57 protein-coding genes, 2 rRNA genes, 1 pseudogene and 1 riboswitch (1 of these 61 running past the window's edge) are annotated in these 54,533 nt (G+C 70.7%); of the genes and pseudogenes, 36 read left to right on the forward strand and 24 right to left on the reverse strand.

Annotated features, from left to right (window positions below; translation table 11 throughout):
* The 12 genes from ACWD3E_RS18385 to ACWD3E_RS18440 form a co-directional block, all read left to right on the forward strand.
* Window positions 1-363, forward strand: a 23S ribosomal RNA gene (locus tag ACWD3E_RS18385); the annotation flags it as partial.
* Between the two features lie 86 nt (window positions 364-449).
* Window positions 450-566 (forward strand): 5S ribosomal RNA (rrf, locus tag ACWD3E_RS18390).
* Between the two features lie 109 nt (window positions 567-675).
* Complete coding sequence (locus ACWD3E_RS18395; protein ID WP_451354112.1) at window positions 676-1,284, forward strand: CDP-alcohol phosphatidyltransferase family protein; 609 nt, start codon at window positions 676-678, stop codon at window positions 1,282-1,284.
* A 114-nt stretch (window positions 1,285-1,398) separates the two neighbouring features.
* A complete protein-coding gene (locus ACWD3E_RS18400) occupies window positions 1,399-3,894 on the forward strand; it encodes a sugar phosphate nucleotidyltransferase (protein ID WP_451388977.1) in 2,496 nt (831 codons plus the stop codon).
* A 99-nt stretch (window positions 3,895-3,993) separates the two neighbouring features.
* Window positions 3,994-4,902 (forward strand): DUF881 domain-containing protein, encoded by a 909-nt coding sequence (locus tag ACWD3E_RS18405; RefSeq protein WP_451388602.1) that lies wholly within the window; start codon window positions 3,994-3,996, stop codon window positions 4,900-4,902.
* Complete coding sequence (locus ACWD3E_RS18410) at window positions 4,899-5,231, forward strand: small basic family protein (protein ID WP_003988855.1); 333 nt, start codon at window positions 4,899-4,901, stop codon at window positions 5,229-5,231. The genes ACWD3E_RS18405 and ACWD3E_RS18410 overlap by 4 nt, the downstream gene beginning before the upstream one ends.
* Window positions 5,232-5,281: 50 nt before the next feature.
* On the forward strand, window positions 5,282-6,142 hold the full coding sequence (locus ACWD3E_RS18415) for a DUF881 domain-containing protein (RefSeq protein WP_451388978.1): 861 nt from the start codon (window positions 5,282-5,284) through the stop codon (window positions 6,140-6,142).
* Between the two features lie 193 nt (window positions 6,143-6,335).
* Window positions 6,336-7,163 carry an FHA domain-containing protein gene (locus ACWD3E_RS18420; protein WP_451388603.1) on the forward strand — a complete coding sequence of 276 codons (828 nt, stop codon included), beginning with the start codon at window positions 6,336-6,338 and terminating at the stop codon, window positions 7,161-7,163.
* A 41-nt stretch (window positions 7,164-7,204) separates the two neighbouring features.
* The gene (gene ftsR, locus ACWD3E_RS18425; RefSeq protein ID WP_451388604.1) at window positions 7,205-7,942 is read left to right on the forward strand and encodes a transcriptional regulator FtsR; all 738 of its coding nucleotides are present in this window, start codon (window positions 7,205-7,207) and stop codon (window positions 7,940-7,942) included.
* An 85-nt stretch (window positions 7,943-8,027) separates the two neighbouring features.
* Window positions 8,028-8,498 carry a bifunctional nuclease family protein gene (locus tag ACWD3E_RS18430; RefSeq protein WP_451388605.1) on the forward strand — a complete coding sequence of 157 codons (471 nt, stop codon included), beginning with the start codon at window positions 8,028-8,030 and terminating at the stop codon, window positions 8,496-8,498.
* A gap of 262 nt (window positions 8,499-8,760) precedes the next feature.
* Window positions 8,761-9,450 carry a MerR family transcriptional regulator gene (locus tag ACWD3E_RS18435; protein ID WP_451388606.1) on the forward strand — a complete coding sequence of 230 codons (690 nt, stop codon included), beginning with the start codon at window positions 8,761-8,763 and terminating at the stop codon, window positions 9,448-9,450.
* A 69-nt stretch (window positions 9,451-9,519) separates the two neighbouring features.
* Window positions 9,520-11,031 carry a DNA polymerase IV gene (locus ACWD3E_RS18440; RefSeq protein ID WP_451388607.1) on the forward strand — a complete coding sequence of 504 codons (1,512 nt, stop codon included), beginning with the start codon at window positions 9,520-9,522 and terminating at the stop codon, window positions 11,029-11,031.
* Here ACWD3E_RS18440 and ACWD3E_RS18445 read toward each other — a convergent pair.
* A complete protein-coding gene (locus tag ACWD3E_RS18445) occupies window positions 10,953-11,324 on the reverse strand; it encodes a PRC-barrel domain-containing protein (RefSeq protein WP_451388608.1) in 372 nt (123 codons plus the stop codon). The two genes, ACWD3E_RS18440 and ACWD3E_RS18445, sit on opposite strands and share 79 nt — an antisense overlap.
* A gap of 119 nt (window positions 11,325-11,443) precedes the next feature.
* A riboswitch (glycine riboswitch) is annotated at window positions 11,444-11,538 on the forward strand.
* A 173-nt stretch (window positions 11,539-11,711) separates the two neighbouring features.
* Between ACWD3E_RS18445 and gcvP the strand changes: the two genes are divergently transcribed.
* Complete coding sequence (gene gcvP, locus ACWD3E_RS18450) at window positions 11,712-14,597, forward strand: aminomethyl-transferring glycine dehydrogenase (protein WP_451388609.1); 2,886 nt, start codon at window positions 11,712-11,714, stop codon at window positions 14,595-14,597.
* Between the two features lie 83 nt (window positions 14,598-14,680).
* Here gcvP and ACWD3E_RS18455 read toward each other — a convergent pair whose 3' ends face one another.
* Genes ACWD3E_RS18455 through modA form a run of 4 tightly spaced genes read right to left on the reverse strand, consistent with a single transcriptional unit; the run spans window position 14,681 to window position 17,949 of the window.
* The gene (locus ACWD3E_RS18455) at window positions 14,681-15,100 is read right to left on the reverse strand and encodes a TOBE domain-containing protein (protein ID WP_451388610.1); all 420 of its coding nucleotides are present in this window, start codon (window positions 15,098-15,100) and stop codon (window positions 14,681-14,683) included.
* A 28-nt stretch (window positions 15,101-15,128) separates the two neighbouring features.
* The gene (locus ACWD3E_RS18460) at window positions 15,129-16,214 is read right to left on the reverse strand and encodes an ABC transporter ATP-binding protein (protein ID WP_451388611.1); all 1,086 of its coding nucleotides are present in this window, start codon (window positions 16,212-16,214) and stop codon (window positions 15,129-15,131) included.
* Between the two features lie 41 nt (window positions 16,215-16,255).
* Window positions 16,256-17,116: a molybdate ABC transporter permease subunit gene (gene modB / locus ACWD3E_RS18465; protein WP_451388612.1), complete on the reverse strand. Its 861-nt coding sequence runs from the start codon at window positions 17,114-17,116 to the stop codon at window positions 16,256-16,258.
* Window positions 17,113-17,949, reverse strand: a complete 837-nt coding sequence (gene modA, locus ACWD3E_RS18470) for a molybdate ABC transporter substrate-binding protein (RefSeq protein WP_451388613.1) — start codon at window positions 17,947-17,949, stop codon at window positions 17,113-17,115. Before modA ends, modB begins: the two co-directional genes overlap by 4 nt.
* Before the next feature lie 205 nt (window positions 17,950-18,154).
* Between modA and ACWD3E_RS18475 the strand changes: the two genes are divergently transcribed.
* Window positions 18,155-18,643, forward strand: a complete 489-nt coding sequence (locus ACWD3E_RS18475) for a molybdopterin-dependent oxidoreductase (protein ID WP_451388614.1) — start codon at window positions 18,155-18,157, stop codon at window positions 18,641-18,643.
* Here ACWD3E_RS18475 and ACWD3E_RS18480 read toward each other — a convergent pair.
* Window positions 18,558-18,755: pseudogene (locus ACWD3E_RS18480) on the reverse strand (hypothetical protein); the annotation flags it as partial. The gene ACWD3E_RS18475 and the pseudogene ACWD3E_RS18480 overlap by 86 nt on opposite strands.
* Window positions 18,754-19,149 (reverse strand): TOBE domain-containing protein, encoded by a 396-nt coding sequence (locus tag ACWD3E_RS18485; protein WP_451388615.1) that lies wholly within the window; start codon window positions 19,147-19,149, stop codon window positions 18,754-18,756. The pseudogene ACWD3E_RS18480 and the gene ACWD3E_RS18485, both read right to left, overlap by 2 nt.
* Before the next feature lie 123 nt (window positions 19,150-19,272).
* On the opposite strand from ACWD3E_RS18485, the gene ACWD3E_RS18490 reads away from it, so the two are divergent.
* Window positions 19,273-19,869, forward strand: a complete 597-nt coding sequence (locus ACWD3E_RS18490) for a DUF1707 SHOCT-like domain-containing protein (RefSeq protein WP_451388616.1) — start codon at window positions 19,273-19,275, stop codon at window positions 19,867-19,869.
* A 48-nt stretch (window positions 19,870-19,917) separates the two neighbouring features.
* On the opposite strand, the gene ACWD3E_RS18495 is transcribed toward ACWD3E_RS18490, so the two are convergent.
* The 4 genes from ACWD3E_RS18495 to ACWD3E_RS18510 form a co-directional block, all read right to left on the reverse strand.
* Window positions 19,918-21,870: an amino acid transporter gene (locus ACWD3E_RS18495; protein WP_451388617.1), complete on the reverse strand. Its 1,953-nt coding sequence runs from the start codon at window positions 21,868-21,870 to the stop codon at window positions 19,918-19,920.
* Window positions 21,871-22,179: 309 nt separating this feature from the next.
* The gene (locus ACWD3E_RS18500) at window positions 22,180-22,710 is read right to left on the reverse strand and encodes a universal stress protein (protein ID WP_451388618.1); all 531 of its coding nucleotides are present in this window, start codon (window positions 22,708-22,710) and stop codon (window positions 22,180-22,182) included.
* Window positions 22,711-23,049: 339 nt separating this feature from the next.
* Window positions 23,050-23,256, reverse strand: coding sequence for a DUF5999 family protein (locus ACWD3E_RS18505; RefSeq protein WP_451354094.1), 207 nt, complete (start codon window positions 23,254-23,256; stop codon window positions 23,050-23,052).
* 428 nt (window positions 23,257-23,684) lie between these two features.
* A complete protein-coding gene (locus ACWD3E_RS18510) occupies window positions 23,685-24,278 on the reverse strand; it encodes a hypothetical protein (RefSeq protein WP_451388619.1) in 594 nt (197 codons plus the stop codon).
* A gap of 579 nt (window positions 24,279-24,857) precedes the next feature.
* On the opposite strand from ACWD3E_RS18510, the gene ACWD3E_RS18515 reads away from it, so the two are divergent.
* Both ACWD3E_RS18515 and ACWD3E_RS18520 read left to right on the forward strand, forming a co-directional pair.
* Entirely contained in the window at window positions 24,858-26,375 is a 1,518-nt protein-coding gene (locus tag ACWD3E_RS18515; RefSeq protein WP_451388620.1) for a glutamate--cysteine ligase, read from the forward strand.
* A gap of 149 nt (window positions 26,376-26,524) precedes the next feature.
* Complete coding sequence (locus tag ACWD3E_RS18520) at window positions 26,525-27,331, forward strand: CPBP family intramembrane glutamic endopeptidase (RefSeq protein ID WP_451388621.1); 807 nt, start codon at window positions 26,525-26,527, stop codon at window positions 27,329-27,331.
* A 15-nt stretch (window positions 27,332-27,346) separates the two neighbouring features.
* On the opposite strand, the gene ACWD3E_RS18525 is transcribed toward ACWD3E_RS18520, so the two are convergent.
* The gene (locus tag ACWD3E_RS18525; protein WP_451388622.1) at window positions 27,347-28,159 is read right to left on the reverse strand and encodes a PhzF family phenazine biosynthesis protein; all 813 of its coding nucleotides are present in this window, start codon (window positions 28,157-28,159) and stop codon (window positions 27,347-27,349) included.
* Window positions 28,160-28,369: 210 nt separating this feature from the next.
* On the opposite strand from ACWD3E_RS18525, the gene ACWD3E_RS18530 reads away from it, so the two are divergent.
* A complete protein-coding gene (locus tag ACWD3E_RS18530) occupies window positions 28,370-29,017 on the forward strand; it encodes a PadR family transcriptional regulator (RefSeq protein ID WP_451354089.1) in 648 nt (215 codons plus the stop codon).
* A 91-nt stretch (window positions 29,018-29,108) separates the two neighbouring features.
* On the opposite strand, the gene ACWD3E_RS18535 is transcribed toward ACWD3E_RS18530, so the two are convergent.
* On the reverse strand, window positions 29,109-29,537 hold the full coding sequence (locus ACWD3E_RS18535) for a type II toxin-antitoxin system Rv0910 family toxin (protein ID WP_451354088.1): 429 nt from the start codon (window positions 29,535-29,537) through the stop codon (window positions 29,109-29,111).
* A gap of 289 nt (window positions 29,538-29,826) precedes the next feature.
* Between ACWD3E_RS18535 and ACWD3E_RS18540 the strand changes: the two genes are divergently transcribed.
* The 3 genes from ACWD3E_RS18540 to ACWD3E_RS18550 all read left to right on the forward strand — a co-directional run bounded on the left by ACWD3E_RS18540 (window position 29,827) and on the right by ACWD3E_RS18550 (window position 32,608).
* A complete protein-coding gene (locus tag ACWD3E_RS18540; protein ID WP_451388623.1) occupies window positions 29,827-30,354 on the forward strand; it encodes a Clp protease N-terminal domain-containing protein in 528 nt (175 codons plus the stop codon).
* A 107-nt stretch (window positions 30,355-30,461) separates the two neighbouring features.
* Window positions 30,462-31,472 (forward strand): EamA family transporter, encoded by a 1,011-nt coding sequence (locus tag ACWD3E_RS18545; protein ID WP_451388979.1) that lies wholly within the window; start codon window positions 30,462-30,464, stop codon window positions 31,470-31,472.
* 191 nt (window positions 31,473-31,663) lie between these two features.
* Window positions 31,664-32,608: a DMT family transporter gene (locus tag ACWD3E_RS18550; protein ID WP_451388624.1), complete on the forward strand. Its 945-nt coding sequence runs from the start codon at window positions 31,664-31,666 to the stop codon at window positions 32,606-32,608.
* 12 nt (window positions 32,609-32,620) lie between these two features.
* Here ACWD3E_RS18550 and ACWD3E_RS18555 read toward each other — a convergent pair whose 3' ends face one another.
* The gene (locus ACWD3E_RS18555; protein WP_451388625.1) at window positions 32,621-33,307 is read right to left on the reverse strand and encodes a pyridoxamine 5'-phosphate oxidase family protein; all 687 of its coding nucleotides are present in this window, start codon (window positions 33,305-33,307) and stop codon (window positions 32,621-32,623) included.
* Between the two features lie 45 nt (window positions 33,308-33,352).
* Between ACWD3E_RS18555 and ACWD3E_RS18560 the strand changes: the two genes are divergently transcribed.
* Window positions 33,353-34,684 carry an aminotransferase class I/II-fold pyridoxal phosphate-dependent enzyme gene (locus ACWD3E_RS18560; protein ID WP_451388626.1) on the forward strand — a complete coding sequence of 444 codons (1,332 nt, stop codon included), beginning with the start codon at window positions 33,353-33,355 and terminating at the stop codon, window positions 34,682-34,684.
* A 173-nt stretch (window positions 34,685-34,857) separates the two neighbouring features.
* On the opposite strand, the gene ACWD3E_RS18565 is transcribed toward ACWD3E_RS18560, so the two are convergent.
* Window positions 34,858-35,799 (reverse strand): DMT family transporter, encoded by a 942-nt coding sequence (locus tag ACWD3E_RS18565; protein ID WP_451388627.1) that lies wholly within the window; start codon window positions 35,797-35,799, stop codon window positions 34,858-34,860.
* A gap of 74 nt (window positions 35,800-35,873) precedes the next feature.
* Here ACWD3E_RS18565 and ACWD3E_RS18570 point away from each other — a divergent pair, with 74 nt between their 5' ends.
* Window positions 35,874-36,776: a LysR family transcriptional regulator gene (locus ACWD3E_RS18570; protein WP_451388628.1), complete on the forward strand. Its 903-nt coding sequence runs from the start codon at window positions 35,874-35,876 to the stop codon at window positions 36,774-36,776.
* A 6-nt stretch (window positions 36,777-36,782) separates the two neighbouring features.
* On the opposite strand, the gene ACWD3E_RS18575 is transcribed toward ACWD3E_RS18570, so the two are convergent.
* A complete protein-coding gene (locus ACWD3E_RS18575) occupies window positions 36,783-37,250 on the reverse strand; it encodes a pyridoxamine 5'-phosphate oxidase family protein (protein ID WP_451388629.1) in 468 nt (155 codons plus the stop codon).
* A 96-nt stretch (window positions 37,251-37,346) separates the two neighbouring features.
* On the opposite strand from ACWD3E_RS18575, the gene ACWD3E_RS18580 reads away from it, so the two are divergent.
* Window positions 37,347-37,991, forward strand: coding sequence for a cysteine hydrolase (locus ACWD3E_RS18580; RefSeq protein WP_451388630.1), 645 nt, complete (start codon window positions 37,347-37,349; stop codon window positions 37,989-37,991).
* Window positions 37,992-37,997: 6 nt separating this feature from the next.
* Here the strand turns inward: ACWD3E_RS18580 and ACWD3E_RS18585 are convergent, their stop codons facing one another.
* A complete protein-coding gene (locus ACWD3E_RS18585; protein WP_451388631.1) occupies window positions 37,998-38,435 on the reverse strand; it encodes a Rieske (2Fe-2S) protein in 438 nt (145 codons plus the stop codon).
* A 205-nt stretch (window positions 38,436-38,640) separates the two neighbouring features.
* Between ACWD3E_RS18585 and ACWD3E_RS18590 the strand changes: the two genes are divergently transcribed.
* The 7 genes from ACWD3E_RS18590 (at window position 38,641) to ACWD3E_RS18620 (ending at window position 44,755) form a co-directional block, all read left to right on the forward strand.
* Window positions 38,641-39,405 carry a HipA family kinase gene (locus ACWD3E_RS18590; RefSeq protein WP_451388632.1) on the forward strand — a complete coding sequence of 255 codons (765 nt, stop codon included), beginning with the start codon at window positions 38,641-38,643 and terminating at the stop codon, window positions 39,403-39,405.
* Window positions 39,402-39,851 carry a DUF3037 domain-containing protein gene (locus ACWD3E_RS18595; protein WP_451388633.1) on the forward strand — a complete coding sequence of 150 codons (450 nt, stop codon included), beginning with the start codon at window positions 39,402-39,404 and terminating at the stop codon, window positions 39,849-39,851. Before ACWD3E_RS18590 ends, ACWD3E_RS18595 begins: the two co-directional genes overlap by 4 nt.
* Window positions 39,852-39,998: 147 nt before the next feature.
* Window positions 39,999-40,760: a 3-oxoacyl-ACP reductase FabG gene (gene fabG / locus ACWD3E_RS18600; protein WP_451388634.1), complete on the forward strand. Its 762-nt coding sequence runs from the start codon at window positions 39,999-40,001 to the stop codon at window positions 40,758-40,760.
* Window positions 40,761-40,781: 21 nt separating this feature from the next.
* Window positions 40,782-41,543, forward strand: a complete 762-nt coding sequence (locus ACWD3E_RS18605; RefSeq protein WP_451388635.1) for an SDR family oxidoreductase — start codon at window positions 40,782-40,784, stop codon at window positions 41,541-41,543.
* Window positions 41,544-41,754: 211 nt separating this feature from the next.
* Window positions 41,755-43,332, forward strand: a complete 1,578-nt coding sequence (locus tag ACWD3E_RS18610) for an ABC transporter substrate-binding protein (protein ID WP_451388636.1) — start codon at window positions 41,755-41,757, stop codon at window positions 43,330-43,332.
* Window positions 43,333-43,430: 98 nt separating this feature from the next.
* Entirely contained in the window at window positions 43,431-44,114 is a 684-nt protein-coding gene (gene ung, locus ACWD3E_RS18615; protein ID WP_451388637.1) for a uracil-DNA glycosylase, read from the forward strand.
* A 125-nt stretch (window positions 44,115-44,239) separates the two neighbouring features.
* Window positions 44,240-44,755: a hypothetical protein gene (locus ACWD3E_RS18620; protein ID WP_451388638.1), complete on the forward strand. Its 516-nt coding sequence runs from the start codon at window positions 44,240-44,242 to the stop codon at window positions 44,753-44,755.
* Window positions 44,756-44,794: 39 nt separating this feature from the next.
* Here the strand turns inward: ACWD3E_RS18620 and ACWD3E_RS18625 are convergent, their stop codons facing one another.
* Both ACWD3E_RS18625 and ACWD3E_RS18630 read right to left on the reverse strand, forming a co-directional pair.
* A complete protein-coding gene (locus tag ACWD3E_RS18625; RefSeq protein WP_451388639.1) occupies window positions 44,795-45,253 on the reverse strand; it encodes a hypothetical protein in 459 nt (152 codons plus the stop codon).
* Between the two features lie 114 nt (window positions 45,254-45,367).
* Complete coding sequence (locus ACWD3E_RS18630) at window positions 45,368-45,880, reverse strand: DinB family protein (protein WP_451388640.1); 513 nt, start codon at window positions 45,878-45,880, stop codon at window positions 45,368-45,370.
* A 120-nt stretch (window positions 45,881-46,000) separates the two neighbouring features.
* Between ACWD3E_RS18630 and ACWD3E_RS18635 the strand changes: the two genes are divergently transcribed.
* Window positions 46,001-46,912, forward strand: coding sequence for a Gfo/Idh/MocA family protein (locus ACWD3E_RS18635; protein ID WP_451388641.1), 912 nt, complete (start codon window positions 46,001-46,003; stop codon window positions 46,910-46,912).
* On the opposite strand, the gene lnt is transcribed toward ACWD3E_RS18635, so the two are convergent.
* Together lnt and ACWD3E_RS18645 are read right to left on the reverse strand one after the other, a co-directional pair.
* Entirely contained in the window at window positions 46,830-48,395 is a 1,566-nt protein-coding gene (lnt, locus tag ACWD3E_RS18640) for an apolipoprotein N-acyltransferase (RefSeq protein ID WP_451388642.1), read from the reverse strand. The two genes, ACWD3E_RS18635 and lnt, sit on opposite strands and share 83 nt — an antisense overlap.
* Window positions 48,396-48,492: 97 nt before the next feature.
* Complete coding sequence (locus ACWD3E_RS18645; protein ID WP_451388643.1) at window positions 48,493-48,975, reverse strand: nuclear transport factor 2 family protein; 483 nt, start codon at window positions 48,973-48,975, stop codon at window positions 48,493-48,495.
* A 91-nt stretch (window positions 48,976-49,066) separates the two neighbouring features.
* Between ACWD3E_RS18645 and ACWD3E_RS18650 the strand changes: the two genes are divergently transcribed.
* Complete coding sequence (locus ACWD3E_RS18650; RefSeq protein WP_451388644.1) at window positions 49,067-49,678, forward strand: DUF4291 domain-containing protein; 612 nt, start codon at window positions 49,067-49,069, stop codon at window positions 49,676-49,678.
* A gap of 16 nt (window positions 49,679-49,694) precedes the next feature.
* Here ACWD3E_RS18650 and ACWD3E_RS18655 read toward each other — a convergent pair whose 3' ends face one another.
* Complete coding sequence (locus ACWD3E_RS18655; protein ID WP_451388645.1) at window positions 49,695-49,874, reverse strand: hypothetical protein; 180 nt, start codon at window positions 49,872-49,874, stop codon at window positions 49,695-49,697.
* 248 nt (window positions 49,875-50,122) lie between these two features.
* Entirely contained in the window at window positions 50,123-50,602 is a 480-nt protein-coding gene (locus tag ACWD3E_RS18660) for a winged helix-turn-helix transcriptional regulator (RefSeq protein WP_451388646.1), read from the reverse strand.
* A 94-nt stretch (window positions 50,603-50,696) separates the two neighbouring features.
* Between ACWD3E_RS18660 and ACWD3E_RS18665 the strand changes: the two genes are divergently transcribed.
* A complete protein-coding gene (locus tag ACWD3E_RS18665; protein WP_451388647.1) occupies window positions 50,697-51,866 on the forward strand; it encodes a thiolase family protein in 1,170 nt (389 codons plus the stop codon).
* A 22-nt stretch (window positions 51,867-51,888) separates the two neighbouring features.
* On the opposite strand, the gene ACWD3E_RS18670 is transcribed toward ACWD3E_RS18665, so the two are convergent.
* Window positions 51,889-52,584 carry a TVP38/TMEM64 family protein gene (locus tag ACWD3E_RS18670; RefSeq protein ID WP_451388648.1) on the reverse strand — a complete coding sequence of 232 codons (696 nt, stop codon included), beginning with the start codon at window positions 52,582-52,584 and terminating at the stop codon, window positions 51,889-51,891.
* Between the two features lie 303 nt (window positions 52,585-52,887).
* Between ACWD3E_RS18670 and tuf the strand changes: the two genes are divergently transcribed.
* Window positions 52,888-54,057, forward strand: coding sequence for an elongation factor Tu (gene tuf, locus ACWD3E_RS18675; protein ID WP_451388649.1), 1,170 nt, complete (start codon window positions 52,888-52,890; stop codon window positions 54,055-54,057).
* A gap of 30 nt (window positions 54,058-54,087) precedes the next feature.
* Window positions 54,088-54,533, forward strand: the 5' portion of a protein-coding gene (locus ACWD3E_RS18680) for a spermidine synthase (RefSeq protein WP_451388650.1). 400 nt of this gene lie beyond the right edge of the window; the window shows 446 of its 846 coding nt (coding positions 1-446); its start codon is at window positions 54,088-54,090; its stop codon lies off the right edge, out of view.

The raw sequence follows: 54,533 nt of genomic DNA on the forward strand, positions 1-54,533 counted from the left end.
CCCAAGGGTTGGGCTGTTCGCCCATTAAAGCGGTACGCGAGCTGGGTTTAGAACGTCGTGAGACAGTTCGGTCCCTATCCGCTGTGCGCGTAGGAATATTGAGAAGGGCTGTCCCTAGTACGAGAGGACCGGGACGGACGAACCTCTGGTGTGCCAGTTGTTCTGCCAAGGGCATGGCTGGTTGGCTACGTTCGGGAGGGATAACCGCTGAAAGCATCTAAGCGGGAAGCCTGCTTCGAGATGAGTATTCCCACCTCCTTGAGAGGGTAAGGCTCCCAGTAGACGACTGGGTTGATAGGCCAGATATGGAAGCCCGGTAACGGGTGGAGTTGACTGGTACTAATAGGCCGAGGGCTTGTCCTCAGTTGCTCGCGTCCACTGTGTTGGTTCTGAAACCACGAACAGCCCCATGTGCCACACATGGTGCGGCGTTCACAGTTTCATAGTGTTTCGGTGGTCATAGCGTGAGGGAAACGCCCGGTTACATTCCGAACCCGGAAGCTAAGCCTCACAGCGCCGATGGTACTGCAGGGGGGACCCTGTGGGAGAGTAGGACGCCGCCGAACTCCTTTTAAAGCTCCGGCTCTTGGGCACTCAGCCCAGGAGCCGGAGCTTTTTTGCGTTGAGGTAAGGTCAGGGGGCATCGTTGGATCGTTTCGCACAGGAGGCCCCCGGGTGGAGGTCCAGGAGACCCGTGTCCAGACAGACCGGGTCCTCACCATCCCCAACATCCTCAGCATGGCCCGGCTCGCCGGCGTACCCCTGTTCCTGTGGTTGATCCTCAGGCCCGAGTTCGGGGGCCCCAACAGCGATGGCTGGGCTCTTCTCGTGCTGGCGTTGAGCGGGGTCAGTGACTATCTGGACGGCAAGCTCGCCCGGCGCTGGAATCAGATCAGCAGTCTCGGCCGGCTGCTCGATCCGGCGGCGGACCGGCTGTACGTGCTTTCCACCCTGGTTGGTCTCACATGGCGAGAGATCCTGCCGATCTGGTTGACCGCCGCACTGCTCCTGAGGGAGCTGGTTCTGCTGGTGATGGTGGGTATCCTCAGGCGGCACGGATATCCGCCGCCCCAGGTGAACTTCCTGGGGAAAGCCGCTACCTTCAACTTGATGTATGCCTTCCCGCTCCTGCTCCTCAGCGACGGAAGTGGTTGGATCGCGTCACTCGCCGCTGTTTTCGGATGGGCGTTCGCTGGATGGGGTACAACCCTCTACTGGTGGGCAGGAGTGCTCTACGTGGTGCAAGTCCGCCGTTTGGTTCGTGCGGACACCATGGCCGATTGAGCCTGGCGAATGTCCGGACGTAGCGCTTCGATGGCCCTCGCTGGAAAAGTGCGGGACAATCTGGACGGGTGAAGTCGGCTGGACCGTCGTCTCTTGGAGGAGGACGCTTCCGACATGAAGGCCGTCGTGATGGCCGGAGGCGAAGGCACACGCCTGCGCCCCATGACCTCTAGCATGCCCAAGCCGCTCCTGCCCGTGGCGAACCGCCCGATCATGGAGCACGTGCTAAGGCTGCTCAAAAGGCACGGGCTCACCGAGACCGTTGTCACCGTGCAGTTCCTGGCATCGCTCGTCAAGAACTACTTCGGCGATGGCGAGGAGCTCGGAATGGAGCTCACATATGCCAATGAGGAGAAGCCACTCGGTACCGCCGGAAGTGTGAAGAACGCCGAAGAGGCGTTGAAGGACGATGCTTTTCTCGTCATCTCCGGTGATGCCCTGACCGACTTCGACCTCACCGACCTGATCAATTTCCACAAGGAGAAGGGCGCGCTGGTCACGGTCTGTCTGACCCGCGTACCCAATCCGCTGGAGTTCGGCATCACGATCGTCGACGAAGAAGGCAAGGTCGAGCGTTTTCTGGAGAAACCGACCTGGGGGCAGGTCTTCTCCGACACGGTCAACACGGGCATCTACGTCATGGAGCCCGAAGTCTTCAACTACGTCGAAGCGGATGTCCCCGTCGACTGGTCCGGCGATGTCTTCCCGCAGTTGATGAAGGAAGGCAAACCCATCTACGGCTATGTCGCCGAGGGCTACTGGGAGGACGTAGGTACCCACGAGAGCTACGTGAAGGCCCAGGCGGACGTCCTCGAAGGCAAGGTCAACGTCGATATCGAGGGATTCGAGATATCCCCTGGCGTCTGGGTTGCCGAGGGCGCCGAGGTGCATCCGGACGCGGTGCTGCGGGGACCGCTCTACATCGGCGACTACGCGAAGGTCGAGGCCGGGGCGGAAATCCGGGAACACACCGTCGTCGGGTCCAACGTCGTCGTCAAGACCGGTGCGTTCCTGCACAAGGCCGTCGTGCACGACAACGTGTATGTCGGGCAGCACAGCAATCTGCGCGGCTGCGTGGTCGGGAAGAACACCGACATCATGCGCGCCGCCCGGATCGAGGACGGCGCCGTCATCGGTGACGAGTGCCTGATCGGTGAAGAATCGATCGTTCAGGGCAATGTCCGGGTCTATCCGTTCAAGACCATCGAGGCCGGTGCCTTCGTCAACACCTCGGTCATCTGGGAATCCAGAGGGCAGGCGCATCTCTTCGGAGCCCGTGGCGTGAGTGGGATCCTGAACGTGGAGATCACGCCCGAGCTGGCCGTGCGGCTGGCCGGGGCCTACGCGACGACCCTGAAGAAGGGCTCCACCGTCACCACCGCCCGTGACCACTCCCGAGGCGCCCGTGCGCTCAAGCGGGCGGTCATCTCCGCGCTCCAGGCCAGCGCCATCGACGTACGGGACCTGGAGAACGTGCCACTGCCCGTGGCGCGGCAGCAGACGGCGCGGGGCAGTGCCGGCGGCATCATGATCCGGACCTCCCCGGGTGTCCCGGACTCGGTCGACATCATGTTCTTCGACGGGCAGGGAGCGGACCTGTCGCAGGGCAGCCAGCGGAAGCTGGACCGGGTGTTCGCGCGCCAGGAGTACCGGCGGGCGTTCCCCGGTGAGATCGGCGACCTGTACTTCCCGGCGAGCGTCTTCGACTCGTACACCGGATCGCTGCTGCGGAACGTCGACACGACGGGCATCGCCGAATCCGGCCTGAAGGTCGTCGTGGACGCCTCCAACGGCAGCGCCGGACTGGTCCTGCCCAGCCTGCTCGGCAAGCTCGGGGTGGACTCGCTGACCATCAACCCCGGTCTGGACGAGGCCAGGCCCACGGAGACGGCCGAGATGCGCCGCAAGGGGCTGGTACGGCTCGGTGAGATCGTGGCGTCCTCCGGGGCCGCGTTCGGTGTCCGGTTCGACCCCGTGGGCGAGCGGCTGTCGCTCGTGGACGAGAAGGGCCGGATCATCGAGGACGACCGGGCGCTGCTCGTGATGCTGGACTTGGTGGCCGCCGAGCGGCGCAGCGGGCGCGTGGCGCTGCCGGTGACCACGACCCGGATCGCCGAGCAGGTGGCCGCCTATCACGGCACCCAGGTCGAGTGGACCACCACCTCACCGGACGACCTGACGCGGGTGGGGCGTGAGGAAGGGACCATCTTCGGCGGCGACGGCATGGGCGGGTTCATCGTCCCCGAGTTCAGCAGCGTCTACGACGGCACGGCGGCCTTCGTACGGCTGATAGGGCTGGTCACGCGGACGCAGCTCACGCTGAGCCAGATCGATGCCCGGATTCCGCGGGCGCACGTCCTCAAGCGGGATCTGGCGACGCCGTGGGCCGTCAAGGGGCTGGTGATGCGGCGGGTGGTCGAGGCCGCCGGAGATCGCTTTGTCGACACGACCGACGGGGTGCGGGTCGTGGAGACCGACGGGCGCTGGGCGCTGGTGCTGCCCGACCCGGCCGAGGCGGTCACGCACCTGTGGGCGGAGGGGCCCGACGACGCCTCCGCGCAGGCCTTGCTGGACGAGTGGTCGTCCGTCGTGGACAGCGCCGGACGGTAAAACCCACTGCACGCGTGCGTGCCGGACATGTGACCCCCGAGGGGGCCTGTCCGGCACGCCGGTGGGGCCATTCGGAGGTACTGCCCGCGACATGCGACGATGTGCGGCATGCCGCAGCAACCCCCCGTTCGGAGCAGCCCCGGCCGGCCGCGTCCGGACGCCTCCATGTCGTTGATCACCAACGTCATGGATCACAGCCTCGACGACGGGTATGCCCAGGCAGCCGCCCGGAGGCAGTCCCAGGGCGAAGGCGGCATGCCGAAGACGCTCAGGGCGAAGCTGGGCCTTGCGGCCGGCCTGGTCCTCACGGCACTGGTCGTCACGGTGGGTGCGGCCCAGGCGCATGTGGCGGCGCCTGTGGTGGCCAAGGAGCGCCAGGAGCTGATCGACCGCATCGACCGCCAGACCTCGGGCGCGGACAAGCTCGAATCCACCGTGGACAAGCTGCGTGACGATGTCGCCGCGCGGCAGCGGGCGGCCCTGAAGCGCAGCGGCGGGAACGCGAGCCTGGTGGACGTGCTGTCGGGTGCCGCGGCGGTGCACGGCCCCGGCGTGAAGCTGGTCGTGAACGACGCCAAGGAAGCCAGCACGGGCGGCGACGGTACCAACCCGCGCGAGACCTCCGGGTTCTCCGACAACGGGCGGGTGCGCGACCGTGACATGCAGCGCGTGGTCAACGGGCTGTGGTCCTCCGGCGCCGAGGCCGTCTCCATCAACGGACAGCGGCTGACGTCCCTGTCCGCGATCAGGGCGGCGGGTGACGCGATACTGGTCGACAACAAGCCGCTGGTGCCGCCGTACACGGTCCTGGCGGTGGGGGACGGGGAGAGGCTGAGCACCACGTTCCAGAACAGCGCCGACGGCCTGTATCTGCATGCCCTTGAGGAGAACTTCGGCATCCGCGCCACCATCTCCACGCAGGGCGACGTCGAGCTGCCCGCCGCACCGAGTCTGATCGTACGTACAGCACAGCCGACCACCGAGAAATCTGAGAAGGGCACATCGTGATCGCCGTACTGGGCCTCGTCGTGGGAGTCGTGGCCGGCCTGTTGGTCCGCCCGGAGGTTCCGGCGGTCGTCGAGCCGTATCTGCCCATCGCCGTCGTCGCGGCGCTGGACGCGGTCTTCGGTGGCCTGCGGGCCATGCTCGACGGCATCTTCGACGACAAGGTCTTCGTGGTGTCGTTCCTGTCGAACGTGGTCGTGGCGGCGCTGATCGTGTTCCTCGGTGACAAGTTGGGCGTGGGCGCGCAACTGTCCACGGGTGTCGTGGTGGTCCTGGGTATCCGGATCTTCTCCAACGCCGCCGCGATCCGGCGGCACGTGTTCCGGGCGTGAGAACGATGAGCGACGAGAACGAGCGGCCCGAGAGCGACGAGCGGCCCGAGATGAACGAGCGGCCCGAGATGAACGAGCGGCCCGAGCAGAGCGAGCGCCCCGAGAACAGGCTGCGCAAGGAGCTGCCCGACGAGGTGCCCGCGCCCGTCCCGGGAGCCGGGGAGCCGTCGCAGGACACGCGGCAGGAGACGCTGACCGGCCGGCAGCGGCTGGTCAAGGGTTTGTGGCCGCCGCGTGTGACGCGGGCCCAACTCATCGTCGCCCTGCTGCTGTTCGGCCTCGGTTTCGGCCTGGCCGTGCAGGTGGCGTCGAACAGCGACAGCGGCAGCGCGCTGCGCGGCGCCCGGCAGGAAGATCTTGTGCGCATTCTCGATGAACTGGATTCGCGTACTCAGCGTCTTCAGGACGAGAAGCAGGGACTCGACAAGCAGCGGTCGGAGCTGCAGACCAGCTCCGACCAGGCAGCGGAGGCTCGCAAGCAGACCGCCGAGAAGGAGAGACAACTCGGCATTCTGGCGGGCACCGTGGCGGCGCAGGGTTCCGGCATCACGATGACGATCGAGGACACGAAGGGGACGGTTCAGGCGGACATGCTGCTCGACGCGATCCAGGAACTGCGCGCGGCCGGCGCGGAGGCGATCCAGGTGAACGGCGTGCGGGTGGCCGCGAACACCTACTTCGCGGACTCGGGCAAGAGTGTGAGCGTCGACGGGAACAGGATCAGCGCCCCCTATCGTTTCAAGGTCATCGGCAAGCCGCAGGACCTGGAGCCGGCGCTGAACATCCCTGGAGGCGTGGTGCAGACTCTGGAGAAGGAGCAGGCCACGGTGACCGTCGAGCAGTCGAGCAAGATCGTCGTGGACGCCTTGCGACAGGCGAAGCGGCCTGACTACGCTCGGTCGTCCTCCTAGTGAACCGACGGTGCATGGGGGCGATCCTGCAGGGGCATGAGGTTGCGGGGGGTCGGCGCACCGAAGGAGTGGTGCGTGGTGGAAACTGTTTGGCGGATACGGACGTTGTGAAGGTGTCCGGTTCGGCCGGTGTAGGCAATCAGGGTTCGTCCTGCCCCACGGGCGGGTCTGTTTCGGTCAAGGGGAATCGCCCGTGAAGTTGTTTGCGAAGTTGTTCGGCAAGAGTGCGCGAGAGGGCAACGCCAACGCGACCGCTCGCCATCGCGCCCAGCCAGACGTGGAGGGCCAGCGCCCGCTGTTCCGGGACCAGGTCGCTGGTCCGGGTGGTGACATTTCGGGAGGTCAGGGCGCGGCGTCTGTTGACCCTGCCCAGTCCGGCGGCATAGGTTTCGGGCAACCGTCAACCTCAAGTGCGGGTGGAGGGTTTGCCCCCAACCCGTACGCGTCCAACGCCCCGGCGGGGCAGCCGCAGGAGGATCCGTCCATGTCGGTCCTGGTGTGTACGAGGTGCGGTAACCGCAACGCGGAGAACGCCCGGTTCTGTTCCAACTGCGGTGCGCCGCTGCGCCCCGGAGTGGCGCCGGAGCGTGCCTCCGAGACGACGTCCACGATCTCCATCTCCGGCATCGAGGCCTACGACGCGGAGGTGACCGGCCAGACGCCGCTGCCGATGCTGTCGCCCGAGGCGCAGGCCGCGGTCGACGCGCTGCCGCTGGGCTCGGCGCTGCTGGTGGTGCGCCGGGGGCCGAACTCGGGCAGCCGCTTCCTGCTGGACGCCGACCTGACCACGGCCGGCCGTCACCCGCAGAGCGACATCTTCCTGGACGACGTCACGGTCTCCCGTCGGCACGTGGAGTTCCGTCGCTCTCCGGACGGCTCGTTCACGGTGGCCGACGTGGGCAGCCTGAACGGCACCTACGTCAACCGGGAGCGGATCGACCAGGTCGCTCTGTCGAACGGTGACGAGGTGCAGATCGGCAAGTACCGGCTGGTGTTCTACGCGAGCCGGCAGAGCATCTGACCTCCTCCGGACCCTGTCCGGGGGGACCCCAGGGAAGGTCCATGCTTCAAACACCGAGCGGCGGTACCGGGAGCGGTACCGCCGCCACGGACAGTGGGCTGATGAGCATCGGCGCGGTGCTGCACGCGCTGCGCGACGAGTTCCCCGAAGTCACCATCTCCAAGATCCGCTTCCTGGAGTCGGAGGGGCTCATCGAGCCGCAGCGGACCCCGTCCGGGTACCGCAAGTTCAGCGCCGGGGACGTCGAGCGCCTCGGCCACGTTCTGAGGATGCAGCGGGACCACTATCTGCCGCTCAAGGTCATCCGTGAGTACCTGGAGGCCATGGAGCGCGGCGAGGACGTCTCGCTGCCTCTGGTGGGACGCCAGCGCACCAAGGACGATCCGGGGGAGCCGGCCGAGGGGCCCACCGTTGCCCGGGTCGGGCGGGCCCAGCTGCTGGCGGCGGCGGAGATCGAGGAGGGCGACCTCGAGGAGTGGGAGGCGTACGGGCTCATCGCTCCGCTCGCCGACGGGGCGTACGACGCCGAGGCCGTCACCGTGGCGTCCCTCGTGGCGGAACTGGGCCGTTTCGGGATCGGGCCGCGCCATCTGCGGGTGATGAAGGCCGCCGCCGACCGGGAGGCGGGGCTCGTCGATCAGGTGGTGGCCCCGCTGAAGCGCCACCGGAACCCGCAGACCAGGGCCCATGCCGAGGCCCGCGCGAAGGAGCTGGCGGCGCTCACCGTCAGGCTGCACACGGCCCTCGTGCAGACCGCTCTCGGGCTGCGGCTGCCCTGAGCGGCGGGGCGTCCCGGCCTCCCGATCGGGCACCTGTTCCCGGCCCGACTACCCAAACGTCCCGGGCACGGCCTAGGGTTGCTGTGTGAACGAGCTCGATGTCGTAGGTGTCCGGGTCGAAATGCCCTCTAACCAACCGATCGTGCTCCTGCGCGAAGTGGGGGGCGACCGCTACCTCCCCATCTGGATCGGGCCGGGGGAGGCGACGGCGATCGCCTTCGCTCAGCAGGGCATGGCCCCCGCGCGACCGCTGACCCACGACCTGTTCAAGGACGTGCTGGAGGCCGTCGGCCAGGAGCTGACCGAAGTACGGATCACCGATCTGCGCGAAGGCGTCTTCTACGCGGAGCTGGTCTTCGCCAGCGGAGTCGAGGTGAGCGCCCGTCCCTCCGATGCCATAGCACTGGCCCTGCGCACCGGAACGCCGATCTACGGCAGTGACACGGTGCTGGACGACGCGGGCATCGCGATTCCGGACGAGCAGGAGGACGAGGTGGAGAAGTTCCGCGAGTTCCTCGACCAGATCTCGCCCGAGGACTTCGGCACCACCCAGTGAGACCCGCGGCCGGCCCGCCGGACCAGCGAGTTCGCGGGCCGGTCGAAGAAGGCTGCCGCGGCCGGAGTCGTGGCAATTGCCACCGGCCATTGAGAGCGTCCTACGGATACCCGCGCAGGCATTCGGCTAGCCTTTCCCCGCGGTGGGACACGGGAAACCACTCCTAGGGTGATTATCACTCGGCGTGCCGAGTGTGGCGATCGTTGACGCACCCCTGGTGACTGCCTACCGTCGAGAAGGCAGGTCAAGGACGGAGGTCGGCGTGAGAACCAGCGGCGACGGTACGGCTGGGGGTGCCCCCGGACGCGGTTTCGGGGAGAGCGGTCCGTACCCTCCCCCAAGCTCTCAGCTGCGTTCGAGCAGGGGGTACCCCCAGCCCGACAGCGCGGTCGATCACGCTCCGCAGCGGCCGACAGCGGTGCTGAGCGGCGGAGGGGTGGCGTCCATGTCTTCCGAGTCCGAGCAGATCGGCTACCGCGGGCCCACGGCCTGCGCGGCGGCCGGCATCACGTATCGGCAGCTCGACTACTGGGCCCGCACCGGCCTGGTCGAGCCGAGCGTGCGGCCCGCCCACGGGTCGGGTACGCAGCGTCTGTACAGCTTCCGGGACGTCGTCGTTCTGAAGATCGTCAAGCGGTTCCTGGACACCGGGGTGTCGCTGCAGAACATCCGTACGGCCGTCCAGCACCTCCGGGAGCGCGGTTTCCGGGACCTTGAGCGCATGACCCTGATGAGCGACGGTGCCACGGTGTACGAGTGCACCTCGCCGGACGAGGTCCACGCCCTGCTCCAGGGCGGTCAGGGCATCTTCGGCATCGCCGTGGGCGTGGTGTGGCGGGATGTGGAGAGCGCGCTCTCCCAGCTGCACGGGGAGCGCATCGACACCGGCGAGACCCTCGTCGGCCACAACCCCGCGGACGAGCTGGCGCGGCGCCGCAACCGGGCGGTCTGAGCCCCGGGGTCCGCGGCGGAGCCCTCCGGCGCCATGGCGTTGTCAGTGCCGTGGTGCAGCATCGGAGTTGTGAGAAACGCGCCCACGATCCTGCATCTCGACATGGATGCCTTCTTCGCCTCGGTGGAGCAGGCCTCCAAGCCGAGCCTGCGCGGGAAAGCCGTGATCGTGGGCGGGCTCGGGCCGCGCGGGGTGGTGGCCACCGCGTCGTACGAGGCCCGGGTCTTCGGGGTGCACTCGGCGATGCCCATGGCCCAGGCCCGCCGGCTGGCGCCGAACGCGGCGTATCTCGTGCCGCGCTTCGGCCTCTACCGGTCGGTCAGCGACCAGGTGATGGCCCTGCTGCGGGAGCTCTCGCCGCTGGTGGAGCCGCTGAGCCTGGACGAGGCGTTCGTGGACCTGGAGGCCGGGGGAGCGGCCTGGGACGAGGAGTCGGCGCGGCTGGCCGGAGCGAAGCTGCGCGCGGACATCCGGGCGGTCACGGGGCTGACCGGCTCGGTGGGACTCGCCGCCTCCAAGATGCTCGCGAAGATCGCCTCCGAGCAGGCCAAGCCCGACGGGCTCGTGCTCATCGAGCCGGGGTCGGAACGCGCGCTCCTCGGGCCGATGTCGGTGCGGACCCTGCCAGGGGTCGGGCCGGCCACCGGGGACCATCTGCGGCGCGCCGGGATCACCACGGTCGAGGAACTGGCCGAGGCGGGCGAGGACGAACTCGTACGGCTGCTGGGCAAGGCCCACGGGCACGCGTTGTACGCCATGGCGCTGGCGCGCGACGACCGGCCCGTCGTCGCCGAGCGGGAGACCAAGTCGGTGTCGGTGGAGGACACCTATGACGTGGACATCCACGACCGGCTGCGGGTCGGCCTGGAAGTGCGGCGGCTCGCCGACCGGTGTGTGGGGCGGCTGCGCGGGGCCGGGCTGTCGGGGCGGACCATCGTGCTGAAGGTGCGGCGGTACGACTTCTCGACGCTGACCCGCTCCGAGACGCTCAGGGGGCCCACGGACGACCCTGCCGTGATCCGGGAGGCGGCGGCGCGGCTGCTGGAGTCCGTGGACACCACGGGCGGTGTACGGCTGCTGGGGGTCGGTGTGTCCGGGCTCGCCGACTACACCCAGGAGGACCTGTTCGCCCAGGCCGCGGGCGAGCTGGCCGCCGAGGCTCCGGAACAGGCCGCGCCCGAGGCCGCCGAGGAGGAGCCGGAGCCCGCCGAGCGGCACTGGAGCGCCGGGCACGACATACGGCACGCCGCCTACGGCCACGGCTGGGTGCAGGGCAGCGGCCTGGGGCGGGTCACCGTACGTTTCGAGACGCCGTACTCGGAGCCGGGCCGCGTGCGGACCTTCCGGGTCGACGACCTCGATCTGGAACCGGCGGACCCGCTGCCGCTGGTGCCGGAAATTGGGGACGCGGAGAGACAGGAGAGACAGGAGAGACAGGAGAGACAGACGGACAAGCACATGGAGAAGCACTCGGAGAAGCAGACGGAGCGGCACACGCAACCTCAGGCCTCCTCCGAGCCGGCCAGCTTTCCGAAGTCGTGGTCGGGAAGCGCCGGAGGCGCCCCTACATCCAGACCGTAGTGGTGGTAGAGCTGGAGTTCCTGTTCGGGGGAGAGGTGGCGGCCCACGCCGAAGTCGGGGGCGTCCTTGATCAGGCTCCGTTCGAACGGCACCTGAAGCGTGCCCTCGACCAGCTCGCTCGGCTCCAGCGGGACGAACGCATCCCTGGAGAACAGGCCTGTTCGTATGGCAGCCCACTCGGGCACGCCCGTCGCGTCGTCGAGATACACCTCGTCGACGGTGCCGATTTTGGTCCCATTTCGGTCGAACGCCTTGCGGCCGATCAGGTTGCGCGGATCGATATCGGTCTGCACGGTCCCTCTCCCTCCACTTGGTCGCAACTCATCCGTAAGCACTACAAAAGAGCACATTCAACGAGGCGGCCACTCGAAGGCCCGGGCGTTGACCTCGCTGGTACGCTGACAGCGGCTGCTGACCCCGCGCGGGAGAGTCCTCCGACCACGTCGGAGGCGCCGAAGGAGCAAATCCTCCCCGGAATCTCTCAGGCTCACGTACCGCACGGACGAGGTCACTCTGGAAAGCAGGGCGGATGCCCACGGTATCCGCCCTCACCGACGGTGAAAGCCGGCGTCCTCGGGCGCCCGGTGAAGCTCTCAGGTTGAGATGACAGAGGGGGAGGCCGTCCGGGCACCCGTGTCGTGGTGCCCTCGAAGGTCGCGTCAGACCAGGAGGCCTCCGCAATGACCGCCCACCACGTTCCGCTGTCCGAGCTCGAAGCGGGTATCCCCTTCGAGCAGCGTCACATCGGGCCCGACCAGGAGGCGCGGGCCAAGATGCTCGCGCAGGTCGGCTACGGTTCCCTCGACGAGCTGACCGCCGCCGCGGTGCCGGATGTGATCAAGAACGCCGAAGCCCTGGATCTGCCGGAGGCCCGGACCGAGGCCGAGGTGCTCGCCGAGCTGCGTGAGCTCGCCGACCGCAACCAGGTTCTCGGCTCCATGATCGGCCTGGGCTACTACGGCACCTTCACGCCCCCCGTCATCCTGCGCAACGTCATGGAGAACCCGGCCTGGTACACGGCGTACACGCCGTACCAGCCGGAGATCTCCCAGGGCCGCCTGGAGGCCCTGCTGAACTTCCAGACGGTGGTCGCCGAACTCACCGGCCTGCCGACCTCCGGCGCCTCCCTCCTGGACGAGGGCACCGCCGCCGCCGAGGCGCTGGCGCTCTCCCGGCGCATGGGCAAGAACAAGAAGGGCCTGTTCCTGGTCGACGCGGACGCGCTGCCGCAGACGATCGCCGTCATCGAGACGCGCGCCGAGCCGACCGGCATCGAGGTCGTCGTCGCCGACCTGAGCGAGGGCATCCCGGCCGACATCGCCGACCGCGAGATCAACGGCGTCCTCATCCAGTACCCGGGCGCCTCCGGTGCCGTACGGGACATCAAGCCGGTCATCGACCAGGCGCACGAGCTGGGCGCTCTCGTCACCGTCGCCGCCGACCTGCTCGCGCTGACCCTGCTGACCTCGCCCGGCGAGCTGGGCGCGGACATCGCGGTCGGCACCACCCAGCGCTTCGGTGTCCCGATGGGCTTCGGCGGTCCGCACGCGGGCTACATGGCCGTGCAGGAGAAGTTCGCGCGCAGCCTGCCCGGCCGCCTCGTGGGTGTCTCCGTCGACGCCGACGGCAACAAGGCCTACCGCCTGGCCCTGCAGACCCGTGAGCAGCACATCCGCCGAGAGAAGGCCACGAGCAACATCTGCACCGCGCAGGTGCTGCTCGCCGTGATGGCCGGCATGTACGCCGTCTACCACGGCCCGGAGGGCCTGAAGACCATCGCGCGCCGCACCCACCGCTACGCCACCGTCCTGGCCGCGGGCCTGACGGCCGGCGGTGTCGAGCTCGTGCACGGCGCCTACTTCGACACCCTCACCGCGCGCGTGCCCGGCAAGGCCGCCGAGGTCGTCGCCGCCGCCGAGCGGAACGGTGTCAACCTGCGCCTGGTCGACGCCGACCACGTCTCCATGGCCTGCGACGAGACCACCACGCGCGCCCAGCTGGGTGCCGTCTGGGCCGCCTTCGGTATCGACGGCGACGTCGAGGCGCTGGACGCGGCGGCCGTGGACACGCTGCCCGGGGCGCTGCTGCGCACCGACGACTACCTGACCCACCCGGTCTTCCAGCAGCACCGCTCCGAGACCGCGATGCTGCGCTACCTGCGCAAGCTGTCCGACCGCGACTACGCGCTCGACCGCGGCATGATCCCGCTGGGCTCCTGCACCATGAAGCTCAACGCGACCACGGAGATGGAGCCGGTCACCTGGCCCGAGTTCGGCCAGCTGCACCCCTTCGCGCCGGCCGAGCAGGCCGCGGGCTACCTCACGCTCATCCGTGAGCTGGAGGAACGTCTCGCCGAGGTCACCGGCTACGACAAGGTCTCCCTCCAGCCGAACGCCGGTTCGCAGGGCGAGCTGGCCGGTCTGCTCGCGGTGCGCGGCTACCACCGCGCGAACGGCGACGAGCAGCGCACCATCTGCCTGATTCCGTCCTCCGCGCACGGCACCAACGCCGCCAGCGCCGTGATGGCGGGCATGAAGGTCGTCGTCGTCAAGACCGCCGAGGACGGCGAGGTCGACGTCGAGGACCTGCGCGCCAAGATCGAGCAGTACCGCGACGAGCTGGCCGTGCTCATGATCACCTACCCGTCCACGCACGGCGTGTTCGAGGAGCACGTCGCCGACATCTGCGCCCAGGTCCACGAGGCGGGCGGCCAGGTGTACGTCGACGGCGCGAACCTCAACGCCCTGGTCGGCCTCGCCAAGCCGGGCCACTTCGGCGGTGACGTCTCGCACCTGAACCTGCACAAGACCTTCTGCATCCCGCACGGCGGCGGCGGCCCCGGCGTCGGCCCGGTCGCGGTCCGCTCGCACCTGGCGCCGTACCTGCCCAACCACCCGCTCCAGCCGGCCGCCGGTCCGGAGACGGGCGTCGGGCCGATCTCGGCGGCGCCGTGGGGCTCCGCGGGCATCCTGCCCATCTCCTGGGCGTACGTCCGCCTGATGGGCGGCGAGGGTCTGAAGCGGGCCACGCAGGTGGCCGTGCTCTCCGCCAACTACGTCGCCAAGCGCCTGGAGCCGCACTACCCGGTGCTCTACACCGGCCCCGGCGGCCTGGTCGCGCACGAGTGCATCATCGACCTGCGCCCGCTGACCAAGGCGACGGGCGTCACCGTGGACGACGTGGCCAAGCGCCTCATCGACTACGGCTTCCACGCGCCGACGATGTCCTTCCCGGTGGCCGGCACGCTGATGATCGAGCCGACCGAGTCCGAGGACATCACCGAGCTCGACCGTTTCTGCGACGCGATGATCGCCATCCGCGCGGAGATCGAGAAGGTCGGCGCCGGCGAGTGGCCCGCGGAGGACAACCCGCTCCACGGCGCCCCGCACACCGCCGCCGCGCTCGGCGGGGAGTGGAAGCACGCCTACAGCCGCGACGAGGCCGTCTTCCCGGCCGGTGTCTCGGCCGCCGACAAGTACTGGCCGCCGGTGCGCCGCATCGACCAGGCCTTCGGTGACCGCAACCTGGTCTGCTCCTGCCCGCCGCTGGACGCGTACGAGGACTGAGCGAGTCCCGGTGAGTGAGAGCCCCGCCCGTGCATTCGGGCGGGGCTCTCCCGTTTCTCGTGCCGTCGCCGACGACCGCACTCTCACGCCGCCGCCAGCGCCACCTCGGTCGACTTGATCAGGGCGATCACGTCGGAGCCCACGAAGAGCCCGAGCTCGGTGGCCGCGTCCTTGGTGATCACGGCCGTGAGTTCGCCCCCGGCCACGGAGATCTTCACCGAGGTCATGGCCGCGCCGTGCGTGAGACGGGTGATCGCGCCGGGAAGCTGGTTGCGGATCGACAGGCCCTCGGGCCGGCTCGTGGCGAGCGAGATCTCCGTCGACTTCACCAGCGCGCGGACGGGGGAGCCCGGGGCGAGGCCGAGCTGCTCGGCGGCCTCCAGGGTGATGGCCGCCATGAGGTCCTGCCCGCCGTCCAGGCGGATCCTGACCGTGGCCATGACCTCGCCGGCCTGGACCCCGGTGACGGTCCCGGGGAGCTGGTTGCGGATGCTCAGTGTCATGGGCACCCACCGTAGGGCGCATGTCCGGTCAGGCCGGGTATGCGTGGGTCTGCGTCGCCTTCACCGTCGCCCAGACAGCTGCGCCCGGGTGCAGGTCCAGCTCGGCCGCGGCGACCGTGGTGAGGTCGGCGGCGAGTGGGAGTTCACCGGTGAGGTCGGCGCGGATCTGGTCGCCGTGGATCTCCAGGCCCGCGACCTCGCAACGCCACAGGTTGCGGGCGCTGGCACCGGTGGGCCGGTCCCGGAACAGGGTGACCGCGGAGGGCGGAAACGCGACGAAGGCGGGCCCGGACAGCTCCTCGGTGGTCGTGATCGAGGGCCCGGCGTCCAGCCGTACCGTGTGCCCCTCGGCCTGCCCCCGGTACAGGTTGAGGCCGACGAGCCGGGCGATGTAGTCGGTGCGCGGACGGCGGGCGATGCCGGACGGGCTGCCCTCCTGCACGACTTGGCCGTGCTCTATGACCACCAGCCGGTCGGCGAGCACCATGGCGTCCAGCGGGTCGTGCGTCACCAGGACGGCGACCGCCTCGAACTCGGCCAGGTGGCGGCGGAGCTGGGCCCGGACCTCCAGGCGGGTACGGGCGTCCAGGGCCGCGAGCGGCTCGTCCAGGAGCAGCAGCCGGGGCCGGGTGGCCAGGGCGCGGGCGAGGGCGACGCGCTGGGCCTGGCCGCCGGAGAGCCTCCGGGGCCTGGCGTGCGCGTGCTCGGCCAGGCCCATGCGGTCCAGCCACGCGGCGGCCTGGGCGCGGGCCTCGGCCTTGGCGACCCCCTGGCAGCGCGGACCGAAGGCGATGTTGTCCAGGGCGGACAGATGCGGGAAGAGCAGGTAGTCCTGGAAGACCACGCCGACCGGGCGGGACTCCGGCGGGGTGCGCTCCAGCGATGTGCCGTCGAGTCGCAGATGGCCGTCGGTCAGCGGGGCCAGACCGGCAAGGGCGCGCAGGGCGGTGGTCTTGCCGGCACCGTTCGGGCCGAGCAGCGCGACCACGTCCCCGGGGGCGGCCGTCAGCGTCACATCCAGCCGGAACGAGCCGCGCTCGACGACGAGCCGGGCGTGGAGCCCCTCTTCGCCCACCGACTGGCGATCGGCTTCGGGGGCGTCGATGTCGGTCATGGGTCCGTACGTTCGCACACGCCCAGGGGTGGCTGCCATCGTCACGCCCCCGTCATCCAGCGGTCCCTGAGCCCCGCCAGCACCGCGATCGACACGGCCAGCAGGACCAGGCTGAGGGAGATCGCCGCCTCGGGGTCGTTCTGCAGGGCGAGGTAGACCGCGAGTGGCATGGTCTGGGTGCGGCCGGGGAAGTTGCCCGCGAACGTGATCGTCGCGCCGAACTCGCCGAGCGCACGAGCCCAGGCCAGTACGGCGCCCGCCGCCACGCCGGGCGCGATCAGCGGCAGGGTGACGCGGCGGAACGCGGTGAAGCGGGAGGCGCCGAGCGTCGTGGCCGCCTCCTCGTAGCGAGGGTCGGCGGCGCGCAGGGTGCCCTCGACGCTGATGACCAGGAACGGCATCGCGACGAACGCCTCCGCGACGACGACCCCGGTGGTGGTGAACGGCAGCGTGATCCCGAACCAGGAGTCGAGCCACTTGCCGACGACCCCGTTGCGGCCGAGGGCCAGCAGCAGGGCCACACCGCCGACCACCGGCGGCAGCACGAGCGGCAGGGTCACCAGGGCGCGCACGAGTCCCCGGCCGGGGAAATCGGTGCGGGCCAGCAGCCAGGCCAGCGGCACGCCCAGGACAAGGCTCACGGCGGTCGCGGCCGTGGCGCTGACCAGGGACAGCTGGAGCGCCTGCCACACCTCGGTGCTGGTCAGCTGGTCCGGCAGGCTGCGCCACGGGGCGCGGATCAGCAGCGCGACGAGCGGCAGGAGCAGGAACGCCAGGGCCAGCACGCCGGGCAGCAGCAGCGGGAGTGGTACGCCGCGCCGGCCCCCCGTGCCGACGCGGCGGCGCCGCGGCCGACCCGTGCGGGGGTCGGCTGCGGCGCCCGTCTTGTGGAGCGAGGTCACGGCTTGAGGAATCCGGCCGCGCTCAGCACCTTCTGGCCCGCCGGGGACTGCACGAGTGCGATGAACGCCTTGGCGGCCTCAGCGTTCTGTCCGTTCTTCAGCTGGGCGATCGGGTAGGCGTTGATGGCGTTGGCCGACTCGGGGAACTCCACGCCCTGGACCTTGTCACCCGCCGCCTTCACATCGGTCTTGTAGACGACGGCGGCGTCGGCCTCCTTCAGCTCCACCTTCGTCAGGGCGCTCTTGACGTCCTGCTCGTAGGAGGCCGGGGTCAGCTTGAGCTTGCTCGCGTCCAGGGCCTTCTGCGCGGCGGCGCCGCACGGCACGGTCTTGTCGCACAGGACGACCTTGAGGCCGGACTTGGTGAGGTCCTTCAGCGAGGCCACCTTGTGCGGGTTGCCCGGCACGGTGGCGATCTCCAGCTGGTTGCGGACGAACGTGGTCGGGGTGCCGACCGCGTCGCTCTTGTCCGTCACGATCTTCATGGTCTTGGGGCTCGCGGCGGCGAAGACGTCCGCCGGGGCACCGCCGGTGATGTTCGCGGCCAGGGTGTCGCTGCCGCCGAAGTTGAAGCTGACCTTGGTGCCCGGGTGCTGCTTCTCGAACTCCTGGCCGAGGGTCGTGAAGCTCTCCTTGAGGGAGGCCGCCGCGAACACGGTGACCGTGCCGGACAGCTTCGGGGCAGCCGAGTCGTCCGACTTCGCGGACGAGCTGGGCGCATCGGACTTGTCGGCCTTGTCGGACGAGGAGCAGGCGCTCAGTGCCATCAGGGCGGCGGCTCCCGCACCGGCCAGCTGCAGCATTCGCCGAGTGCGGCGCGCGGAACGGGTCATCACGGATCTACTCCTCAAAGTTCTGTGGAACAACGGTCGCGCCCTGTCATGGCCGGGATCCGGCCATGCGGCGATGATACTGCCGCATTTGCCAGGCGGAAGTCTCTTGTCACTTCGCATGAGCTGCGGAACTGTGACTTGTAGCTTGCATGTGCGTTTGTGCGGCGTGCCGCCGGGGGTACGGTGCTGCGGGAGGTGGTCCCAGATGACACTCGCGGAACTCGCCCTCACCGGTGATCTGGCCCGGCCGGCCCGGCTGACCGTGCCGGACCTGCTCCACTGGCCGCAGCACGGCGTGGACGTCAGCTTCGAGTGCGCGACCAGCGGCATGCAGCACCACCGGTTCGCCGGCCCGCGCCTGTACGACGTGCTCGCCGACGCAGGACCCGGGTTCGACCCGGCCCGGCGCAAGGACCGGCTGCGCTTCCTCATTGCCGTCACCGGCATCGACGGCCATCACGCGGTGCTGTCCTGGGCCGAGATCGATCCGGACTTCGCGCACGCGCCGGTCCTGCTCGCGGTGACCATGGACGGCGCCGCGCTGGACGCGGCCGGACCCCAGCTGGTGCTGCCTCAGGACCGGTGCGGGGCCCGCCACATCAGCGGCATCACGGCGATCCGGGTGGACGGGCGCTACCGCTTCGGCGGTGCAGCGCCGGCCACACCCGGGCGCGCGTCAGCGGCAGCTCCGTGAACCGCACGCCCGCCGCGTCCCGCAGGGCGTCGGGTCAGGGCCGGGGCGACGGGGTTGAAGGGGTCTCGCTCATCGACTTGGCGCCCCTCGGGCCGATCGCGTGGGTCGGCTCAGGCGCGGTCGATGTGCACGTTCGTGGACTTCACGCGCGCGGTGGCCTCCATGCCGACCTCCAGGCCCAGTTCCTCCACGGCCTCCCGGGTCAGCAGGGAGACCAGCCGGTGCGGGCCCGCCTGGATCTCCACCTGGGCGGCCACGTCGCCCAGCTTGATGGCGGTGACGATGCCGGGGAAGGCGTTGCGGACGGAGGTGTGGGAGGCGTCCTCCTCGCCGCCGCCCGCCTTGGCCAGCTCGACCGAGAAGGCGGCCAGGGCCTTGCCGTCGATGAGCCGTCGCCCGGCCTCGTCGCGATGCGTGGCCACCCGGCCCGCGTCGGCCCAGCGTCGGGCGGTGTCCGGGCTCACGCCGAGCAGCCGCGCCGCCTGGCCGATCGTGTAGGACTGCATGCCGGTCACGATAGGACCAAGAACCGGGAACCGTGGACATGGGGTTGGCCGTTGGGTATAACGCGATATAGCTTTAGTGTGCGTTGGTGCTCCTGCTGAGGGCGTCTGGATCGGGGTGAGGGTATGTCGGTGGAACTGCTGGGTGCGGGCGAGCCGTCCGGGCTGCGGGCCTCGCACGCGGACCGGGACCGGGTGGTGGATGTGCTGTCGGGTGCCGCGGGGGACGGCCGGATCACCGCCGAGGAACTGGACGAGCGTGTCGCCGCCGCGCTCTGCGCGCGCACGCTCGGGGAGCTGGCCGTGCTGACGGCGGACCTCCCCGACGGCTCCGCCGTCGCGCCGGTGCGGGACGTCGCGCGTATCGAGCAGAAGGCCAGCTCCACGGTGCGTGCCGACGGCTGGGTCGTGCCCCGGCGCCTGGAGATCGACTCGTCCTGGGGCGATGTGACGCTCGACTTCTCCCGGGCGGTGATCACACACGACACTCTGACCGTCGAGCTGTCCCTGCACGCCGGCGCCCTGCGGCTGCTCACGCGTCCGGGTGTGGTCGTGGACACCGACTCGCTGGTGATCGACTACGGCCAGGTCAAGACCCGTAGCGCCAAAGACGCCCGGACGCCGGTCGTACTGCGCGTGGAGATACGCGGCCGGATGAGCTACGGCCAGGTGGTGGTGCGTCCGGCGCGGCGGCGGTTCGGGAGGAAGGGCGAAACGGCCTGAGGGGAGCGATCCAGGATCGCCCCCCTCAGTCTCACCGTGCGGCCGGACTCAGCCCGTGTGCACCCTCGGCCGGCGTACCCGGTTCGGTTCGGCCTCGCGGAGCACCTCGCGGGTGACCGGGGCGACCTCGCCCTGTCCGAAGAGGAAGAAGCGCAGGAAGTTGGCGAACGGGTTGCCCTCGGTCCACTCGAAGTAGATGTGCGGCGTGCAGCCCGTCATGTCCCGGGCGTGCAGGAGGAAGGCCGCCAGGGCGTTGGAGATGGAGGAGTGCTCCAGCGTCAGCACCCGGTAGCGGTCGTGCAGGACATCGCCGCGCACGGTCAGGCTCGCCTCGAACTCGGAGGGGTCGGTGACCGTGACCTCGACGAAGACGAAGTCCTCCTGCTCGGGCATGTCGTTGTCGGCGCGGATCTGCTCGATCTTGTCCCGGTACTCGGCCTTGTCCCGGCTGCCCGGCTCGTTGGCGATGAACCGCATCTTGCGGCTGGCCATGTCTCGGATGAATCGTTCCGCCATCGGGTCGAGCGTCACGCTGGTCACGCGGAGCTCGAAGGCGCGGGCCAGCCGGGACAGGAACGAGACCAGGATGATGCCCGCGATGAAGCAGGCACCGATCTTCACACCGTCCGGACGCTCGATGACATTGGCGACAGTGACGTAGAGCAGGACGGCCGAGACGACCGCGAAGCCGATGGTCCAGTTGCGCTGCCCGGCCCTGCGGGCGGCGATGGTCACCGCGATCGCCGCGGAGGACATGAGGACCAGCACGCCGGTGGCGTAGGCGCCGCCCTGCGCGTCGACGTTGGCGTCGAAGAGCCAGGTGACCAGGAAGGCGACCAGGGTGAAGACGATCACCATCGGGCGGACGGCGCGGGCCCAGTGCGGGGCCATGCCGTAGCGGGGCAGGTAGCGCGGCATCAGGTTGAGCAGGCCGGCCATGGCGGAGGCGCCGGCGAACCACAGGATGGCGATGGTCGAGAGGTCGTAGACCGTGCCGAAGGCGCCGCCGAGGTACTCGTGCGAGAGGTACGCCAGCGCGCGGCCGTTGGCCTTGCCGCCGTCCTTGAACTCGTCCGCCGGGATGAGCACCGTCGTGATGAAACTCGTGGCGATCAGGAAGACGCTCATGATCAGTGCGGCGGCCGTCAGCAGCTTCTTGGTGTCCCGGATGCGACCCTTCGGGTTCTCCTCGGTGTCGTCCGGGTCGCCCTCGACGTGCGGCATGACGGCGACACCGGTCTCGAAGCCGGACAGACCGAGCGCGAGCTTCGGGAAGACCAGCAGCGACACGCCGATCATGGCGAAGATGTTGCCGTGCTCGGCGGTCAGGGCGCTGGTCCAGTCGGTGACCACGTGCCCGGCGGTCATGACGTGCCACAGGCCGACGATCACGACGACGGTGTTCAGCACGAGGTAGATGCCGACCAGGGCGACCGCGACGCCGATCGCCTCCAGGAAGCCCTTGAGGAACACCGCGCCGAGCAGCGCCACCAGAGCCAGCGTGATCACCATCTGCTGGCCGTGCAGGACGTCCGTCAGGTGCGGGTTCTCCACGAGATGGGTGGAGGCGTCGGCGGCCGACAGGGTGATGGTGATGAGGAAGTCGGTGGCCGCGAAGCCCAGCAGGGTCAGGACGAACAGCTTGCCCTTCCAGAACGACAGCAGCCGCTCCAGCATCGCGATGGAGCCCTCACCGTGCGGGCTCTCCTCGGCCACCCGGCGGTAGACCGGCAGGGCGCCGGCCAGGGTGACTATGACGAGGACGATCGTCGCGATGGGGGAGAGGAGGCCGGCGGCCAGGGCCGCGATGCCGGGCTGGTAGCCCAGGGTCGAGAAGTAGTCGACACCGGTCAGGCACATCACGCGCCACCAGCGCTGGCCCTTGTGCGCGGCCTCCGGTGCGGCCTCGGGGGCGGCGTGGCCATGCTTGCCCATATCGGACAGCCCCTCCAGCATCCAGGCGCGCAGGCGACTGGGAGGGGGGTGTTCGGTGGTGGCCATCGGCGTGCTCCTGGTGTGCGGCTCAGCGGTTTCCGGCCATCACGCGGACGGCCGCACCAGCGTAAGCAGAGAGTGACGTCCGGGCCCACGGATCCCGGGTCCGAGGGCGTCAATCTTGCGTTAAGAATGACCCGCCCACCGCCGGTCGCGCATCAAGACGCGGAGGCGGGGGCGTTGGCCGTGAGTGTTGGGCTGTATGAGGGAGGTGCCTCGTCCGACCCCCTCCCGGACCCGTGTCGGCCGCCCCCCGGACACCGAGCGTCATCGCGTACGACACCTCCTTGATGCTCCGGCCGTCGGCCCCTGTTCTCACAGGCCCCGCGTGTCGATCCGCAGATGCCAGGCGTTGCGCCGGTGGACGGCCACCAGCTCGGACTCCAGGGGAGAAGGGGGTACGGCGAGGACCGGGCAGCGGGCGTGGGCCAGACAGTGCCGGGAGACCCGGCCCGAGAAGGCGCGCTGCAGGCCACGCCGTCCGGCGCCCACGACCAGGAGGTCGTTCTCGCGGTCCGCGAGAGACACCAGCGCCCGGCCCGGGGCGCCGCGGACGACGACGGCGTGCATCTTCACGCCGGGTCCCTCCTCGCCGAAGATCTCTTCGAGTACCGAGGCCAGCCGCTGCTGCGCCAGCCGCTCCCACTCCGACGCCAGCAGACCGGCGGCCGGCGACCGGCGTGCGGCGGGATCGCCGCCCGGCGGTTCCCAGGCGAGCGCCGGCCACAGCTCGGCGCGCAAGGTGCGGGCCAGCGCGGTCGCCCGGCGCAGGGCCGTGACACTGCCCAGAGAGCCGCTCACGCCGACCACCACACGACGGGCCGACGAGGGGTCGTTACCGGACATGACTCCACCGTTTCTCGCGGATGCCCGTGGGTGGGCCCCGCAGACGAAGGCCTCTCTCCCATCCCACTCCTGAGCGGGCGATCCGACCAGCGGAGGGCGGATTTCCTGGCAGGTCCCTGACGACCTGGCGGCCGGATCGCCTGCGGACCTGCGCTCGATGCATCTGCTGGACAACCCGCTGGGCGAGCTCCTGCCGCAGGCGGTCCTCGGGCTGCCGATGAGGATCATCTATCTCGAAGGGCTGACGTGCCGCTACGGACAGTAGCCGCGCCCGGACACACGTCGGGGCCGGTACGCACTCGGGTGTGTGCGGCCGGCCCCTAAGTCACTGTGCTGCGCTCAGGCGGCGGTCATCACGTGCTCCGCGCCGAGCGGGCGGTGCGGAGCGATGACGCGGCCGTCGGGCAGCAGTTCACCGGTGTCCTCGAAGAGCAGGACGCCGTTGCACAGCAGGCTCCACCCCTGTTCCGGGTGATGCGCCACGAGGCGGGCGGACTCCCGGTCGGCGGACTCTGCTGTGGGGCACGGCGGCTGGTGCTGGCACATGGATGGGATCTTTCGCTCTGTCGTGGTCATGTCCGTCCCCCGTTGTGATAAGTCGGTCGGAACCCAGTGTTGCCCTCTCGGCGTCAATCCGCAGGGATTTCGCAGCACCGCTACTCAAAGGTTCATGACGCGTCACCCGCGCGGACGGTTCATTCCAACTCCACTGTCCTTTTGGGTGGTTCTGGGTGGCCGGATGGGACTAGTCCGGTCGTAGAGATCACCGGGGAGATCCGGGAAAGATCCTTTTCAGCTCGTAGGAGCGAGGAATTGCTCGTACGAGCATTATCGCTCGCGCCAGGCCCCGGGGAAACGGATGACAACGGGTGACAGCGGATTACAACGGATTACAACGGATGACGGCGGATGACTCAGGAAAAACAGGCGTACCCCGCTTCCCTTCCGGGATGCGGGGTACGCGTGGCCGTGCTTCAGGCGGGCGAGCCGAGCAGCGGGACCGTCGGGACGGGGGTCGCCCGATGGGTCAGCACCGGGAGCAACTCGGCGACCCGGTGCGGGCGGTGCGCGGAGATGCCGGGCGGTGCCGGGGCCAGCGGGACGAGCAGGTCGGTGGCGGCCGGATGTCCGTCGGCGCCGTCGGCGGCACAGTCGCCGTGCAGCCACAGGGTGAGCATGTACAGCCCCGGTACGGACAGCAGGCGTGCCTGGTACGGATGTTGCAACGCCTCGGCCTGTTGCAGGGCGCGTTGGGTGGCGGCGACGTACGGCCCTTCGAAGAAGTGCGAGAAGGCCCATCCGTCTGGAGTCAGCATGGTCTCGGCCGCGGCCACCGCGCGCTCCCCGCAGTGGATCAGGAAGCGCCAGCCGGCCAGTCGGGTCGCGGACAGGCCCTGCGCGGTGATTCTGTCCAACACGTGTACGGGAAGCGGGAGTTCGGGTGTCGCTGGACCCTGGGCGGCGCGCAGGGAGGGGGTTTTGGCCTCACGCACCGCGGTGGGGGAACCGAGGGCGGTGAGAACCGAGCGCAGGGCGGGCGCGGGGGCAGGGGGAATGTGCAGCGGCATGTGGGTCGCCTCTCATTCGACAGGCGCGGCGGCGCGAGGAGGGTGGGGCGGACGGCGCTGTCTGCTCACGGGTGTGGCGAGAATGGTGGTGCCCGGTTCGATGAACGAGGGTGCGGTGCTGGGCCTCCCGGCCGTCGCAACGACGGCAGGATCACGGGCGGAACCAGACCGGGGCGTCCACCTTACGCCTTGTCCACCGAGTTTATACGACGCGTGTTCATGTGGAGTTTCGCCTAACCGATTCCGGCAGGCCGGGCAAGGCGCTATCGGGTCGCCATTCGGTCGCCGTTTTGCGGGAATCATCCCGATTTCCGGCCCGGGTCCGCGCCGCTGACCTCGGAATACCGCACGGCCGGGGTCGGCCGAATGTCGTCGGTGTTTTTCACCAGGCGACCAGGAAAACCCGAAGTTGCGCGCTGCGGCATGCCCCGTGAATGTGCCGCGGGGAACCTTTCGAAAGAGTAGCGGGCGCCGGGCCCGCGCGGGGCGTTATCAATCACTTCGGCTGGGCATCATCCCCCCTGACCCGGGACCCGGCGGCCGGTTGAACGGCCTGCCCATCCGAGGAGGGACACTTCGATGGGGGAGAAGGTCGTTGCGGGGCAGTTCGACCTGTCCGATCGCCTGCGCTACCGCGCAAAGCTGCGTGAGTGTCTGGCGGGACTGGAGCGACTGCTGCTGGAGAGGAGATTCGATCGCCCCAAGAACCTCATGGGGGTGGAGATCGAGTTGAATCTCGCGGGGCCCGACGGCACGCCGAAAATGCTGAACGGTCAAGTACTGCAGCGCATCGCGAGCCGTGATTTCCAAACGGAACTCGCCATGTTCAATCTGGAAGTGAACATCGCGCCACACCGCTTGGGCGGGCGGGTATTCGACCGGCTCGCCGAGGAACTGCGCACGTCCCTGGCGTACGCCGACCGCAAGGCCGCCGAGGTGGCCGCCGGGATCGTCATGATCGGCATTCTGCCCACGCTGGAGCCGGACGACCTGGTCTCCGCCAATCTCTCCGAGGTCGACCGCTACACCCTGCTCAACGACCAGATCGTGGCCGCCCGCGGCGAGGACTTCCTGCTCGACATCGAGGGCGTCGAGCGCCTCATCTGCACCTCGAAGTCCATCGTCCCCGAGGCGGCGTGCACCTCTGTGCAGCTCCATCTCCAGGTCACCCCGGCCCGGTTCGCCGACGTGTGGAACGCGGCCCAGGCGGCGTGCGCCGCGCAGATCGCCCTCGGCGCCAACTCGCCGTTCCTCTTCGGGCACGAGCTGTGGCGCGAGTCCCGGCCGCCGTTGTTCCTGCAGGCGACCGACACGCGCCCGCCGGAACTCCAGGCGCAGGGAGTGCGGCCGCGCACGTGGTTCGGCGAACGCTGGATCTCCTCCGCGTACGAGCTGTTCGAGGAGAACCTGCGCTTCTTCCCGGCGCTGCTGCCGATCTGCGACGACGAGGACCCGCTGGCGGTGCTGGACGCCGGCGGCGTACCGCGCCTCGCCGAACTCGTCCTGCACAACGGCACGGTGTACCGCTGGAACCGGCCGGTGTACGGCATCGCGGACGGCGTCCCGCACCTGCGGGTGGAGAACCGGGTGCTGCCGGCCGGCCCGACCGTCACCGATGTGATCGCCAACGCGGCGTTCTACTACGGCCTGGTGCGGGCGCTCGCCGAGGAGTCGCGACCGGTGTGGACCCGGCTCCCCTTCGCCGCGGCCGAGGCGAACTTCGACGCCGCGTGCCGGTACGGCATCGACGCGCGGTTCGTCTGGCCGCGGCGGGGCCGGTACGGCGGCACGGCCGAGGTCGACGCCGTCGCGCTGGTCCGCGACGAGCTGCTGCCGCTGGCCTCCGCGGGGCTGGACGCGTGGGGCGTCGAGGCCGCCGACCGGGACCTCTACCTCGGCGTGATCGAGGAGCGCTGCCGGCGCCGGGTCAACGGGGCGTCCTGGCAGGCGGCCACCTTCCACCGCGCCCTGGAACAGGGGCTGTCCCGCGACGCGGCCCTGGCCGCGACGACCCGCCGCTACGCGGAGCTGATGCATGCGGGCGAGCCGGTGCACACCTGGCCGGTGGGGTTGCCGGAGCCGGTGCCGTTGGGGTGAGGGCCTGAGATACGGCGCCGTCCTCTTCACACCCGCCCTCACCGCCTCGCCCCACGCCCCACCAGCCCGGTGCGCGGTCGCCGGTGGCGCTTCTGCGATCCTTGCGGGCGTAGGTGCCTTGTGGGTTTGTGCGGTGGCTGGAGGGTGGAGTGCCGGTGGAGGCTGACTCGGTGGCGGATTCCCTGGCGCGGGAGCGGGAGCCGCGGCGGGTTCTGCGGGACGAGACGCTGCTGGTGCTCGGGGTCTCGCTGGGCGCCAGCGGGGTGTCCGCGCTCATCAGCTTCATCGGCTCGGTCACCAAGCCCGGCGGCCTCAAGGACCAGGCCGCCACCCTGAACGCCTCCGCCGCGCCCGGCCGTCCCTGGCTCGACCTCGCCTGGCAGCTCTTCGGGATCGCCACCGCGCTGGTCCCCGTCGCCCTGGTCGCCCACCTGCTGCTGCGGGAAGGGGCGAGCCTGCGGACGCTGGGCTTCGACCGCACCCGGCCCTGGCCCGACCTCGCCCGGGGAGCCGCGATCGCGGCCGTGATCGGCAGCACCGGCATCGCCTTCTACCTCGCCGCCCGCGGCCTCGGCTTCAACCTCACGGTGGTGCCCGAGGCGCTGCCCGGCGTGTGGTGGAAATACCCCGTGCTGATCCTGAGCGCGCTGCAGAACGCGATCCTCGAAGAGGTGATCGTCGTCGGCTATCTGCTGCGCCGGCTCGGGCAGTTGGGCTGGACCCCGGGGACCGCGCTGACGGCCAGCGCGGTCCTGCGTGGCTCGTACCACCTCTACCAAGGCGTCGGCGGCTTCCTCGGCAACATGGTGATGGGTGTGGTCTTCGTCTGGCTGTACCGCCGCTGGGGCCGGGTCGGCCCCCTCGTCGTCGCGCACTCGCTGCTCGACATCGGAGCCTTCGTCGGCTACGCCCTGCTCGCGGGCAAGGTCGGGTGGCTGCCCACCCCTGGGCACTGAACCCCGCCCGCTCGCTCAGGGCAGCAGTTCGCCCTCGATCGTCGTGACCGCGCGGCCGGTCAGCAGGGTGCGGTCGCCGCGCAGGCCGGTACGGACAAGTCCGCCGCGGCGCGACGCCTGGAGCCCGGTGAGGTTCTCGCGGCCGAGGCGGGCGGACCAGTGGGGGGCGAGCGCAGTGTGCGCGCTGCCCGTGACCGGATCCTCGTCGATGCCGACGTTCGGGAAGAAGCAGCGGGAGACGAAGTCGTAGCCCTGTGAAGGGTCTTCGGCGCACGCGGTGGCGATGATGCCCCGCGAGGAGTAGGCGCCCAGGGACTTGAGGTCCGGGGTGAGGCCGAGCACCGTCTTCTCGTCGGCCAGGTCCACGAGCAGGTCGCCGACGTTCGCTCCGGTGTCGAAGGCGGCGACCGGCTCGGCGCCCAGCGCTTGGGCGACTCCGTCCGGGGCCTCCACGGGGGTGAGTGGGGCGGTCGGGAAGTCCAGGGTGATCGAGCCGTCCGCGCCGGGCGTCGCGATGAGCACGCCGCTGCGCGTGGCGAACCGCACCGGTCCCTCGTGGGCGCCGCTGGTGTGCAGGACGTGGGCGGTGGCGAGCGTGGCGTGGCCGCACATCGCGACCTCGGCGACCGGCGTGAACCAGCGCAGTGCCCAGTCGGCCTCGCCGCCCCGGGGCAGCTGGTGCGCGAACGCGGTCTCGGCGTGGTTCACCTCCATGGCGACATTCTGGAGCCAGTCGTCCTCCGGGAAGCCGTCGTCCAGGAGCAGGACTCCGGCCGGGTTGCCGGCGAAGGGGCGGTCGGTGAAGGCGTCGACGATTCGGATGCGCATGGCGCCGACGCTAGAGCCGCGACGCGCCGCGGGGCCAAGGCCAATTCCCGATGCCTGGACCGTTTCCCCGCGGCAGTCCGCAACCGCGATCCGGGTCAGGTCGCAGTCGACGGAGGGTTGTCGGACGATCGGTTCCGATATATCGTTGAGGCATCGCGTAAGGAACGCGAGTGATACGTGACTGATCAGCGATGGAATGGAGTGAGTGCAATGCGTACCCACGGATTCGAGCGTGGACATGATGACTGCGGCCCGGGCCGGCACGGCCGGGGCGGTTCCGGTGGCTTCGGCGGCTTCGAGGGGCGACGCGCTGCCTTCGGGCCCTTCGGCCCGGGCGGGCCCGGCGGCTTCGGTCCCGGTGGGCCCGGCTTCGGTCCGGGGCACTGGGGGCCGCGAGGGCGCGGCGGTCCGAGGGGGAGGGCGCGGCGCGGTGACGTACGCGCCTCGATCCTGGCCCTGCTCAAGGACCGGCCGATGCACGGCTACGAGATGATCCAGGAGATCGCCGAGCGCAGCGGCGGCGCGTGGAAGCCCAGCCCCGGCTCGGTCTACCCCACCCTCCAGCTGCTGGAGGACGAGGGCCTGATCGCCAGCGAGAGCGAGGGTGGCAAGAAGCTGTTCGCGCTCACCGAGAGCGGCCGTGCCGCCGCCGACGAGGGGCCGGACGCCCCCTGGGAGGAAGCCTCGCGCGGGGTCGACTGGGAGGCCCTCGGCGAGATCCGGCAGGCCGGCTTCGGCCTGATGGAGGCCTTCGGGCAGGTCTGGAAGACCGGCACGAAGGAGCAGCGTGAGAAGGCCCTCGCCGTCATCAACGAGGCCCGCAAGAAGCTGTACCTCATCCTCGCCGACGAGCACTGAGCTCTCCGCGACGGCGGCGAAGGCGCCCTGTGGAATCCCTCCGCAGGGCGCCTTCCCGTGTCTGGATCCGTCTTCCTCGTCGATTCCGGGCTCAGGTCACCAACCCGCCCAGCTTGCGCAGCGACTCGTTCAGCGCGGCCGTTGCCGAGTCCCTGAGCTTGCCCGCCATCAGTGACACCGCCGCGCCGGTGAACTCGCCGTCGATGCGGACCGTCGTGGCCTCCCCGTCGGGTGTGAGCGTGTAGCGGGTGGCGACGTTCACCGCCATCGGGCCCTTGCCGCGGATCGCGAACACCCGGGCCGGCTCCAGCTCCTCGATGGTCCAGTCGACCTCCGCCGGGAAGCCCATCAGCTTCATGTTCTCCTGGAACGTGCCGCCCACCGCCAGGGTCTCCGGGCCGCCCTTGGGAAAGCTCGTGTGGGTCGCGTTCCACTCCCCGTACGACGACCAGTCGGTGAGCTGGGCCCACACCTTCTCGGCCGGCGCCTGGATGCGTGCCTCCGCGCTGACTTCGGCCATGCGACCACCCCTTCGGATCGGGCTACGGTGTCGCGGAACGTAGCCGCAGGGCCGCAAACATTCAATACTGATGAACCATCAGATACGGGTCGGCGAGCAGCGCGTCCTGCGGAGCAGCCGTGGTTGCCCGCGGGGTGCGTGGCAAGGCGGCGCGCGCCCCTGGCGGGAGTTCGGCCGGATCTCCTCCGTAAGGATGAGATCGGGGGCGGTGATGTCCACTCTGTGTGGGACGCGCAAATGGTTCCACTCGCGGATGCCCCGGCCTGTTGTGGCTGATGAGGTAGGGATTGTGCAATCCCGTATAGCCCGCCGGCCCGCCCACGACGCGAACCACGACGTGACCCGCGAAGCGACGGACGTGCGAATGGACATGGACGACGATGCCGGGCTCAGTGCCGAGCTGGCAGCGGTGCTCGCCGGTGCCCGCCGGAGGGCCGTGCGGGACGGGGACCGGCAGATCGACACCGCCCACCTGCTCCACTCCCTCCTCGAACACGACCTCGAGGCCCGCGCCGCCGTCGGAGACACCGCCCAACTCGCCCGGCTGCTCGGCTATCTCGTGCAGCGCAGCATCGGCTACGGTCTGCGCTGGCAGGGCAGTGTGGAGGACTCCGGCGCGCTCGCGGTGGCGGCACCTGACGCGGGCTGGTCCCCCGTCGCCGCAGCCGCCCTGGCCTACGCCCTCGGGCGTGCCCGGCAGCGTGGCGAGACCCGTGCCAACGGCACCGACCTGCTCGCCGCCCTCGTCGCGGACCCGCAGGCCCGGGCCGTGGAGGTCCTCGAACGCGTCGGCGTCCGCGTCCCGTCCATCCCCTGAGGCACCCCTGAAGCCTGCCGAGGACGCCCCGATTCAGTCCAGCCTCTGAGACAGGGGCAATGGGGGGTGACGCTCATGTCATCGCCTGTCATCATGTGCCGGTGCGTATGGATGAGAGCAGTCAGGGCAGCAGCGGGAAGGGCGTCGGGCTCGGTCTCGCGGTCGCCTCGGCGCTGGCCTTCGGTGGGTCCGGGGTGGCGGCCAAGCCGCTGATCGAGGCGGGGCTCGACCCACTGCACGTGGTGTGGCTGCGGGTGACCGGCGCCGCCGTGATCATGCTTCCGCTCGCCGTACGGCACCGCGCCCTGCTGCGCGAACGCCCGGCGCTGCTCGCCGGGTTCGGACTGTTCGCCGTGGGCGGTGTCCAGGCCTGCTACTTCGCCGCGCTCTCCCGCATCCCGGTCGGCGTGGCGCTGCTCATCGAGTACCTGGCCCCCGCCCTGGTGCTCGGCTGGGTGCGGTTCGTACAGCGCCGGCCCGTGACGCGCGCCGCCGCGCTCGGTGTCGTCCTCGCGGCCGGCGGTCTGGCCTGCGTGGTGGAGGTGTGGTCGGGGCTGAGTTTCGACGCGCTGGGCCTGCTGCTCGCGCTGGGCGCCGCCTGCTGCCAGGTCGGCTACTTCGTCCTGTCCGACCAGGGCAGCGATGGGGGCCACCGGGCGCCGGACCCGCGCGGCGTCATCGCCTACGGCCTGCTCGTCGGCGCCGCCGTGCTCACGGTCGTCGCCCGCCCCTGGACCATGCACTGGTCGGTGCTGACCGGCTCCGCGGACATGAACGGCACCGCCGTCCCGGCGTTCGCGCTGCTCGCCTGGATCGTCCTCGTCGCCACGGTCATCGCGTACATCACCGGCGTGCTCTCCGTACGGCGGCTGTCTCCGCAAGTCGCCGGTGTCGTCGCCTGCCTGGAGGCGGTCATCGCGACCGTGCTCGCCTGGGTGCTGCTCGGCGAGCACCTGTCCGCGCCGCAGGTGGCCGGTGGCGTGGTCGTGCTGGTCGGCGCGTTCATCGCCCAGTCCTCGACCCCCGCCAAGTCCGCCGCGGAGCCCGTCGCGACGGGCGGCCCGGACCGGGAGCGGTCCAGTAGCGGCCAGTTGTCCGCCCAGGACACCGCCGCATAAGGTGCTGCTCATGGCTTTGCACGCACTCGTCCTTCCGCCCCCGGCCGCCTGAGGCGGGCCTCCGGAACCACATGCCTGGCGCGCACGCGCCCGGCCGGACGGTGCTGCCCGCAGATGAAGTCCGCGCGCCCCGCCACAGCGGGTCGCCCTCGAACTTCCGCCCTTCTGTGCGCCTCTGCGGAGAGATTCCTTTGTCGAACGCTGTTTCAGGCCTGCCCGTCGGGCGCGGCCTGCTCTACCTGATCATCACCGGTGCCGCCTGGGGCACCGCCGGCGCCGCCGCCTCCCTGGTCTACCGGACCAGTGACATGGGGGCGTTCACGCTCTCGTTCTGGCGCTGCGCCATCGGACTCGTCCTGCTGCTGGCCGGCCGCGGGCTGCGCCCGCGCGTCCGACCGGCAGCGGCCGGACCCCTGCGCCGCAGGGCCGCGAAGGCCGTCGCCACCGGCCTCGCCCTGGCCGTCTTCCAGACTGCCTACTTCGCGGCCGTGGGGTCGACCGGCCTCGCCGTGGCCACCGTCGTCACCCTCGGCGCCGGTCCTGTACTGATCGCGCTCGGCGCCCGGCTGCTGCTGGGGGAGCGGCTGGGCCTCGGCGGTGTCCTCGCGATCGCCGGGGCGCTCGCCGGGCTGGTCGTGCTCACCTTCGGTGGCTCGGGCGCGTCCGTCCGCCCGGCGGGCGTGCTCCTGGCTCTGCTCTCGGCGGCCGGATACTGCGCGATGACCCTGCTCACCCGCTGGTGGGGCCGCGACGGCTCGGCCGACGCCTCCGACACCACCGTCTGGGCCTTCGCGGTGACGGGCCTCTTCGTGCTGCCGCTCGCCCTGCACGAAGGGCTGCTCCCGCACACCGCCCACCCGGCCCGGCTGCTGTGGCTCGTCGTGTACATCGCGGCGGTGCCGACGGCCCTCGCGTACGCCCTGTACTTCGCCGGAGCCGCCGTCGTACGGTCGGCCACCGTCTCCGTGATCATGCTGCTGGAGCCGGTGACCGCCGCCGTGCTCGCCGTCGCCCTGCTCGGCGAACACCTCACCACGGCCACCCTGACCGGCACCCTGCTGATGCTGGGCGCGGTCGCGGGCCTCGCCGTGAGCGAGGCCCGCGGAGGCGGACACCGGGCGCCGGTTCCCGTGTAGCTCCTTACCGGGTCACCGCAGGTAGTCCGGGAGCCCGACCCCGGGCGCCAGGTCGGCGTTGGCGACTGGGGCGTCGTACCCCTTGCGGAGCGGGACGACACCGGCCCAGTACGGCAGGGAGAGGTCCTCGGGCTCGTCGTTCGCGCCGCCCGTGCGCAGCTTGGCGGAGACCTCGTCCAGGTCCAGGCGGATCACCGCGGTGGCGGCCAGCTCCTTCTTGTTCGCGGGCCTGGAGTCGGCGGCCCGGCCCGGTATGACGTGGTCCACCAACGCGTCCAGGGCCAGCCGCCGCTCCTCGGCGTCGGTGACCTCGTGAGCGATGCCGTGCACCACGACCGAGCGGTAGTTGATCGAGTGGTGGAAGGCGGAACGCGCCAGCACCAGCCCGTCCACGTGGGTGACCGTCAGGCACACCGGCAGGCCGGGGTCGGCCTGGCCGGTCATCCGCAGCGGGCGCGAGCCCGTGGACCCGTGGACGTAGAGCCGCTCGCCGACCCGGCCGTACAGGGTCGGCAGCACCACGGGGGCGCCGTCGCGCACGAAGCCGAGGTGGCAGACGTAGCCCTCGTCCAGTATCGCGTGCACCAACTCCCGGTCGTACGACGCCCGTTCCGCCGAGCGCGTCGGAACGGTGCGGTCGGTCGGGGTGTAGGCGGCGGACTCCGGCTGCGTCGCGCTGGTCTCCCTGGTCCCCTGCATGGTGTCTCCTGGCGATCTTTATTGCACTAGTGCATAATGGATTTTGTGCTAGGAGAGTATCCGATTCAGGGGCGTGGCGCAGCGGAGATTGCGGCCAGCGTGGAGCGTGCGGTCGGCAGCGGTGAGCTGTGGCCGGGCCAACCGCTGCCTCCCATGCGGGAGTTGGCGGATCGGCTCGGGGTGAATCCCAATACGGTCGCGGCTGCCTATCGCACCCTGCGCGAGCGCGGGGTCATCGAGACCGCCGGGCGCCGGGGCAGCCGGGTCAGGCCCAAACCGGCCACCACCGGGCGCGAGGAGCTGCACGTGGAGGTCCCCGCCGGCGGGCGGGACCTGTCGGCCGGCAACCCCGACCCCGCCCTGCTGCCCCGCCTGGCCCCCGCCTTCGCCGCGGCGGCACAGGCCGGGGACCGGGAGCCCGTCCTCTACGGCGACGACCCGGTCGACCCGGACCTCGCCCGCCTCGCGCGCGCCGACCTCGACGCCGACGGCGTCCCGGTGGGGCCGCTGGCCGTCACCTCAGGCTCCCTCGACGCCATCGAGCGGCTCCTGCTGGCCCACCTCAAACCGGGCGACGCGGTCGCCGTCGAGGACCCCGGCTGGGGCAGCGCCCTGGACCTCGTCCCCGCGCTGGGGCTGCGCACGGTCCCGGTGGGCGTCGACGACGAGGGGCCCCGCGCCGACGACCTGCGCCGCGCCCTGGAGTCCGGCGCCCGCGCCGTGATCGTCACCGACCGCGCGCAGAACCCCACCGGCGCCTCTGTCAGTGCGACGCGCGCGCGTGCCCTGCGCGCGGTGCTGCGCGAGCACCCGCATACCCTGCTGATCGAGGACGACCACGGCCACGGCATCGTCGACCTGCCGCTCCACCCCCTCGCGGGCGTCACCCGCCACTGGGCCCTCGTCCGCTCGGCCGCCAAGGCCTACGGCCCCGACCTGCGGCTCGCTGTCCTCACCGGCGACCCCGTCACGGTCGACCGGGTGCGGGGCCGCCAGCGCCTGGGCCCGGGCTGGGTGAGCCGGCTGCTCCAGCGCGCGGTGGTCCGGCTGTGGGCCGACGGTGCGGTGGACCGCGCGGCGGTGGCCGCCGCGTACCGCTCCCGCAGGCAGGCCCTGATCGACGCCCTCGCGGACCACGGCGTCGCCGCCCACGGCCGCAGCGGCATGAACGTCTGGATCCCCGTCCCCGACGAAACGGGAGCCCTGGCCCGCCTCCTCCAGTCGGGCTGGGCGGTGGCCCCAGGGGCCCGCTTCCGTATCAGCAGCCCACCGGGCGTCCGCATCACGGTCTCGACGCTCACCCCGGAGGACATCGCGGCTCTGGCGGAGGCGGTGGCGGCGGCGGTGAGGCCGTCTCCGGCGCGGACGTACGGCTAGGTCCTGTCGTCAAACTCCCGTCGTCCGCCCGGAGGGCGGGCCTCGCGGCGTCAGGTGCGTGCTCTCGGCGTGCCGGGTCCTGGCCCTCGTACTGGATGTACTTGGGCCGGGGCCCGGTGCGGCGAGAGTGCGTGCATGGCGTCGCGGGGCAGGCGGGAGTTTGACGACAGGGCCTAGGAAGCCTTCGGCTTCACCTGGGTGAGGGCTGCCCCCGCGAGCACGATCACCGCTCCCACCGGCGTCGTCCAGCGCAGCGTCTCCCCGAGAATCGCCACGCCCGCCGCCGTGGCGATGACCGGGATGAAGTACGTGACCATCTGGGCGGTGGTCGGCCCGACTTCGGCGACCAGCCCGTACTGGACGAGCACCGCCAGACCGGTTCCCAGCGCCCCCAGCGCGGCGATCGCCAGCAGCGGAACGAGCGAGACATGTGTGGGGAAACCGGCGAACAGCGGGGTCACCACGGCCAGTTGCACCGTGGCGAGCAGCAACTGCCCGCCCGTCATCGAGAGATGGGAGTTGCCCGTACCGGCCAGCGTGCGCCGGACGTAGATCCAGCCGATGGGGTAGCTCAGCGAGGCCAGCAGCGCCATCGCCGTACCCGTGGCGTCCAGCCCGTGAAACCCCTGCCAGGCGCCGAGCACCGTGAGCACCCCGAGGAAGCCCAGGCCGAGTCCGGCGACGCGCACCCGGGTCGGCCGGTCCTCGGAGAGGGCGACCAGGGACAGAGCCATGCCCCACAGGGGAGACGTGGCGTTGCAGATGCCGGCCAGCGTGGACGGGATCGTCAGCTCCGAGTAGGCGAAGAGGGAGAACGGCAGGGCGTTGAGGAAGAACGCAGCGACCGCCATGTGGCCCCACAGGCGGGCCCCGCGCGGCAGCCGCTCCCGCTTCACGGCCATCGCCGCCACCAGGACCGCCGTACCGAACACCAGCCGCCCGAGAGTGACCTGGAAGGGCGCGTACCCCTCCGTGCCCACCTTGATCAGCAGGAAGCTGAAGCCCCAGATCAGGGACAGCGCGCCGAAGCGGAGCCGCCAGTCGAGGCGGGGACGGGTGCCTGGGCTGGTGGGCGCGGCAGGGGACTGGGTCCGGGGTGAGGTGACGGTGCTCATGGTTTCAACAATGATAGATGCAACCTCGTAGCACAATCGAGACTTATCACCTAGTACCTCGTAGAATCACTTACATGTTGAATCTGGAGCGCCTGCGCACCCTGGACGCCCTCGCCCGGCACGGCTCCGTCAGCGCCGCCGCCGACGCGCTGCACGTCACCACGTCGGCGGTCTCACAGCAGCTGGGCAAGCTGGAGCGGGAGGTCGGTCAGCAGCTGCTCGCCAAGAACGGGCGGGGGGTGCGGCTCACGGACGCCGGACGGCTGCTGTCCGAGCACGCCGCGCGGATCCTCTCCCAGGTGGAGCTCGCCCAGTCGGATCTGGAGGCGCACCGCGGGCAGGTGGTCGGCGAGCTGCGGCTGTCCGCCTTCCCCACGGCCGCCCGTGGCCTGTTCCCCACCGCTCTGGCGGCCCTGCGGGCCCGGCATCCGGCGCTGCGCGTGCGCTCCAGCGAGCTGGAGCCGGAGAACGGCATCGCCGGAGTCGTGCGCGGCGACCTCGACCTCGCGGTCGTCCTCGACTGGTACAACAAGCCGATGCCGGTCCCGGACGGCCTCGTCAAGGCACCCCTGCTGGACGATCCCGCCGACGTGGCGATGCCGGTTGGCCACCGGCTCGCGCACCGGGACGAGGTGGACCTCGGGGAGTTCGCCGAGGACGAGTGGATCACCTGGGGCGAGGGCGAGTTCTGTCACGAGTGGCTGATGTTCACGCTGCGCTCGCGTGGCATCGAGCCGATCGTCGGGCACCGAGCCGCCGAGACCCACACCCAACTCGGGCTGGTCGCCGCGGGGTTGGGCGTGTGCATCGCTCCGGTGCTGGGCCGCCGTCCGGTGCCCGAGGGGGTCGTCATGGTCCCGCTCAAGCAGCGCGTACGCCGCCATGTGTACGTCGTCTGGCGCGCCGACGCCGACCGCCGCCCCTCGATCCGTGCGGCGGTCGAGGCCCTTCGGGAGGCGGCGGTATCGGTGGGCTGAACCGCCTTACAGCGAGCCCAGCTTGCGGAAGTCCCAGGAGACGACCTTCTCCGGGGTCAGCCGTACCCAGGCGTGTCGGCCGTCGTGCGGCAGCTCGTCGATGCCGAAGTTCTTGCGCGCGAACAGCGTCTCCACCGTGTCGAGTTCGGCGCACAGCTCGCCGGTGCGCGGTGCCTCGCCCACGAACTCCACCCGCCCGGACAGCTCGACCCCGCGCAGCTGGTCGTACTCCTCGCCCGAGTCGACCACGACGGCGATCCGCGGATCGCGGCGCAGCTGGGTCCAACGCCTGCTGCGCACCACCGAGTACAGCCACAGCGAGGTGCCGTCCCAGGCGAACCACAGCGCGCTCACATGCGGTGCGCCGTCCGCCGAGACGGTCGCGACCCGGCAGGTGCGCTGGGTCGTTAGGAAAACGTCCAGCTCGCCGGGGGTCATCATGATCTTCCGGCCCCGGCGCTGAGTGACGGTCATGCGGATCCTCTTCTCTCACGTCATGTCAGAGAACTATCGTGTCGTGGTGATCCTCTGACATCACGTCAGAAAAGGGAACGGGCTCTGGGAGGCGTCATGCCGTCGCGCGAGCAGCTCAGCGAGATCCTCGACCCCGCGACCACCGTGCTGCTCACCGTGGAGTGCCAGCAGGGTGTCGTCGGACCCGACAGCGCGCTGCCCGAACTCGCCCGCGAGGCGCGTTCGTCCGGTGCCCTGCACAACGTGGCGCGGCTGGTCGCCGCCGCGCACGACAGGGGCGTACAGGTGATCCACGCGATCGCCGAGCGCCGCCCGGACGGGCGCGGAGCGAACGGCAACGCCCGCCTGTTCCGCGCCGCCGAGCGGCTCCCCGTCCAGCAGCTGACCGGCACCACGGCGACACGGGTGGCCCCGCCGATCGAGGTCACCGAGGAGGACTTCGTCGTACGGCGGCTGCACGGGCTGTCCCCGGTCCACGGCACCGACGTCGACGCCCTGCTGCGCAACCTCGGCTGCCGCACCCTGATCGTCACCGGCGTCTCGGCCAACGTGGCCGTGCCCAACGCGGTGTTCGACGCCGTCAACCTCGGCTACACCGCTGTCGTCCCGGCCGACGCCATCGCCGGGGTGCCCGCCGACTACACGCCCGCGATGATCCGCCACACGCTCGCCCTGGTCGCCACGATCACCACCACCGACGAGGTGCTCGGCTGTCTCGAACGGCCGCGCGGGCGACCCTGACCCGGCTCAGGCGAGCTTGATCTCGTCACCGGAGACGGTGATCTTCGCCACGGGCAGCGGCATGGTCGCCGGACCGTGCTGCACGCTGCCGTCCACGACGGAGAAGTGGCTGCCATGGCACGGGCAGACGATCGCGCCGTCCGCCACGCTGCCCACCGCGCAGCCCCGGTGGGTGCACTTGGACGAGAACGCCTTGAACGTGCCCGCCGTCGGCTGGGTGACGACCACACCCTGGTCCTTGAAGATCTTTCCGCCGCCCTCCGGGATGTCCGAGGTCTTGGCGAGCGCGCTCCCGGAGGAACCGGAGCCACTGCCCACCGAGTTCGACGAGTCGTCGCCCGACCCGCAGGCGGTGAGCGCGGCGGCGAGCCCCGCCGCCCCGGCCGCCGCCACGACGGTACGACGGGCCGGTCCCGCTTCGGGATTGAGCGATGCGCTGGTCATGAGGGGGTCCCTTCCGCCGGGCGTTTCGTGATCCGTCAATCCGTCAAGGGGTACGGTCGCGGGCCGCCGCCCGTTCAACCCGCCCGTCCGGACGGGCACCCGGATCCTTGCCGGGCGGCGGTCGGACGGCCGTAAGCCGAGGCTGTGGGCGAGCTGTCACGGTCGGTCGTCGGCCGCACCCCGCCCCCGCCAGTAACCTGGGGCGATGCTCAAGGAAGTCACCGCGACCCGCTACATCACGCCCCTGCGGGAGGGCGGCTCGCTGCCGGGGCTCGTCGAGGCCGACGACTTCGGGACCTACGTCATGAAGTTCACCGGCGCCGGACAGGGCCGCAAGACGCTCGTCGCCGAGGTCGTCTGCGGCGAACTCGCCCGCCGCCTCGGATTCCGGATGCCCCGGCTGGTCACCATCCAGCTGGACTCCGTGCTCGGCCTGGGCGAGCCCGAGCAGCAGGTGCAGGAGTTGCTGCGGTCCAGCGGCGGCACCAACCTCGGCATGGACTTCCTCTCCGGAGCCCTGGGCTTCGACCCGCTCGCCTTCCCGGTGAGCCCCGAGGAGGCCGGGCGGATCGTCTGGTTCGACGCGCTCATCAACAACGTCGACCGCTCCTGGCGCAACCCCAACCTCCTCGTGCACCGCGGCGAGCTGTGGCTCATCGACCATGGCGCCACGATGATCTGGCACCACAACTGGCCCTCCGCCGAGGCCTCCGCGGCCCGCCCCTACGACGCCTCCGACCACGCCCTCGCCCGCTTCGCCCCGGACATCGCCGCCGCCGCGGCCGATCTGGCGCCCCGGGTCACCAGGGACCTGCTCGCCGAGGTCACCGCCGAGATCCCCGACGCCTGGCTCGCCGACGAGCCCGGCTTCGACACACCGGACGAACTGCGGCGGGCCTATGCGCGGCCCCTGCTCGCGCGGGCGGCCGTCATCGCCGAGCGCATCACCGGCATCGAGGAGGGCAAGTGAGCGAGACCCACATCCACATGGCCGGACATGTCGCCGAGCGCCACATCACCCGGGCCGGCCAGGGCGGCGACCGGGACGTGTTCGAGTACGCCATGCTGCGCGTCGTACCGCGCGTGGAGCGCGGGGAGTGCATCAACGCGGGCGTGGTCGTCTACTGCCGCGCCCGCGGCTACGTCGGCGTCCGCACCCACCTGGACGAGGCCCGGCTGCTCGCCCTGGACCCGGCGGCGGACGTGGCCGGGGTACGTGCCGCGCTCGGGGCCATCGAGCGGCACTGCGCGGGCGGGGAGGAGGCCGGGCAGGCGGCCGGCGACGACGCGGGGCGCCGCTACCGCTGGCTGGTCGCGCCACGCTCCACCATCGTCCAGCCCGGACCCGTGCACACCGGACTCACCACCGACCCGGCGGCCGAGACGGAGCGTCTGCTGGACCTCCTGGTGAGGTAATGGATCACAACGCCTGGTGGTGCCGTTGACACCGGGTGCCAGGGCTTCTAGCGTCACGTGTGCTGAAGGTACTAAGCGGTCGCTCACCGCACATCGGGTCCACCCAAGGACCACGACAGGTTCTCTCTAGGGCGAGGAGAAGCAGCAATGTCCACCACTGAACAGCGGGTCGCGGTAGTCACCGGCGCGGCGCGCGGCATCGGCGCCGCCACCGCCGTACGACTGGCCGCCGAGGGTCGCGCGGTCGCCGTGATCGACCTGGACGAGGCCGCCTGCAAGGACACCGTCGAGAAGATCACCGCGGCCGGCGGCAAGGCCATCGCGGTCGGCGCCGACGTCTCCGACGAGGCGCAGGTCGAGGCGGCCGTCGCGCGGATCGTCGAGGAGCTGGGCGCCCCGACCATCCTCGTCAACAACGCGGGCGTGCTGCGCGACAACCTGCTGTTCAAGATGAGCGTCTCCGACTGGGACACCGTCATGAACGTGCACCTGCGCGGCTCCTTCCTGATGGCCAAGGCCGTCCAGAAGCACATGGTCGACGCGGGCTTCGGCCGGATCGTCAACCTGTCCTCCTCCTCGGCGCTCGGCAACCGCGGCCAGGCCAACTACTCGGCCGCCAAGGCGGGCCTCCAGGGCTTCACCAAGACGCTCGCCATCGAGCTGGGCAAGTTCGGCGTCACCGCCAACGCCGTCGCCCCGGGCTTCATCGCCACCGAGATGACCAAGGCCACCGCCGACCGCGTCGGCATGGGCTTCGACGACTTCAAGAAGGCCGCCGCGACCCAGATCCCGGTGCAGCGCGTCGGCGAGCCCGAGGACATCGCCAACGCCGTCGCCTTTTTCACCGGCGAGGCGGCCGGCTTCGTCTCCGGCCAGGTGCTGTACGTCGCCGGCGGACCGCTCAACTAGGGATCCTGGGGAAACACCGACATGACTGAACTCCCGGAGCTGTCCGGCAAGGTCGCGCTCGTCACGGGCGCGAGCCGCGGCATCGGCTACGGCGTCGCCGAGGCCCTGGTCGCCCGCGGCGACCGCGTGTGCATCACCGGCCGCAACGAGGACGCCCTCAAGGAGGCCGTCGACAAGCTCGGCGCCGAGCGCGTCATCGGCGTGGCCGGCAAGGCCCACGACCTCGGCCACCAGGCCGAGGCCGTCGAGCGCACCATGGAGGCCTTCGGCCGGGTCGACTTCCTGGTCAACAACGCGGGCACCAACCCGGTCTTCGGGCCGATCGCCGACCTCGACCTGAACGTGGCGCGCAAGGTGTTCGAGACCAACGTGATCTCGGCGCTCGGCCTCGCCCAGAAGACCTGGCACGCCTGGCAGAAGGAGAACGGCGGCGCGATCGTCAACATCGCCTCGATCGCGGGCCTCGCGCCCTCGCCGTTCATCGGCGCCTACGGCGTCAGCAAGGCCGCGATGATCAACCTGACCCAGCAGCTCGCGCACGAGTTCGCGCCGAAGGTGCGGGTCAACGCGATCGCCCCGGCCGTCGTGAAGACCAAGTTCGCGCAGGCCCTGTACGAGAACCGCGAGGAGGAGGCAGCCGCCGCCTACCCGCTGGGCCGCCTCGGCGTGCCCTCCGACATCGGCGGGGCCGCGGCCTTCCTCACCTCGTCGCAGTCCGACTGGATCACCGGTCAGACGCTCGTCGTGGACGGCGGGCTCTTCCTCAACGCGGGCGTGGGCTGATCGTCCGCCCTGATCGTCGGTTTCCGGGCGCCGTTTCCGGCGGAACGGCGCCCGGAGAGCCGTACAAGATCCACACGGCGGAACGACAGCACGATGACAACGTCGTCATTGCGAAATCGATCAAGAACCCCTGTCCCAGGGGAGGTTCAGGGGGCCGGACGCTGCGGTATGGTCTGCCGACCCTTGGTACGGCAGATCGAGGAGCGTGCGCGTGTTCAACCGGAACCGATTCCTGCGGAGAGTCGCGGCGATCGCGTCCATATCCCTGGTGACCGGATGCAGCTTGCTGTCGGACGGCGACTCCGGCAACAAGGGAACGATCGTCGTGGGGACCACCAGCGCCCCCAGCACGCTCGACCCGGCCGCGTCCTGGGACGGTTCCTGGGAGCTGTTCCGCAACATCTACCAGACGCTCCTCGCCTACCCGAACGGCGCCACCACCCCCCAGCCCGACGCCGCAAAGAGCTGCTCCTTCACCGACGCCGACAGCCGCACCTACCACTGCAAGCTGCGCGACGGCATGAAGTTCGCCGACGGCGACCCGCTGGACGCCAAGGCCGTCAAGTACTCCATCGACCGCATCCGCGCCATCAACGCCCCCGGCGGCCCCGCCGGGCTGCTCGGCAGCCTGGACAGCGTGCAGACGATCGGGGACCGCGAGGTGGTCTTCCACCTCAACAAGTCCGACGCCACCTTCCCCTTCGTGCTGGCCACCCCGGCCATGTCGATCGTCGACCCGGACGACTACCCCGCGCACGCCCTGCGCAAGGACGGCAAGGTGTTCGGCTCCGGGCCGTACACGCTGCAGGCGTACACGGAGGGCAAGCAGGCCGTCCTGGCCCGCAACGACAACTACCAGGGCTTCGCCGACCGGCAGAACAAGGGCGTGGTCATCCGCTACTTCCAGGACTCGGCCAGCATGGTCAGCGCGCTGCGCGCCAAGCAGATCGACCTCACCTACCGCGGTCTGGCCGCCAACGACATCATCGCCCTCCAGCGGCACGGCAACAGCGATCTGCAACTGGTCGACGGCGTGGGCACCGACATCAGCTACCTGGTCTTCAACCCCAAGGACCCGTGGGCCGCGCGGCCCGCCGTGCGCAAGGCGGTCGCCCAGCTCGTGGACCGGGGCGCGATCGCCCACAAGGTCTACGAGGACACCGTGGACCCGCTGTACTCGATGGTCCCCAAGGGGCTGACCGGGCACACCACCGGCTTCTTCGACGACTACGGCGACCCGAGCGTCCCCAAGGCCCGCAAGATCCTCTCCGACGCGGGCATCACCCAGCGCGTCCCGCTCACCTTCTGGTACACCACCGACCGCTACGGCTCCGAGACGGGCGAGATGTTCAAGGAGCTGAAGCGGGAGCTGGACGGCTCCGGACTGTTCACGATCACCCTCGAGAGCCGTCCCTGGAAGACGTACGTGGTCGGCTACCAGAAGGGCGAGTACCCGGTGTTCGGCCGCGGCTGGTTCCCGGACTACCCCGACGCGGACAACTTCATCGCGCCGTTCGTCGGCCAGAGCAACGCGCTCGGCACGCCCTACCCGTCCAAGGAGATCACCGACCACCTGCTGCCCCACTCGCGCAGCGAGAGCGACCGCGCCAAGGTCGTGAACGACCTGGAGGCGGCCCAGCAGATCATGGTGAACGACGCCCGGCTGATCCCGCTGTGGCAGGGCCGGCAGTACATCGCGGCCAGCGACGACATCTCCGGCGGCGAGCAGGCCCTCGACCCGTCGACGATCATGATGATGTGGACGCTGCACCGCAAGACCAGTTGGTGAGCCGCCCGTCCGGTACGCGTTGTCAGTGGTCGCCTGTAGGTTCTGAACCCTGGAAGTGACCGCACGCCGTAGTTGATCGACACCGTGAGGACGTTGACGTGACCGACATCGCCATGCTGCCCGAGTCCTGGCGCGGAGTTCTGGGCGACGAACTGCAGCAGCCCTACTTCAAGGAGCTGACCGAGTTCGTCGAGGAGGAGCGGGCGAAGGGACCCGTCTACCCGCCGCGCGAGGAGGTCTTCGCCGCGCTGGAGGCGACGCCGTACGACAAGGTCAAGGTCCTGGTCCTCGGCCAGGACCCGTACCACGGCGAGGGCCAGGGCCACGGCCTTTGCTTCTCGGTGCGCCCCGGTGTGAAGACCCCGCCCTCCCTGCGGAACATCTACAAGGAGATGCAGGAGGAGCTGGGCCTGCCCGTGCCGGACAACGGCTATCTGATGCCGTGGGCCGAGCAGGGCGTGCTGCTGCTCAACGCGGTGCTCACCGTCCGGGCCGGCGAGGCCAACTCGCACAAGGGCAAGGGCTGGGAGAAGTTCACGGACGCGGTGATCCGCGCGGTGGCCTCCCGGCCGGACCCGGCGGTCTTCGTGCTGTGGGGGAACTACGCGCAGAAGAAGCTCCCGCTGATCGACGAGACCCGTCATGTCGTGGTCAAGGGTGCGCACCCCTCGCCGCTGTCCGCGAAGAAGTTCTTCGGCTCCCGCCCGTTCACGCAGATCAACGAGGCGATCGCCCAGCAGGGCCACGACCCGGTGGACTGGCGCATCCCGAACCTGGGCTGACCGGCCCGCGGCGGCCTCGTTTCGTACGGGGCCGCCTGCCCGGGTTTGCCGGTGCCGCCGGTTAGCGTCGGGTGACACAGTCGGCGAGACGGCCGATTACTGCTGACGACGGCCCGGAGGACGCGGTGGCGGAGCGACAGGAGCAGGCGGCACTGGACGACGTGCTGACGCGCATCGGACAGGTCGTGATGCTGCACCACGGCGGCGACCGCGAGGAGGCCCGGCGCCGCTTCCTCGAACTGTGGGCCGAGATCGGCGAGGAGGGCGCCCCGCTGCACCGCTCCACGCTGGCCCACTATCTCGCCGACACCCAGGACGACCCGGGGGACGAACTCGCCTGGGACCTGCGGGCGTTGTCAGCGGCGGAGGAACTTGACGACGGCCGCGGCGACGACCCGCTGACCGTCCGGGGCTTCTACCCCTCCCTGCACCTCAACCTCGCCGCCGACTACGTGAAGCTCGGCCGCCTGGACGCCGCCCGCAGCCATCTGCACCGCGCCCGCCGCGCCTCGGACTCCCTGCCCGACGACGGCTACGGCAACGGCGTCCGGGCCGCGATCGACCGCCTGGAGCTGCGCCTGAGCGAGGACGGCCCCCTGAGCGGCGACAACTGGGGGCCGCCGCGGCAGCGGCCCAGCTGAGAGCGGGCCGCACGGGGCGTCCCGTCCGTCCCACCGGCCTCAATGCCCGTACGTCTGCCGGCAGATGACCGCCTCGGGGCTGTCCTTCTGCCAGCCGCCGTACTTCGTGCCGAGGGCGCACACGTCCGGGGCCTTCGGCGCCGGCTGCGGCAGGTCCGGGGCCTGGACGGGCGTCCGCCGGGGGTGGTCCGGGCGCGGCGGTGCGGGCGGGGCCGGCGGGCGGCGCGTGACCGGCGGCGCGGCCGTGGGCCGGTGCGCGGCGGTCGGCGCGGGGCGTTCCGGGTGCCGGGGCGGGCCGACCATCTCCAGCGCCTCGCGGGCCGGTGCCTGCACCACCCGGGGCTCCGCGCTGCCGTCCGGCCGGGGCGCCGTCGGCTGTGAGGGCACGGTGTCCGGCGGGGGACCGGGAGTTGCCGGTCCCGGAACCGTCACACAGCCGGAGAGGGCCGAGACGGCCACGGTGAACAGGAGCGCTGCGGTGGTCGTCGTTCGATGCACCCGCGCCACTCTGCTGGGTCGGCCCCCGGCCCCGCACCGCCAACCTGAGGTTGATGCCCCGCACGGGTGATCTCGTGCCCCGTACGGAGGGCTTCGAGGCGCGGCGGGTGACGTTCAGTCGCCGGTGGCGCCGTCGATCCGCTCCCGGATCAGGTCGGCGTGGCCGTTGTGCCGGGCGTACTCCTCGATCATGTGGGTGTAGATCCAGCGGAGGTTGAAGGGCTTGTCGCTGGACCTGCTCCGCCCCTTGGAGAAGTCGTCGAGCGTGAGGCCGGCGGTGTTGCGGCGAGCCGTCTCGATCTCGGCCTGCCAGGTGGCGTACGCCTCGTCCCAGGTGTCGGCCTCGGTGAAGTGGAAGTCGCCGTCCGGGTCTTCCTCGGTGCAGTACAGAACCCCGGGGTCCTCGCCCCGCAGTATCTCGTGGAACCAGAATCGCTCGACCTCCGCCATGTGCCGCACCAGGCCCAGCAGCGACAGCTCGGAGGGCTCGATGGAGGCGGTCCGCAGCTGGACCTCGGTCAGGCCGTCGCACTTCCAGGCGAGAGTCTGCCGGTGATAGTCCAGCCACCCCTCCAGCATGGTGCGTTCGTCGGCGTCGAGAGCGGGCTCGTCCCGCTTGATCGTCATGCCCGCATCCTCGCAACACCGCGCCGGGTATCACCAGTGGGTATTCCCACGGGATCACCGGCTGACGACCGCCGTATGCTGCCGGGAAGACACACGCAGGCACACGGCAGGGGAGCGCACGTGAAGGTCGGCTGCATCGGACTCGGGGACATCGCTCAGAAGGCCTACCTGCCGGTGCTGAGCACCCAGCCGGGGATCGACCTCCACCTGCACACCCGCACGCCCGCCACCCTCGACCGCGTCGCCGACTCCCTGCACCTGCCCGCCGGCCGGCGTCACGCGACCCTGGACTCCCTGCTCGCCGCCGGCCTCGACGCGGCCTTCGTGCACGCGCCCACCGTCGTCCACCCCGAGCTCGTCACCCGGCTGCTGGAGGCGGGCGTACCGACGTACGTCGACAAGCCGCTCGCCTACGAACTCGCCGACTCCGAGCGGCTGGTGGAGCTGGCCGAGCGGCGCGGCGTCTCGCTCTTCGTCGGCTTCAACCGCCGCTACGCCCCCGGGTACGCGCAGTGCCTGGAGCACCCGCGCGAGCTGATCCTCATGCAGAAGAACCGGATCGGCCTGCCCGAGGAACCGCGCTCGATGGTCCTGGACGACTTCATCCACGTCGTGGACACCCTGCGCTTTCTGGTGCCGGGCCCGGTCGACGACGTGACCGTCCGTGCCCGCACCGAGGCCGGGCTGCTCCACCACGTCGTGCTCCAGCTCGCCGGGGAGGGCTTCACCGCGCTCGGCGTGATGAACCGGCTCAGCGGCTCCGTCGAGGAGATCCTGGAGGTCTCCGGGCAGGACACCAAGCGCCAGGTGCTCAACCTCGCCGAGGTGATCGATCACAAGGGGCAGCCGACCGTGCGCCGGCGCGGCGACTGGGTGTCGGTGGCCCGGCAGCGCGGCATCGAGCAGGCCGTCCTCACGTTCCTCGACGCCGTGCGCGCGGGCAAGGTGCTCAGCGCCCGTGACGCGCTGGCGACCCATGAACTCTGCGAGCGGGTGGTACGAGCGGTGCTGGAGCGCTCCGGCGCAGCCTGAGCGCCCGCACCCCCTCGCCCGCGCCCAGCACGGCCAGCACCAGCAGTGCGCCGTGCACCGGCCAGTCGCCGTAGCGGACGTACGGCGTGATGCCGTGCGCGAGCGGTACCTCGTAGACGCGCGTGGCGCTCGCGCCGGTGCCCAGCCACGGGCCGAGCCGCTGCCCGCTCGGGCCGTACACGGCCGACACGCCGGTCAGGGTGGCGTGCACCATCGGGCGGCCGGTCTCGGCGGCGCGCAGCGCGGCCAGCGAGGCGTGCTGCTCGGGGGCCCAGCTGTGCTGGAAGGTCGAGGTCGCGGACTGGCCGAGCAGGACGTCGGCGCCGTCCTCGGCGAGGTGCCGGCTCATGTCGGGGAACGCGGTCTCGAAGCAGATCAGCGGGCCGATACGCAGCCCGTGTCCGACGTTCATCACGACCTGTTCGGTGCCGCGCCTGCGGTCCTCGCCGGCGGCCTTGCCGACCGAGGTGGCCCAGCCGAGCAGTGAGCGGGCGGGTATGTACTCGCCGAAGGGCACGAGCCGCATCTTGTCGTACCGGTAGCCGGTCACGCCGCTCGGGCCGACCAGCACCGAACTCTTGTAGATGCCGGGCCGGTCGGAGCGGCGGGCGTCCACGTTCACCAGCACATCGGCGCCGACCGTGCGGGACAGCGCGGCGATCCGCCGCGTCAGATCGGGCCGGTCGCCCAGATCGAAGCCGACGCTGGACTCGCCCCAAACGACCAGGTCGACGTGCTGCCCGGCCAGCTGCCGGGTCAGCTGCTCCTCGCGGTCGAACCGCTTGTCGCCGCCGTCCATGATTCCCGGCTGCACGACGGCGATCCGCACCTGCCCGTCCACCTGCGGGCGGGGCGCCCAGACCCAGGCGGCCGAGGTCGCGGCGGCCGTCGCCACCAGGGAGGCCAGGGCGGGCATCCGGGACTCGCGCACGGCAACCAGCGCCGCCACCGCCACGTTCACCGCGACCACCAGGAAGCTGACCAGCCACACCCCGCCGACCGAGGCGAGCCGCAGCGCCGGCGCCACCTGCCACTGGCTGGCGCCGAGCATGCCCCAGGGCCCGCCGAGCCCCTGCCAGGAGCGGACCAGCTCCACCATCAGCCACGCCGAGGGCAGCACGAGCAGCGCGGCGGCGCCCCGCGCGGCCGAGGGCACCCCGCCGAGGAACCTGCGGACCAGCCAGCCCCAGGGCGCCCAGAGCACGCCGAGCAGCGCGGCTATCAGGAAGATGAACACGTGCAGGCTCGGCAGCAGCCAGTGGTGCACCGCCACCATGAACCCGAAGCCGCCGCACCAGCCGTCGTACGCGGCACGCCGGCCGGTCGGCGCCGCGCGGGCCAACAGGATCCAGGGAACCATGGCGACGTAGGCGAACCACCACAGTGACGGCGCCGGGAAGGCGAGGACGGGCAGGGCGCCCGCCAGAGCGGCCACCGACGAGCGTCGCCACGGGGAGGTCAGCCAGCGGTCGAACGTCGTCATACGGAGCCTCCCTAGCAGCCGCTGGCTCCAGTGTGCGCGCCCGCAGCGATCTCCGACAGAGGGCCTCGAACCCGCAGGCCGGAGCGGTCGGACCGGGTCAGTCCGGCACGGCCGCCGGGCTGCGCTCGGGCAGGCGGCGCCACTTCTCGTGCACCACCACCTGGCGCAGCCGCCACCCCTCCGCCGTGCGAAGCACCCCGAAGTCGTACCGGCCGCCGCACACCAGGTCCGGAGCCGTGCCGTCACCGTCGCCCGCGAACCGCATGGGGTTGAGATAGTCGGCCCGCACCCGGGCGGTGTCCCCCGTGTCGTGGTCCAGGATGCCGAAGCGCACCAGGCGGTTGACGATCAGATGCTGCCGCATCGAGAACAGCTCCAGGCTTGCGGCGAGCCACCCGGCGACCTGGCCCGCGTCGCCCTCGATGCCGCCCGCGGACCGGTAGTCGGCCCGTCCGTCCGTCGTGAACAGTCTCCGGTACGCCGCCCAGTCGCCGTCGTCCACCGCCACCGCGTACGCGGTGATCAGCTCGTCCACGGCCAGTCGGGCCATTACGGTCGCTAGCTCCACGCGCTGCGTCATCGGCACAGTGTTGGGCATGGGGAGCGCGGAGCCAAGAGGCGTGGGCGATATTCGGTGGTCCGGGCCACCGGAGGTCCGCGACGCTGTCCCCGTGAACGAACAGTCAGTCGAAGACGAGCCGAAATTCCGGATCCGGGCCCTCCACACGGAGTCCACGATCACCGTCTACCAGGCCTACCGCCCGGAGATAGGCGGCCCGGCGGCCCGCACCGGACGCTTCCCGTCCGCCTGGAAGCGGGACCGGATGACCTGGATCAAGCCGTCCTTCCTGTGGATGATGTACCGCTGCGGCTGGGGTACCAAGGAGGGCCAGGAGACCGTCCTCGCCGTCGAGATCAGCCGCGACGGCTTCGAGTGGGCCCTGCGGAACGCGTGCCTGTCGCACTACGTGTCCGGGCTGCACGCGGACCAGGCCGCCTGGAAAGGGGAGTTGCGGCAGTCGCCGGCCCGCGTCCAGTGGGACCCCGAGCGGGATCTGCACCACAACCCGCTGCCGTACCGGTCGTTGCAGCTGGGGCTCTCCGGTCAGGCGGCGGCACGGTACGCCGACGAGTGGATCACCGGCATCGAGGACGTGACCCCGCTCGCGACGGAGATCCACGCCCTGGTGCGGGCAGGTGAGTCGGAGAAGGCGACGGAGCTGCTGCCTCAGGAGCGGCCGTACCCGGTGGCCGAGGAACTGCTCGCGCATCTGCGGGCGTAGGCCAACCCCGGTCGGCTCAGGCCGCCTTGATGATCTCTCCGCGGATCGCCTCGGCCCATTCGACCACCAACAGCTCGTACTCCTCGCGCTCCTGGGCCGACAGGGTGCCGCCCGCACGCAGCCACAGCGCCCGGATGCGCTCGTTCACCTCGGCGGCGGACCGCACGGAGCCAAGGGGCATGGATTCGGGGGACATGCGGGCAAGCCTAGGGGCAAGCACTGACACTGCGCTACCGCGTGGCTACACAGACCGCACGCGGTCGGTCACAGGCGGCGCGGCACGACGTGTTGCGCGCAGGTGAAGTGCCCGGTCACGCCGGTCTGCAGGGCCGCTCGGAGGCGGGCACGCAGGGCCGGGAAGATGTCCGAAACGGCGCCGCCGGTGGCGTCAGCTCGGCGACTTTGCCGCGTGCGGCTCGACGTGTGCCGGCGGCATCCGGCGTCCTACGCGGCCGTGGGGCCGGCGACCGTCCAGCCGGGGACCTGGGGGTGGGCCGTCAGGTCCTCGTGGCGTACCTCGTCGCCACAGGCCCGGCAGGTGACGACCGGGACCAGTTCGTTGCCGCAGCTGTGCTCGACGGCCATGGGGAGGTCGGCTCCCTTGCGCAGATGCCGGTCGCCCCACTCCTTGAGGGTCATCAGGACCGGCTCCAGCTCCAGGCCCGCCTGCGTGGGCCGGTACTCGAAGCGCGGCGGGCGCTCGCTGTAGGCGCGCTTGGTGAGGATCCCGGCGTCCACGAGCCGGCGCAGCCGGGTGGCCAGGATGTCGCGCGGGGCGCCGATGTTGCGCACGAGCTGATCGAAGCGGCCGTTGCCCAGGCACACCTCCCGCAGAACGAGCAGGGAGTACTTCTCGCCGACCACTGCGAGGGCGTCGGCGATGGAGCAGGGGCGCGGGTCTTGCGTGCTTTTCCGGGCGGCCATGCAGTGCAGTCTAGTAGAGGGTTTGATTTTCCAACCTGCCGAGCTATGGTGAGTTTGGATTTCCTACTCACCAGTAGTCGCAGGAGGCCGCACCATGCGAGACGCAGTCATCGTCGAAGCCGTACGCACCCCCATCGGCAAGGGCAAGCCCAACGGCTCCCTCGCGCACGTCCACCCCGTACAACTCCTCGCCCACACCCTGAGCACGCTGGTCGAGCGCTCCGGTGTCGACCCGGCGCTGATCGACGACGTCATCGGCGGCACCGTCGACCAGGTCGGCGAGCAGGCCATGAACACCACCCGGTACGCCGTCCTCGCGGCGGGCTTCCCCGAGTCGGTCCCGGCGACCACGGTGGACCGCCAGTGCGGCTCCTCCCAGCAGGCCGTGCACTTCGCCGCGCAGGGCGTCATCTCGGGCGCGTACGACCTCGTCGTCGCCTGCGGTGTGGAGTCGATGAGCAGGGTGCCGATGTGGTCCAACGTGCCCGCGGGCAAGGACCCGTTCGGGCCGGGCGTCGCCGAGCGCTACCCGGAGGGCCTGGTCCCGCAGGGCATCAGCGCCGAACTGATCGCCGCCAAGTGGTCCCTCACGCGCGCGCGGATGGACGAGTTCGCCGTCTCCTCGCACCACAAGGCGGCCCGGGCCTGGGCGAACGGCCTCTTCGACGCCGAGGTCGCGCCCCTGGACGGCGTCACCCGCGACGAATGCGTACGGCCCGGCAGCACCCCGGAGATCCTCGCCGGCCTCAAGCCCGCCTACTACGACCCCACGTTCGCCGAGCGCTTCCCGCAGATCGAGTGGAACGTCACCGCGGGCAACGCGAGCCCGGTCAACGACGGAGCCTCCGCCGTTCTGATCACCTCCAGCGAGACCGCGGCCCGCCTCGGCCTGCGCCCGATCGCCCGCCTGCACAGCTTCGCCGTCACCGGCTCCGACCCGCTGCTCATGCTCACCGGGGTCATCCCGGCCACCGAGAAGGTGCTGCGCCGGGCGGGCCTGAGCCTCGACGACATCGACCTGTTCGAGGTCAACGAGGCCTTCTCCAGCGTGGTCCTGGCCTGGCAGCAGGAGACCGGCGCCGACCTCGCCAGGGTCAACGTGCACGGCGGCGCCATCGCCCTCGGACACCCGCTCGGCGCCAGCGGCACCCGGCTGACCACCACCCTCGTGCACGCCATGCGCGAGCGCGGCGCCCGCTACGCCCTGCAGACCATGTGCGAGGCGGGCGGACTCGCCAACGCCATGATCCTGGAAAGGGCCTGACGGATCACTGACTGCCGAGTGATCAACGGGCGCGCAGGTGGTGGCGCTTGCGCCAGGCCACCACACCGCCCGCGAGCGCCGGTACGGCGATGGCGGCCATCGCGATCAGGAAAGCGGGCGAGGTCGGTGCCGAGGCACGCGCCCCGGCGACGACGTAGGCGGCGGTGTTCGGGACGGAGCCGAGCGCCGTCGCCAGGAGAAAGGCCACCCACCCCATCCGGGAGACCGCCGCACAGTAGTTCGCCACCCAGAACGGAATCCCGGGGAAGAGGCGGGCCGCCAGCATCGACCGGAAGCCGTGCCGGCTGAGCTGGCCGTCGACCGCCTTCAGCCAGCGTCCGCGCAGCAGCGGGCGCAGCGCGTCCTGCCCGAGCACCCGGCCCAGACCGAACGACACCCCGGCCCCGAGCACCGTCCCCGCCAGCGCGGTGCCGAGCCCCAGCTGGGAGCCGAACAGCGCGCCCGCCGCCAGGTTGAGCAGGGGGCGCGGTACGAACGCCACCGAGCACAGCCCGTACGCAACCGAGAACACCAGCGCTGCCGCGGCACCGCCGAGCTGCGGCGGCCAGCCGTGCGTGAGCAGCCGCTGCGGTTCGAAGAGCAGCACACAGACCCCGGCCGCCGCGAGCAGCGCCACCAGCAGGGACAGGCGGGCGTACGGCGACAGGAGCGCCCGGGGAAGGGCCGTGGCGGTGCCAGAGCGGTTGGCATCGAGCATCCGGTGACATTAACCGACGAGCGTGTCTGATCGCCGTACGGGCCGGATCGCGTAGGCGAAAAACCATTCGACGCCGGACAAACCGTCGGCGATGATCGATGCCATGTTCCGGCACGCCTTCCTCCTCGCAGCACCCGCCGTCGCGGGTGCCCCGAAGGCTGCCGTCCCGATCGTCGTGGCCGCTGTCGACGGCGCCCGAAGCTGACCCTCTCCGGATCGTCCGGCGGACCCCGCAGGGGGAGGGTCGGCCAGTCCTTGGGGTCCCGCATTCCCGTATCACCGGAGAGACTTCGAGGTACAGCCATGTCCAAAACGGCATACGTGCGCACCAAGCCGCACCTGAACATCGGCACGATGGGCCATGTCGACCACGGCAAGACCACCCTGACCGCCGCCATCACCAAGGTCCTGGCCGAGCGCGGCACCGGCACGTTCGTGCCGTTCGACCGCATCGACCGGGCCCCGGAGGAGGCCGCCCGGGGCATCACCATCAACATCGCGCACGTCGAGTACGAGACCGACACCCGGCACTACGCCCATGTCGACATGCCGGGCCACGCCGACTACGTCAAGAACATGGTCACCGGCGCCGCGCAGCTCGACGGGGCCATCCTCGTCGTCTCCGCGCTCGACGGGATCATGCCGCAGACCGCGGAGCACGTGCTGCTCGCCCGGCAGGTGGGCGTCGACCACATCGTCGTCGCCCTCAACAAGGCCGACGCGGGTGACGAGGAGCTGAGCGACCTGGTCGAGCTGGAGGTCCGCGAGCTGCTCACCGCGCAGGGGTATCCGGGGGACGCCGTACCCGTCGTACGCGTCTCCGGGCTGAAGGCACTGGAAGGAGACCCGCGCTGGACCGCGTCCATCGAGGCGCTGCTCGACGCGGTCGACACCTACGTACCCATGCCCGAGCGCTACCTGGACGCGCCCTTCCTGCTGCCCGTGGAGAACGTGCTCACCATCACCGGCCGCGGCACCGTCGTCACGGGTGCCGTGGAGCGCGGGACCCTGCGGGTGGGGGACCGGGTCGAGGTGCTCGGGGTCGGCCTGGAGACCGTCGTCACCGGCCTGGAGACCTTCGGCAAGCCCATGGCGGAGGCGCAGGCCGGGGACAACGTGGCCGTGCTGCTGCGCGGTGTGCCGCGGGACGCGGTGCGGCGGGGGCACGTGGTGGCGGCGCCGGGGAGCGTGGTGCCCGGCCGGCGGTTCTCGGCGCGGGTGTACGTGCTGTCCGCGCGCGAGGGTGGTCGTACGACGCCCGTCTCCACGGGGTACCGGCCGCAGTTCTACATCCGCACGGCGGACGTGGTCGGGGACGTCGACCTGGGCGAGGCGGCGGTCGCCCGGCCCGGGGACACGGTCGAGATGACCGTCGAGCTGGGGCGGGAGGTCCCGCTGGAGCCGGGGCTCGGCTTCGCCATCCGCGAGGGCGGCAGGACGGTCGGCGCGGGCACGGTCGTCTCCGTGGACTGAGCGCACGGCGGATCGCCGCACAATGGAGAGGTGAACGAAGCCATACCCGTCACCCGAGCCGTCGACCACGGCACCGCCAAGCTGATGCCGGACGTCGACCGTGAGCGGGCCTGGCTGCTCACGGTCGACGGGGCCCCGCAGTCGTACGTCGACCTGGACGAGCCCACGTATCTGGAGTTCGAGTACGCGCGGCGGCTCGGGTATGTGCTGGACATCCTGGCCGAACCCGGGCTGCCGCTGGACGTGCTGCATCTCGGCGGGGGCGCGCTGACGCTCCCGCGGTACGTGGCCGCCACCCGGCCCGGGTCCCGGCAGGACGTGGTGGAGGCCGACCGGGGGCTGCTGGCGCTGGTCGCCGAGCATCTGCCGCTGCCCGCGGCCTCGGGCGTCGTGCTGCACACCGCCGACGCCCGGGCCTGGCTCGAAGCCGCCCCGGACGACTCCGCCGACGTGCTGATCGCGGACGTCTTCGGCGG

The sequence above is a fragment of the Streptomyces sp. NPDC002676 genome (genome assembly GCF_053592455.1).

Excerpts from the sequence above, each read along its gene's own strand:
- ACWD3E_RS18400 (WP_451388977.1), top strand. The coding sequence starts at position 1,399 with ATGAAGGCCGTCGTGATGGCCGGAGGCGAAGGCACACGCCTGCGCCCC.
- ACWD3E_RS18405 (WP_451388602.1), top strand. The coding sequence starts at position 3,994 with ATGTGCGGCATGCCGCAGCAACCCCCCGTTCGGAGCAGCCCCGGCCGG.
- ACWD3E_RS18415 (WP_451388978.1), top strand. The coding sequence starts at position 5,282 with ATGAACGAGCGGCCCGAGATGAACGAGCGGCCCGAGCAGAGCGAGCGC.
- ftsR (WP_451388604.1), top strand. The coding sequence starts at position 7,205 with ATGCTTCAAACACCGAGCGGCGGTACCGGGAGCGGTACCGCCGCCACG.
- gcvP (WP_451388609.1), top strand. The coding sequence starts at position 11,712 with ATGACCGCCCACCACGTTCCGCTGTCCGAGCTCGAAGCGGGTATCCCC.
- ACWD3E_RS18455 (WP_451388610.1), bottom strand. The coding sequence starts at position 15,100 with ATGACACTGAGCATCCGCAACCAGCTCCCCGGGACCGTCACCGGGGTC.
- ACWD3E_RS18460 (WP_451388611.1), bottom strand. The coding sequence starts at position 16,214 with ATGACCGACATCGACGCCCCCGAAGCCGATCGCCAGTCGGTGGGCGAA.
- modA (WP_451388613.1), bottom strand. The coding sequence starts at position 17,949 with ATGACCCGTTCCGCGCGCCGCACTCGGCGAATGCTGCAGCTGGCCGGT.
- ACWD3E_RS18475 (WP_451388614.1), top strand. The coding sequence starts at position 18,155 with ATGACACTCGCGGAACTCGCCCTCACCGGTGATCTGGCCCGGCCGGCC.
- ACWD3E_RS18485 (WP_451388615.1), bottom strand. The coding sequence starts at position 19,149 with ATGCAGTCCTACACGATCGGCCAGGCGGCGCGGCTGCTCGGCGTGAGC.
- ACWD3E_RS18490 (WP_451388616.1), top strand. The coding sequence starts at position 19,273 with ATGTCGGTGGAACTGCTGGGTGCGGGCGAGCCGTCCGGGCTGCGGGCC.
- ACWD3E_RS18495 (WP_451388617.1), bottom strand. The coding sequence starts at position 21,870 with ATGGCCACCACCGAACACCCCCCTCCCAGTCGCCTGCGCGCCTGGATG.
- ACWD3E_RS18500 (WP_451388618.1), bottom strand. The coding sequence starts at position 22,710 with ATGTCCGGTAACGACCCCTCGTCGGCCCGTCGTGTGGTGGTCGGCGTG.
- ACWD3E_RS18505 (WP_451354094.1), bottom strand. The coding sequence starts at position 23,256 with ATGTGCCAGCACCAGCCGCCGTGCCCCACAGCAGAGTCCGCCGACCGG.
- ACWD3E_RS18510 (WP_451388619.1), bottom strand. The coding sequence starts at position 24,278 with ATGCCGCTGCACATTCCCCCTGCCCCCGCGCCCGCCCTGCGCTCGGTT.
- ACWD3E_RS18515 (WP_451388620.1), top strand. The coding sequence starts at position 24,858 with ATGGGGGAGAAGGTCGTTGCGGGGCAGTTCGACCTGTCCGATCGCCTG.
- ACWD3E_RS18525 (WP_451388622.1), bottom strand. The coding sequence starts at position 28,159 with ATGCGCATCCGAATCGTCGACGCCTTCACCGACCGCCCCTTCGCCGGC.
- ACWD3E_RS18530 (WP_451354089.1), top strand. The coding sequence starts at position 28,370 with ATGCGTACCCACGGATTCGAGCGTGGACATGATGACTGCGGCCCGGGC.
- ACWD3E_RS18535 (WP_451354088.1), bottom strand. The coding sequence starts at position 29,537 with ATGGCCGAAGTCAGCGCGGAGGCACGCATCCAGGCGCCGGCCGAGAAG.
- ACWD3E_RS18545 (WP_451388979.1), top strand. The coding sequence starts at position 30,462 with ATGGATGAGAGCAGTCAGGGCAGCAGCGGGAAGGGCGTCGGGCTCGGT.
- ACWD3E_RS18555 (WP_451388625.1), bottom strand. The coding sequence starts at position 33,307 with ATGCAGGGGACCAGGGAGACCAGCGCGACGCAGCCGGAGTCCGCCGCC.
- ACWD3E_RS18565 (WP_451388627.1), bottom strand. The coding sequence starts at position 35,799 with ATGAGCACCGTCACCTCACCCCGGACCCAGTCCCCTGCCGCGCCCACC.
- ACWD3E_RS18570 (WP_451388628.1), top strand. The coding sequence starts at position 35,874 with ATGTTGAATCTGGAGCGCCTGCGCACCCTGGACGCCCTCGCCCGGCAC.
- ACWD3E_RS18575 (WP_451388629.1), bottom strand. The coding sequence starts at position 37,250 with ATGACCGTCACTCAGCGCCGGGGCCGGAAGATCATGATGACCCCCGGC.
- ACWD3E_RS18580 (WP_451388630.1), top strand. The coding sequence starts at position 37,347 with ATGCCGTCGCGCGAGCAGCTCAGCGAGATCCTCGACCCCGCGACCACC.
- ACWD3E_RS18585 (WP_451388631.1), bottom strand. The coding sequence starts at position 38,435 with ATGACCAGCGCATCGCTCAATCCCGAAGCGGGACCGGCCCGTCGTACC.
- ACWD3E_RS18590 (WP_451388632.1), top strand. The coding sequence starts at position 38,641 with ATGCTCAAGGAAGTCACCGCGACCCGCTACATCACGCCCCTGCGGGAG.
- fabG (WP_451388634.1), top strand. The coding sequence starts at position 39,999 with ATGTCCACCACTGAACAGCGGGTCGCGGTAGTCACCGGCGCGGCGCGC.
- ACWD3E_RS18605 (WP_451388635.1), top strand. The coding sequence starts at position 40,782 with ATGACTGAACTCCCGGAGCTGTCCGGCAAGGTCGCGCTCGTCACGGGC.
- ACWD3E_RS18630 (WP_451388640.1), bottom strand. The coding sequence starts at position 45,880 with ATGACGATCAAGCGGGACGAGCCCGCTCTCGACGCCGACGAACGCACC.
- lnt (WP_451388642.1), bottom strand. The coding sequence starts at position 48,395 with ATGACGACGTTCGACCGCTGGCTGACCTCCCCGTGGCGACGCTCGTCG.
- ACWD3E_RS18645 (WP_451388643.1), bottom strand. The coding sequence starts at position 48,975 with ATGACGCAGCGCGTGGAGCTAGCGACCGTAATGGCCCGACTGGCCGTG.
- ACWD3E_RS18655 (WP_451388645.1), bottom strand. The coding sequence starts at position 49,874 with ATGTCCCCCGAATCCATGCCCCTTGGCTCCGTGCGGTCCGCCGCCGAG.
- ACWD3E_RS18660 (WP_451388646.1), bottom strand. The coding sequence starts at position 50,602 with ATGGCCGCCCGGAAAAGCACGCAAGACCCGCGCCCCTGCTCCATCGCC.
- ACWD3E_RS18665 (WP_451388647.1), top strand. The coding sequence starts at position 50,697 with ATGCGAGACGCAGTCATCGTCGAAGCCGTACGCACCCCCATCGGCAAG.
- ACWD3E_RS18670 (WP_451388648.1), bottom strand. The coding sequence starts at position 52,584 with ATGCTCGATGCCAACCGCTCTGGCACCGCCACGGCCCTTCCCCGGGCG.
- tuf (WP_451388649.1), top strand. The coding sequence starts at position 52,888 with ATGTCCAAAACGGCATACGTGCGCACCAAGCCGCACCTGAACATCGGC.